General features: G+C 70.0%; 49 protein-coding genes. 25 read left to right on the top strand and 24 right to left on the bottom strand.

Annotated features, from left to right (window positions below):
* Positions 1–298: 298 nt before the first annotated feature.
* The 9 genes from FM051_RS41710 to FM051_RS41670 all read left to right on the top strand — a co-directional run bounded on the left by FM051_RS41710 (position 299) and on the right by FM051_RS41670 (position 10,082).
* Entirely contained in the window at positions 299–733 is a 435-nt protein-coding gene (locus tag FM051_RS41710; RefSeq protein ID WP_202919303.1) for a nuclear transport factor 2 family protein, read from the top strand.
* A gap of 27 nt (positions 734–760) precedes the next feature.
* Positions 761–1,588, top strand: coding sequence for a type 1 glutamine amidotransferase domain-containing protein (locus FM051_RS41705; protein ID WP_158852627.1), 828 nt, complete (start codon positions 761–763; stop codon positions 1,586–1,588).
* Positions 1,589–1,664: 76 nt separating this feature from the next.
* Positions 1,665–3,278, top strand: a complete 1,614-nt coding sequence (locus FM051_RS41700; protein ID WP_158852626.1) for a thiamine pyrophosphate-binding protein — start codon at positions 1,665–1,667, stop codon at positions 3,276–3,278.
* 28 nt (positions 3,279–3,306) lie between these two features.
* Entirely contained in the window at positions 3,307–3,822 is a 516-nt protein-coding gene (locus tag FM051_RS41695) for a hypothetical protein (protein WP_158852625.1), read from the top strand.
* A gap of 202 nt (positions 3,823–4,024) precedes the next feature.
* Positions 4,025–4,627 (top strand): DJ-1/PfpI family protein, encoded by a 603-nt coding sequence (locus FM051_RS41690; protein WP_238413025.1) that lies wholly within the window; start codon positions 4,025–4,027, stop codon positions 4,625–4,627.
* Entirely contained in the window at positions 4,624–6,453 is a 1,830-nt protein-coding gene (locus FM051_RS41685; RefSeq protein ID WP_158852623.1) for an AGE family epimerase/isomerase, read from the top strand. The genes FM051_RS41690 and FM051_RS41685 overlap by 4 nt, the downstream gene beginning before the upstream one ends.
* Positions 6,450–8,528 (top strand): glycogen debranching protein, encoded by a 2,079-nt coding sequence (locus FM051_RS41680; protein ID WP_158852622.1) that lies wholly within the window; start codon positions 6,450–6,452, stop codon positions 8,526–8,528. The genes FM051_RS41685 and FM051_RS41680 overlap by 4 nt, the downstream gene beginning before the upstream one ends.
* Entirely contained in the window at positions 8,525–8,833 is a 309-nt protein-coding gene (locus tag FM051_RS41675; protein ID WP_158852621.1) for an STAS domain-containing protein, read from the top strand. The genes FM051_RS41680 and FM051_RS41675 overlap by 4 nt, the downstream gene beginning before the upstream one ends.
* Before the next feature lie 58 nt (positions 8,834–8,891).
* Positions 8,892–10,082, top strand: a complete 1,191-nt coding sequence (locus FM051_RS41670) for an IS701 family transposase (protein WP_158852620.1) — start codon at positions 8,892–8,894, stop codon at positions 10,080–10,082.
* A 64-nt stretch (positions 10,083–10,146) separates the two neighbouring features.
* Here FM051_RS41670 and FM051_RS41665 read toward each other — a convergent pair whose 3' ends face one another.
* The 9 genes from FM051_RS41665 to FM051_RS41625 all read right to left on the bottom strand — a co-directional run bounded on the left by FM051_RS41665 (position 10,147) and on the right by FM051_RS41625 (position 19,117).
* The gene (locus FM051_RS41665) at positions 10,147–11,739 is read right to left on the bottom strand and encodes an acyl-CoA carboxylase subunit beta (protein WP_158852619.1); all 1,593 of its coding nucleotides are present in this window, start codon (positions 11,737–11,739) and stop codon (positions 10,147–10,149) included.
* Positions 11,740–11,956: 217 nt separating this feature from the next.
* The gene (locus FM051_RS41660; protein WP_158852618.1) at positions 11,957–13,372 is read right to left on the bottom strand and encodes an NAD(P)/FAD-dependent oxidoreductase; all 1,416 of its coding nucleotides are present in this window, start codon (positions 13,370–13,372) and stop codon (positions 11,957–11,959) included.
* 144 nt (positions 13,373–13,516) lie between these two features.
* Positions 13,517–14,170 (bottom strand): hypothetical protein, encoded by a 654-nt coding sequence (locus FM051_RS41655; RefSeq protein ID WP_202919302.1) that lies wholly within the window; start codon positions 14,168–14,170, stop codon positions 13,517–13,519.
* Positions 14,171–14,271: 101 nt separating this feature from the next.
* Positions 14,272–14,529: an acyl carrier protein gene (locus tag FM051_RS41650; RefSeq protein WP_158852617.1), complete on the bottom strand. Its 258-nt coding sequence runs from the start codon at positions 14,527–14,529 to the stop codon at positions 14,272–14,274.
* Positions 14,526–15,755 carry a beta-ketoacyl synthase N-terminal-like domain-containing protein gene (locus FM051_RS41645; protein WP_202919301.1) on the bottom strand — a complete coding sequence of 410 codons (1,230 nt, stop codon included), beginning with the start codon at positions 15,753–15,755 and terminating at the stop codon, positions 14,526–14,528. Before FM051_RS41645 ends, FM051_RS41650 begins: the two co-directional genes overlap by 4 nt.
* Positions 15,752–17,008, bottom strand: a complete 1,257-nt coding sequence (locus FM051_RS41640; protein WP_158852616.1) for a beta-ketoacyl-[acyl-carrier-protein] synthase family protein — start codon at positions 17,006–17,008, stop codon at positions 15,752–15,754. The genes FM051_RS41645 and FM051_RS41640 overlap by 4 nt, the downstream gene beginning before the upstream one ends.
* Positions 17,009–17,171: 163 nt before the next feature.
* Positions 17,172–17,564 (bottom strand): lipocalin-like domain-containing protein, encoded by a 393-nt coding sequence (locus tag FM051_RS41635; RefSeq protein ID WP_158852615.1) that lies wholly within the window; start codon positions 17,562–17,564, stop codon positions 17,172–17,174.
* A gap of 15 nt (positions 17,565–17,579) precedes the next feature.
* The gene (locus FM051_RS41630; RefSeq protein ID WP_158852614.1) at positions 17,580–18,329 is read right to left on the bottom strand and encodes a cyclase family protein; all 750 of its coding nucleotides are present in this window, start codon (positions 18,327–18,329) and stop codon (positions 17,580–17,582) included.
* Positions 18,326–19,117 (bottom strand): aromatase/cyclase, encoded by a 792-nt coding sequence (locus FM051_RS41625; RefSeq protein ID WP_158852613.1) that lies wholly within the window; start codon positions 19,115–19,117, stop codon positions 18,326–18,328. Before FM051_RS41625 ends, FM051_RS41630 begins: the two co-directional genes overlap by 4 nt.
* A 425-nt stretch (positions 19,118–19,542) precedes the next feature.
* Here FM051_RS41625 and FM051_RS41620 point away from each other — a divergent pair, with 425 nt between their 5' ends.
* Entirely contained in the window at positions 19,543–20,283 is a 741-nt protein-coding gene (locus FM051_RS41620) for an AfsR/SARP family transcriptional regulator (protein ID WP_158852612.1), read from the top strand.
* A gap of 46 nt (positions 20,284–20,329) precedes the next feature.
* Here FM051_RS41620 and FM051_RS41615 read toward each other — a convergent pair whose 3' ends face one another.
* The 7 genes from FM051_RS41615 to FM051_RS41585 all read right to left on the bottom strand — a co-directional run bounded on the left by FM051_RS41615 (position 20,330) and on the right by FM051_RS41585 (position 27,226).
* On the bottom strand, positions 20,330–21,205 hold the full coding sequence (locus FM051_RS41615; RefSeq protein WP_238413024.1) for an AfsR/SARP family transcriptional regulator: 876 nt from the start codon (positions 21,203–21,205) through the stop codon (positions 20,330–20,332).
* Between the two features lie 64 nt (positions 21,206–21,269).
* A complete protein-coding gene (locus tag FM051_RS41610; protein WP_158852610.1) occupies positions 21,270–22,193 on the bottom strand; it encodes an NmrA/HSCARG family protein in 924 nt (307 codons plus the stop codon).
* Between the two features lie 171 nt (positions 22,194–22,364).
* A complete protein-coding gene (locus FM051_RS41605) occupies positions 22,365–23,144 on the bottom strand; it encodes an SDR family oxidoreductase (protein WP_158852609.1) in 780 nt (259 codons plus the stop codon).
* A complete protein-coding gene (locus tag FM051_RS41600; protein ID WP_238413023.1) occupies positions 23,141–24,370 on the bottom strand; it encodes a cytochrome P450 family protein in 1,230 nt (409 codons plus the stop codon). Before FM051_RS41600 ends, FM051_RS41605 begins: the two co-directional genes overlap by 4 nt.
* Entirely contained in the window at positions 24,371–25,432 is a 1,062-nt protein-coding gene (locus FM051_RS41595) for a methyltransferase (RefSeq protein ID WP_202919300.1), read from the bottom strand.
* A gap of 70 nt (positions 25,433–25,502) precedes the next feature.
* Positions 25,503–26,606, bottom strand: a complete 1,104-nt coding sequence (locus FM051_RS41590; protein WP_158852608.1) for an acyl-CoA dehydrogenase family protein — start codon at positions 26,604–26,606, stop codon at positions 25,503–25,505.
* Between the two features lie 155 nt (positions 26,607–26,761).
* Entirely contained in the window at positions 26,762–27,226 is a 465-nt protein-coding gene (locus FM051_RS41585) for a MarR family winged helix-turn-helix transcriptional regulator (RefSeq protein WP_158852607.1), read from the bottom strand.
* A 184-nt stretch (positions 27,227–27,410) separates the two neighbouring features.
* Here FM051_RS41585 and FM051_RS41580 point away from each other — a divergent pair, with 184 nt between their 5' ends.
* Positions 27,411–28,826, top strand: coding sequence for an FAD-binding oxidoreductase (locus FM051_RS41580; protein WP_158852606.1), 1,416 nt, complete (start codon positions 27,411–27,413; stop codon positions 28,824–28,826).
* A gap of 155 nt (positions 28,827–28,981) precedes the next feature.
* Here the strand turns inward: FM051_RS41580 and FM051_RS41575 are convergent, their stop codons facing one another.
* Complete coding sequence (locus FM051_RS41575) at positions 28,982–30,241, bottom strand: cytochrome P450 family protein (RefSeq protein WP_158852605.1); 1,260 nt, start codon at positions 30,239–30,241, stop codon at positions 28,982–28,984.
* Between the two features lie 415 nt (positions 30,242–30,656).
* Here FM051_RS41575 and FM051_RS41570 point away from each other — a divergent pair, with 415 nt between their 5' ends.
* Complete coding sequence (locus FM051_RS41570; protein ID WP_202919299.1) at positions 30,657–31,961, top strand: condensation domain-containing protein; 1,305 nt, start codon at positions 30,657–30,659, stop codon at positions 31,959–31,961.
* A gap of 134 nt (positions 31,962–32,095) precedes the next feature.
* Here FM051_RS41570 and FM051_RS41565 read toward each other — a convergent pair whose 3' ends face one another.
* From FM051_RS41565 to FM051_RS41555, 3 genes are all read right to left on the bottom strand, one after another.
* A complete protein-coding gene (locus FM051_RS41565; protein ID WP_158852603.1) occupies positions 32,096–32,947 on the bottom strand; it encodes an AfsR/SARP family transcriptional regulator in 852 nt (283 codons plus the stop codon).
* Between the two features lie 128 nt (positions 32,948–33,075).
* The gene (locus FM051_RS41560; RefSeq protein ID WP_158852602.1) at positions 33,076–33,756 is read right to left on the bottom strand and encodes an O-methyltransferase; all 681 of its coding nucleotides are present in this window, start codon (positions 33,754–33,756) and stop codon (positions 33,076–33,078) included.
* A 438-nt stretch (positions 33,757–34,194) separates the two neighbouring features.
* Positions 34,195–35,139, bottom strand: a complete 945-nt coding sequence (locus FM051_RS41555) for an NADP-dependent oxidoreductase (RefSeq protein WP_158852601.1) — start codon at positions 35,137–35,139, stop codon at positions 34,195–34,197.
* Positions 35,140–35,272: 133 nt separating this feature from the next.
* Here FM051_RS41555 and FM051_RS41550 point away from each other — a divergent pair, with 133 nt between their 5' ends.
* The 3 genes from FM051_RS41550 (at position 35,273) to FM051_RS41540 (ending at position 36,966) form a co-directional block, all read left to right on the top strand.
* Positions 35,273–35,812, top strand: coding sequence for a MarR family winged helix-turn-helix transcriptional regulator (locus FM051_RS41550; RefSeq protein ID WP_158852600.1), 540 nt, complete (start codon positions 35,273–35,275; stop codon positions 35,810–35,812).
* Between the two features lie 243 nt (positions 35,813–36,055).
* Positions 36,056–36,700, top strand: a complete 645-nt coding sequence (locus FM051_RS41545) for a TNT domain-containing protein (protein WP_202919298.1) — start codon at positions 36,056–36,058, stop codon at positions 36,698–36,700.
* A gap of 20 nt (positions 36,701–36,720) precedes the next feature.
* Positions 36,721–36,966 (top strand): hypothetical protein, encoded by a 246-nt coding sequence (locus tag FM051_RS41540; RefSeq protein ID WP_158852599.1) that lies wholly within the window; start codon positions 36,721–36,723, stop codon positions 36,964–36,966.
* 38 nt (positions 36,967–37,004) lie between these two features.
* Here the strand turns inward: FM051_RS41540 and FM051_RS41535 are convergent, their stop codons facing one another.
* The 4 genes from FM051_RS41535 to FM051_RS41520 all read right to left on the bottom strand — a co-directional run bounded on the left by FM051_RS41535 (position 37,005) and on the right by FM051_RS41520 (position 43,181).
* A complete protein-coding gene (locus tag FM051_RS41535; RefSeq protein WP_158852598.1) occupies positions 37,005–38,306 on the bottom strand; it encodes an FG-GAP repeat domain-containing protein in 1,302 nt (433 codons plus the stop codon).
* Positions 38,303–39,205: a myo-inosose-2 dehydratase gene (iolE, locus tag FM051_RS41530; protein ID WP_158852597.1), complete on the bottom strand. Its 903-nt coding sequence runs from the start codon at positions 39,203–39,205 to the stop codon at positions 38,303–38,305. The genes FM051_RS41535 and iolE overlap by 4 nt, the downstream gene beginning before the upstream one ends.
* A gap of 15 nt (positions 39,206–39,220) precedes the next feature.
* On the bottom strand, positions 39,221–40,861 hold the full coding sequence (locus FM051_RS41525) for a pyranose oxidase (RefSeq protein ID WP_158852596.1): 1,641 nt from the start codon (positions 40,859–40,861) through the stop codon (positions 39,221–39,223).
* A 523-nt stretch (positions 40,862–41,384) separates the two neighbouring features.
* The gene (locus FM051_RS41520; protein WP_158852595.1) at positions 41,385–43,181 is read right to left on the bottom strand and encodes a M48 family metallopeptidase; all 1,797 of its coding nucleotides are present in this window, start codon (positions 43,179–43,181) and stop codon (positions 41,385–41,387) included.
* Between the two features lie 118 nt (positions 43,182–43,299).
* Between FM051_RS41520 and FM051_RS41515 the strand changes: the two genes are divergently transcribed.
* From FM051_RS41515 to FM051_RS41470, 10 genes are all read left to right on the top strand, one after another.
* Positions 43,300–43,881, top strand: a complete 582-nt coding sequence (locus FM051_RS41515; protein WP_238413022.1) for a YbaB/EbfC family nucleoid-associated protein — start codon at positions 43,300–43,302, stop codon at positions 43,879–43,881.
* The gene (locus tag FM051_RS41510) at positions 43,881–44,198 is read left to right on the top strand and encodes a WXG100 family type VII secretion target (protein WP_158852594.1); all 318 of its coding nucleotides are present in this window, start codon (positions 43,881–43,883) and stop codon (positions 44,196–44,198) included. Before FM051_RS41515 ends, FM051_RS41510 begins: the two co-directional genes overlap by 1 nt.
* 60 nt (positions 44,199–44,258) lie before the next feature.
* Positions 44,259–45,119 carry a WXG100 family type VII secretion target gene (locus FM051_RS41505; RefSeq protein ID WP_158852593.1) on the top strand — a complete coding sequence of 287 codons (861 nt, stop codon included), beginning with the start codon at positions 44,259–44,261 and terminating at the stop codon, positions 45,117–45,119.
* Entirely contained in the window at positions 45,089–49,306 is a 4,218-nt protein-coding gene (locus FM051_RS41500; protein ID WP_158852592.1) for a toxin glutamine deamidase domain-containing protein, read from the top strand. The genes FM051_RS41505 and FM051_RS41500 overlap by 31 nt, the downstream gene beginning before the upstream one ends.
* Positions 49,306–49,734 (top strand): hypothetical protein, encoded by a 429-nt coding sequence (locus FM051_RS41495; RefSeq protein ID WP_158852591.1) that lies wholly within the window; start codon positions 49,306–49,308, stop codon positions 49,732–49,734. The genes FM051_RS41500 and FM051_RS41495 overlap by 1 nt, the downstream gene beginning before the upstream one ends.
* 25 nt (positions 49,735–49,759) lie before the next feature.
* The gene (locus tag FM051_RS41490; protein WP_158852590.1) at positions 49,760–51,901 is read left to right on the top strand and encodes an ADP-ribosylglycohydrolase family protein; all 2,142 of its coding nucleotides are present in this window, start codon (positions 49,760–49,762) and stop codon (positions 51,899–51,901) included.
* Between the two features lie 2 nt (positions 51,902–51,903).
* Positions 51,904–53,187: an ADP-ribosylglycohydrolase family protein gene (locus tag FM051_RS41485; protein WP_158852589.1), complete on the top strand. Its 1,284-nt coding sequence runs from the start codon at positions 51,904–51,906 to the stop codon at positions 53,185–53,187.
* A 258-nt stretch (positions 53,188–53,445) separates the two neighbouring features.
* Positions 53,446–53,631 (top strand): hypothetical protein, encoded by a 186-nt coding sequence (locus FM051_RS41480; RefSeq protein WP_420803658.1) that lies wholly within the window; start codon positions 53,446–53,448, stop codon positions 53,629–53,631.
* Between the two features lie 347 nt (positions 53,632–53,978).
* Positions 53,979–56,138, top strand: a complete 2,160-nt coding sequence (gene helR / locus FM051_RS41475; RefSeq protein ID WP_202919297.1) for an RNA polymerase recycling motor ATPase HelR — start codon at positions 53,979–53,981, stop codon at positions 56,136–56,138.
* A gap of 98 nt (positions 56,139–56,236) precedes the next feature.
* Positions 56,237–57,463, top strand: a complete 1,227-nt coding sequence (locus FM051_RS41470; RefSeq protein WP_158852588.1) for a cytochrome P450 — start codon at positions 56,237–56,239, stop codon at positions 57,461–57,463.
* Positions 57,464–57,671 lie beyond the last annotated feature (208 nt).

Raw genomic sequence — 57,671 nt, 5'->3', positions numbered from 1 at the left:
TAGCCAGAGCAGAGTCGTTACTAGTAGCTGCACTACCAGGAATTCGGTGCCCGCCGCCGGCCCGCCGGCCACGTGCCCCTTCACCAGCGTCTTACCCCTGTATGAAACATGCCGGTTAACCGGCACGCCTTCGGAGCGTTTCCCGCAATTTCGTCAAGTCGACCCAGTTGCACCGGCTGCCTTGCCTGGACCCACTGACACGGATTGACTCATGTCGTCAATAACGAAACCAAAGATGTCACAGCGGGTGACGGCCATCACGGACTGCTCACAACCGCGGCGACACAGGGGAGAAACAGTGGCAGGCACCCTCGACAATGATCTGATCAGCCAATTCGTCGGCGATTGGTACCGCGCACTGGACGAGCACGCCACCGAGGAAGAGGTTCTCGGATATCTCGTCGACACCAATCCCGAGATGACCTTCCCGGAAGGCAAGCTCACTTCCGTCGAAGAATTCCTGGGGTGGTACCGGACGGTCGTCAACCGCTTTTTCGACGAGGTGCACGAAGTCACCGAGGTGAAGTCGTCCATTCGCGGCGACGTGGCCGACGTGAAGGTGCGCGTGAATTGGCAGGCACGCATCTGGAACCCGCCGGCGCCGACCAGCCAGTGGCTGGGCTTCGACGCCGACCAGACGTGGCAGGTCGTGCGGGACGACGCGGGGCGCCTGCGCATCCGCTCCTACGTCGTCGACGCCCTGCACCCGATGCCCGGCTCCGCCGAGCTCTGAAAACCCTCACAACCAGGGAGTAGAGAAGTGACCCGACGAGTTCTCGTGGTGCTGTCCGAGTACGGCTACTGGGGGGAGGAGCTGGTCGGTCCGCTGGAGGCGTTCGACGCCCGCGGCTACCAGGTCACCTTCGTCACCCCCACCGGCAAGCGCGCCCACGCGCTGCCGCCGAGCATGGACGCCGACTACATCGACCCGCCGCTGGGCCGCGCGGTGACCACGCCGGAGATGGCCCGCGCCGTCCGCGCCCTCGACGAGTCCGACCGGCTGGACAACCCGCTCAGCCTGGCCGACCTCATCCCCGAGCGGCCGTACTACAGCTCGATCAACTTCCTGCGCGAGCTGGAGGCCTACCACCGCAACCTGCAGCCCGCGGTGGACGACCTCGTCGCGGCCTACGACGCGCTCGTGCTCGTCGGCGGCTCCGGCCCGCTGGTCGACATGGCCAACAACGAACGCCTGCACGAGGTCACCCTCGGCTTCCACGCCGCGGACAAGCCGATCCTCGCGGAGTGCTACGGCGTCACGGTGCTGGCCTTCGCCCGCGACTGGGAGTCCCGCCAGAGCATCATCTACGGCAAGCACGTCACGGGTCACCCGAAGGAGTACGACTACAAGGACGGCACCGGCTTCCTCGGCGTCGACTTCAACATGGGCCCGCCCCCGTTCCCGCTGGAGTACATCCTCCGCGACGCGACCGGCGCCTTCGGCGGCTTCCACGGCAACGTCGGCAAGGAGCTGTCGGTGATCGTGGACTACCCGTTCGTCACCGCGCGGTCCACTCCGGACTCCGCGCTGTCCGGCGAGCTGCTGGTGCAGACGCTGGAGAACGGCCTGCGCCGCTACGGCTGGTAGGGCAGGCACCACGGGCGGACGCGGCGCCGGTCCGCGCCGCGTCCGCCACCACACTGGGGAAGGTGGAACGAAGCAGATGAGCAAACGACCGGGACGGGTCGCGATCTTCGAGCAGTTCGCGGCCGACGGTATCAAGTACATGTTCGGCAACCCGGGCACCGTCGAGCAGGGCTTGCTCGACGCGATGGGGCAGACCGAAATGGCCTACGTGCTGGCACTGCACGAGAGCGTGGCCGTGGCGATGGCCGACGGGTACGCCCGCGCCTCGCAGCAGCCGGGCCTGGTGCAGCTGCACACGGGTGTGGGCCTCGGCAACGCCGTCGGCATGCTGTACCAGGCGAAGCGGGGCGGTTCGCCGCTGGTCGTGATCGCCGGCGACGCCGGTGTGCGCTACGACGCGATGGACGCGCAGATGGCCGTGGACCTGGTGGCCATGGCCGAACCGGTGACGAAGTACGCCACGCGGGTCACCGACCCGGACTCGGTGCTGCGGGTGCTGCGCCGGGCGGTGAAGATCGCCATGACGGCGCCGCGAGGGCCGGTGTTCGTGGCGCTGCCCGCCGACGTGCTCGACGCGGTCACCGAGGAGCCGGCGCTGCCGACCGTGGTGCCGTCCACGCGGGTGCTGCCGGAGCCCGCCCTGGTGGCGCAGATGGCGTCGGTGCTGTCCGGCGGCCGGCGCCCGCTGGTGCTGATGGGTGACGGCGTCGCGATCAGCGGAGCCCAGCGCGAGCTGGCCACCGTGGCGCAGCTGCTGGGCGCGCGGGTGTACGGGGTGAACTCCTCGGAGGTCAACCTCGACGCGGCCGACCCGTCGTACGCGGGGAACCTGGGCCACATGTTCGGCACGGACAGCGCCCGCATCGTCGGGGACGCGGACCGCGTGCTGATCGTGGGCACGTACGTGTTCCCCGAGGTGTTCCCGGCGTTGAACAACCCGTTCTCCGAGGACGCCAAGATCGTCCACATCGACCTCGACAGCTACGAGATCGCCAAGAACCACCCCGTGGACATCGGTGTCGTCGCCGACCCGAAGCTCACCCTCGCGGCCCTGGCCGTGGAGCTGGGCCACCAGGGCGGTGCGGTCGCCGAGCCCGCGCGCCCGGCCGCGCGGACGAGCCGCGTCGCCCCCTCGGGTCCGCCGAGCGTGCTGGAGCTGTTCACCGAACGGCTCGCGCAGCACGTGCCCAACGACCTCATCCTGTTCGACGAGGCGCTCACCGCGGGTGAGCCCCTGGGCCGGCACCTGCCGGCGCGGGAGCCGGGCCGGTTCTTCCAGACCCGCGGCGGGTCGCTGGGCATCGGCATCCCCGGCGCGCTCGGCGCGAAGCTGGCGCGGCCGGACCAGCCGGTCGTCGCGTTCACCGGCGACGGCGGCAGCATGTACACCATCCAGGCGCTGTGGACCGCCGCGCGGTACGGCATCGACGCCAAGTTCGTCATCTGCAACAACGGCCGCTACCGGTTGCTGGACAACAACATCGACCAGTACTGGCGGGAGCAGGGCATCGAGCCGCACGAGCGGCCCGACGCGTTCGACCTGACCAACCCCGCCATCGGCTTCACCCAGCTCGCCGCGTCGCTGGGCGTGCCCGGCCGCCGGGTGAGCCGGCTGCGCGAGGTGGACGGCGCGGTGGCCGAGATGCTCAGCCACAACGGGCCGTTCCTGATCGACCTGGTGATCGAGTGAGCGGGCGCGGGACCGAAGGGGGAAGGTCATGACATCCACGCAGGCGCCGACCGACCTCACCGGTCGCGGCCGGCTGGACCGGGCCGAGGTCGTGGCGCTGGTGCGGGACTGGCACGGTGCGCTGGAACGGCACGCCGACGTGGCGCACCTGCGCACGAAACTGGTGCGCTCGGGCCTGCTGCTCCGGCTGCCCGGCGCGACGGTGCGCGACGCCGAGCAGTTCGCCCGGTGGTACCGGGAGCTGAACGACTCGCGCTTCGACCAGCGGCGGGACCTGATCTCGGTGGACGTGGACCTGGTGTCCCCGTTGCACGCCGAGGTGACCGTGACGCTGATGTGGGAGTCCCGGCGCTGGCAGCGGCCGGCCCCGCGCAGCCGCTGGACCGGCTGCCTGCTCACCGAGCAGTGGCTGGTCGTGCGCCAGGACGGCGCCCCGCGCATCCGCACGCTCGTGACGCGGACCGCGCAGCCACTCCCGGGCTCGGACCCGGTCGCCGACGCGGACGTCGCGGAGCGCGTCCGCGCCGAGCTCGTCGCGAGCTGATCGCGAACTGATCCACCTCCCCACCACCGGCGGCGCCGCGGCACTTCCGCGTTGCGCCCGGTGGGCCACGCGGTGGCGGGCGGGCCCCCCCCCCCCCCCCCCCCCCCCCCCCGCCGGCCGGGCCCCCCCCCCCCCCCCCACCCCCGTGCCGCGACGAGGCGGCAGTCCACTTCGGACCACCCAGATGGAGACGACAATGGACATGAACTCTCCCGTCCTTCCCGGGCCGCTCGCCGGGCTGCGCATCGGCATCCTCATGGAGAGCGACTTCGTGGAGGCGGAGATCGCCTACTACCGCCTGCGGTTCGCCGAGGCGGGCGCCGAGGTGAAGCTCTACACGCGGCTGTGGGGCAACGAGTCGCTGACGTTCACCGGCCGCGAGCTCGGCGGCGAGATCAAGGTGGACGGCGACCTGGAGGCGTTGGACTACCACGAGCTGAACAGCCTGCACGCGCTGATCGTGCCGTCGGGCATGGTGTCCGACCGGCTGCGCTACAGCGAACGGCCCGGCGGCGTGGCGCCCGCGGTGCAGGTGATGCGCCGGGCGTTCCGCATCCCCCGGCTGCTGAAGGCGTTCTCCTGCCACGGCCTGTGGCTGATGTCGGCCGCGCCGGAGGTCATGGCCGGGCGCACCGTCACCTGCCACAACAACCTGGTCAGCGACGTGCGCAACATGGGCGCGGTGTACTCCGACACCGACGTGGCGGTGGACCGCGACCTGATCAGCACGCGCACGGTGGAGCACTGCCACCTGCTGGCCCGGACCGTCATCGAGCAGTTGTCCGCCAGGCTGGTGGCGGCGTGACGACGGCACCCGAACGCACCTACTCCGACCTGTACGGCGGGTACGTCGTCGAGTCCTCGGGCGACCGGTTGGTGCTGGCCACGTTCGGCGGCGACCGCGAGGTCGTGCACCGGACGTCGGAGACCTCGGCCCAGCTGGTGCGCAACCTCGGCGAGCCCTACCAGGACGTCAACGGCAGGCTGGACGAGCTGCTGACGCCGGGCGCGATGGTGTTCAGCTTCGGCCCGGTGTACCCCGGCCCGCGCCGCCAGCAGGCGGAACGGATGTGGCTGGTCGCCGACGGCGCGGGCGGCCCGGTGTTCGACCGCCCCGACTGGTGGGTCGACCAGATCCGGTCGCTGGCGAAGTTCTACCGCCGGGCGCAGTTCGGCTCGGGCCCGGTGGACTTCGCCGACTACCGCACGGTGCTGCGGCTGGGCGGCGACAAGACCGACTCGCACGTGCAGGAGACCGACACGATCTCCCGCCTGGTCTACGGCATGGCGACCTCGTACATGCTGACCGGCGACGAGGCGCACCTGGAGGTCGCCGAGCGCGGCTCGGAGTACCTGCGGGACAACCTGCGCTTCGTCGACGAGACCGATGTCGGCCGGATCGTGTACTGGTACCACGGCCTGGAGGTCGACGGCGGGCGGCTGCGCAAGCTGTTCGCCTCGGAGTTCAGCGACGACGAGCTGACCATCCCGGCCTACGAGCAGATCTACGCGCTCAGCGGCCTGGTGCAGACCTACCGGCTCACCGGCACGCCGTGGCTGCGCGACGACATCGAGGCGACGATCCGGCTGTTCGAGCGGCACTACGCCGACCCGCGCACCGGCGGCTACTTCTCGCACGTGGACCCGCTGACGCTGAGCCCGCACGCGGAGTCGTTGGGGCGCAACAGGTCCCGGAAGAACTGGAACTCCGTCGGCGACCACGCCCCGGCGTACCTGTTCAACCTGTACCTGGCCACCGGCGAGCAGCGCTACCTGCGGATGCTGGAGCACACGTTCGACATGATCGTGACCCACTTCCCCGACCGGGGGCCGGACGCGAGCCCGTTCGTGCGCGAGCGGTTCCACGCGGACTGGACGCCGGACAAGACGTGGGGCTGGCAGCAGGACCGCGCGGTGGTGGGGCACAACCTGAAGATCGCGTGGAACCTCACGCGGATGAACGCGTTGCGCCCCAAGAACGAGTACACGCGCACGGCCGCGCGGCTGGCCGCCACCATGCCCGGTGTGGGTCGCGACCCGCGCCGCGGCGGCTGGTACGACGTGCTGGAGCGGCAGGCCCGCGACGGGCGGCACGCGTTCGTGTGGCACGACCGCAAGGCGTGGTGGCAGCAGGAGCAGGCGATCCTGGCGTACCTGGTCCTGGCCGGCTCCACCGGCGACGCGGAGTACCTCAAGCACGCGGCCGAGGCGGAGGCGTTCTACAACGCGTTCTTCCTCGACCACGACGACGGCGGGGTGTACTTCTCCGTGCAGGCCGCCGGTGCGCCGTACCTGGCGGGTCTGGAACGCCTCAAGGGCAACCACTCGATGAGCATGTACCACTCCGCGGAGCTGTGCTACCTCGCGACCGTCTACAACAGACTGCTGTGGCACGGCGAACCACTGGACCTGTGGTTCTCGCCGGACCCGGACGCGGCGTTCCCCGGTGGTCTGCTGCGGGTGGCGCCGGACGCGCTGCCGCGCGGGCGCGTGGTCCTGGACCAGGTGCTCGTGGACGGCAGCCCGTACCGGGACTTCGACGCGGAGAAGATGACCGTGAAGCTGCCCGAGGGCACGACGCGGCGGACCGTCCAAGTGCGCCTGCGGCCGGTCGCGGAGGACGAACGGTGACCGTGACGACGAGCGCGGCGACGGGCCGCCTGGGCGGGCTCCGGCTCGACCCCGGCAGCCCCACCCCGTTCGGGGCGACCCCGACGCGGGACGGCGTGAACTTCGCGGTCGCCGCGGCGCGGGCGGACCGCATGTGGCTGGTGCTGATGGACCGCGGGGACGGCGCCGTCCTCACGGAGCTGGAGTTCCCGTCGGAGTACCGGGTCGGCGAGGTGTTCGCGGTGCACGTCACCGGCTTGGACGCGGCCGACGCGGACTACGGGTTCCGGGTCGAGCGCGACGGGGAACGCGGGCCCGTCCTGCTCGACCCGGACGCCCGGCTGCTGGCCGGCGCGGGCGAGTGGGGGCAGCGGCCGTCCTACCGGTCGCGGATCGCCACCCCGGGCTTCGACTGGGGCGACGACCGACCGCCGCGGCTGGCCGCGGAAGACCTGGTGGTGTACGAGCTGCACGTGCGGGGTTTCACTCGGTCGGACACGTCCGGGGTGGTCTCACCCGGGACGTTCGCGGGGTTGGCCGAGAAGATCCCGTACCTGCGGTGGCTCGGCGTGAACTGCGTGGAGCTGATGCCGGTCTTCGAGTTCGACGAGACCGACAACGTGCACGTGCACCCGGAGACGGGGGTGCCGCTGCTCAACACGTGGGGGTACAGCCCGGTCGGCGTGTTCGCGCCCAAGGCGGGCTACGCGCACGGCGACCGACCCGACCTGGAGCTGAAGGAGCTGGTCAAGCAGCTGCACGCGGCGGGCATCGAGGTGATCCTGGACGTGGTGTTCAACCACACGTCCGAAGGGGACCACCGCGGACCGACGCTGTCGCTGCGGGGCCTGGACGAGTCGTCCTATTACCTCCTCGACGAGTCCGGGCGCCACCGGAATTTCAGCGGCGCCGGCAACACCCTCAACGCCAACCACCCGCTCGTGCGGGACTGGGTCGTGCGGAGCCTGCGGCACTGGGTGCACGAGTACCACGTGGACGGATTCCGCTTCGACCTCGCCTCGGTGCTCACCCGCGGGCGGGACGGTGCGCCCCTGGCGGACCCGCCGCTCGTGGCGGCGCTGGCCGCGGACCCCGTGCTGGCGGGGACCAGGCTGATCGCCGAGGCGTGGGACGCGGGTGGCCTTTACCAGGTGGGAGCGTTCCCGCACTACGGCCGGTGGATGGAGTGGAACGGGCGCTACCGCGACGCGCTGCGGGCGTTCCTCGTGGGTCGGGAGAGCACCACCGGTGACGTGGCCACCCGGCTCGTCGGATCGCCCGACCTCTACAGCGGGCGCGGCGCCACGGCGTCGGTCAACTTCGTGACCTGCCACGACGGGTTCACGCTCGCCGACTGGGCGTCCTACGACCACAAGCACAACCACCTCAACGGCGAGGACGGCCGCGACGGCGAGAACCACAACACCAGCTGGAACGGCGGCGCCGAGGGGCCGACCGACGACCCGGACGTGCTGGCGGTGCGGGCCCGCCAGGTGCGCAACGCGCTGTTGCTGCTGCTCACCAGCCGGGGCGTGCCGATGCTGCTGGCCGGTGACGAGTTCGGACGGTCGCAGGACGGCAACAACAACGCCTACCCGCACGACGGCCCGATGACCTGGTTGGACTGGTCGCTCGTGGACCGCAACCGGGACCTGGTCGAGTTCACCCGGGCCTGCATCCGGTTCCGGCGGGAGCACCCGGTGCTGCGGCGTGCCGACCACCCGCACGGCGAATCCACAGGGGACGGAGGTTACCCGCCGGTCAGTTGGCATGGTGAGCGTCCTTGGCAACCCGACTGGTCGGTGGATTCGCACCTGGTGATCGCCATGATGCACGATCCGAATCCGAAGGGGGATCGATTGTCGGATCGTTTGGATACTGTGGTCGTGGCCGCGAACACCGGTGCCGAGGACACAGAAGTGGCGCTCCCCCAGCCGCCCGCCGACAGCACGTGGCGTGTCTTCGCCAACACCGGATCCGCCCAGCCGCTCGACGCCGCAACGACGCTGCGCGACGGCCACGTCCTGCGCCTACCCGCGCGGTCCGTGGCCGTGCTCTGGGCGCACACACCGTTCCATGAGGAGGGGTCGAGATGAGCACGTCGGTCTACTCGGGGTCCAACGGACGATCCACCACCATCCACCTGGCAGGCGAAGTGGACGACGCGGCGCTGCCCCGTCTGCGGGACCTGCTCGACGAACTCGGCGGCCGGCAGGTGCGCCGCCTGGTGATCGAGATGCGCGAGGTCACCGACATGACGCCGGGCGCCGTCCGCGCCCTTGTCTACGCCCAGCAGCGGCTGCCGGCGGGCGCCGAGGTCGTCGTCGTCGGCGCCCGGCCGTCGGTGATGGCGGCGCTGACCCTGGGCGGGTTGGGCGGTACCGCGACGCTGGCTGGTTAGGCAACGCCCGAGCGCTATTGCGCACGGGGCCAAGACACGACACTTGGGGGAGATCCTGGTGGAGTTGCTGACACACATAAGTGGCGGTGCGCGAGCATTCGCGCACCGGATGTTCCAGTCCATGCCGCGCGCGGACCAGCGGCGTTGGGCCGAGATCTACCTCTCCGGCCTGGTCAACGCGACCGGGCGCAAGTCCATCAGCAAGATCGCCGAGCTGGCGGGCGGCGGTTCGGCCGTCCAGTCACTGCAGCAGTTCGTCAACCAGAGCCCGTGGGACTGGCAGCCGGTGCGCGACGCGCTGGCGCTGTACCTCGCGGAGCGGTTGCCGGTGCGGGCTTGGTTGATCGGGTACGCGGTCATCCACAAGCGCGGCGACCACTCGGTGGGGGTCGAGCGCCGGTTCGTGCGTGACGCGGGACGTCTGGTCAACTGTCAACTGGGGTTGAGCCTGCAACTGGACGTCGAGGAGACCGCGGTCCCGGTCAACTGGCGGATCCTGCTGTCGAGGCGGTGGACCGACGACGTGGAGCGTCGTCGCCGCACGCGGATCCCGGAGAACGAGGGCCTGATCTGCGAGCGCGAGCACATGCTGGGGATGCTCGACGAGTTGACCGCGTTGCGGGTGCCGGCCGCGCCGGTGGTGTTCGACGCCACCGACCTGCCGGACACGCTGGGTCTGCTCGACGACTTGACCGATCGCGGACTGGGGTACGTGATCGGCGTCAAAGGGGACGAACGCATCTTGGCCGAGCCGCACCTGCGTGCGGTGATGGCAACCAGGCAGGCTGACCAGGGGATCAAGCGCCGGGCGCTGAGCCCGTCGGAGATCCTGCGGGGATGGCGGGACCACCCGTCGTCCCACCGCGTCTGGCCGCAGCTGACCGGACACGGCGCGGGCCGCGTCCAGGTCCGCGCGGCGTCGGCGCGGCTGGTCGACACGGACAGGCGCAAGGGCTCACCGGTGAGGCTGGTGGCCGAGCGCCCGCTGAGCAGCACGGCACCAACGAGATACTGGATCACCAACATGGTGGACCGGCCGGTCCCGGACCTGTTCGACCTGATCACCCGGAAGGACCGGGCGGACGCGAACGCGGCCCAGGACCCCTACGGCCTGCACGACTTCGAGGGCCGCAGCTACCAGGGCTGGCACCACCACATGACGATGGTGTCGGTGGCCCACGCGTACGCCCTGCTGACCGGGGCCGGCACGGCGACCGACTACCTGCCGTCGGAGAACGCCACTTCGTAACACCGACACCGACACCGATCCGGGCAGCCCGCCGCAGCCGGCGGCGGGCTGCCCTCGTCCTCGTTCAGAGCGGCGCGTTGCCGTGCTTGCGCCGCGGGGGGTCCTTGCGCTTGGTGCGCAGCATGTCCAGGCCCTTGGCCACCGCGATCCGGGTGTCCGCCGGGTCGATCACGTCGTCCACCAGGCCGCGCTCGGCCGCGTAGTGGGGGTGCATCAGCTCCTCGGTGTACTGCTTGATCAACTCGGTCCGCAGGTCCCCCGGGCTCGTCGACGCCGCGAGTTCCTTGCGGAACAACACGTTCACCGCCCCCTCGGCGCCCATCACCGCGATCTCGTTCGCCGGCCAGGCGAGGGACAGGTCGGTGCCGACCGACCGGGAGTCCATCACGATGTACGCCCCGCCGTACGCCTTGCGCACGATCACCTGGATCCGCGGCACGGTCGCCTCGCAGTAGGCGTACAGCAACTTCGCGCCGTGCCGGATGACACCCGCGTACTCCTGGCCGGTGCCGGGCAGGAAGCCGGGCACGTCGACGAGCGTCACCAGCGGGATGTTGAAGGCGTCGCAGAACCGGACGAACCTGGCCGCCTTCTGCGACGCCTCGATGTCCAGCACACCGGCGAGCACCATCGGCTGGTTGCCGACGACGCCGACCACCTCACCGTCGATCCGACCGAGCACGCACACCACGTTCTGCGCCCACAGCTCGTGCACTTCGAGGAAGTCACCGTCGTCCAGCAGCTCCGCGATCACCGAACGCATGTCGTACGGCTGGTTCGGCTCGGTCGGGACGATCTCGGTCAGGGCAGGCCGCCGGTCGAACGCGGCGCCGCGGGCCGGGAGCGCCGGGGCCGGTTCCAGGTTGTTGGCGGGCAGCAGGGAGACCAGGTAGCGGATGTCGGCCAGGCAGCTCTCCTCGTCGTCGTACACGAAGGTGGCCACCCCCGACCGGCCCCCGTGCACGTCGGCGCCGCCGAGTTCGGCGTGGCTGACGTGCTCGCCGGTCACCGCCGCGACCACGTCCGGGCCGGTCAGGTACATCTGCGCGATGTCGCGCACCATGAACGTGAAGTCGGCGAGGGCGGGTGAGTAGGCGGCGCCGCCGGCGCACGGCCCGAGGACCACGCTGATCTGCGGGATCACCCCGGACGCCTCGACCTGCCTGCGGAAGATGCCGCCGTAGCCGTCGAGCGCCATCACGCCCTCCTGGATGCGCGCTCCCCCGCTGTCGTTGAGCGCGATGACGGGCGCGCCGGCGGCGATCGCGAGGTCGAGCACCTTGTGGATCTTCGCGGCGTGCGCGGCGCCGAGCGAGCCGCCGAAGATGGTGAAGTCCTGCGCGTAGACGAACACCCGGCGGCCCTCGATGGTGCCCGACCCGGTCACCACGCCATCGGTGTGCGGCGCGTTCTCGGCCATCTTCATGCCCCGCACCTGGTGCTTGCGGTACATGTCGATCTCGGTGAACGAGCCGGCGTCCAGCAGCAGGTCGAGCCGCTCGCGCGCGGTGAGCTTGCCGAGCGCGTGCTGCCGGGCGACCGCGTCGGAGTGCCCTTCGGCAATCCGCAGGCGCAGGCGGCCGGCCCGCTCCCGCGCCAGCTGGACCGGGCGGCGCAGTGGTTGCCCCGCGTCGAGCGGGGTGTCGGCGATGCTCATGGTGCGGCCGCCGTCACGCACCGGGATCCGACCGCGTGCCGGATCTCGCAGTAGCCTGCCATCTCAGCCTTCCTCCCTGCCAGAACGCTGTGCCACCTGGTGTCGGAGATCCTCTTGCGTCAGCGTCATGTGAACACCTCCGTGAGCAGTTCGGGTCCCGGACCGCGCCCGTGCCGGGCGAGCGGTCCGGGAGCGAGCCGGTAGGAGTCGACACGGGTCACGACGCCTGCCTCGTCTCGCGGGCCACCGCCGCGAGCAGGTCGGTGCGGCTGGGCGCCCGCCCTCGTGGCACGTGGTCGGCGAGCAGCCCGCGCACCCGGTCCGCGAGCGCCGCGTCGCCCAGCACCGTGTCCGGCTGCGACAGTCCCATGAGGACTCGCAGCAGGCCGCGCCAGACGACCGCGTCACGGTCGGCGACGCGGGCGATCGTGCGCATGGTGAGTTCCCGCGGGCGCGGCGGCGGCGCCCAGCCGTGCACGGCGGCACGCCAGTGCGCGACCCGCTCCGCGTCATCCGCGCGGGCCAGCCGGAACCACGGCAGCACCAGCTCGGCCGCGAGCCTGCTCGTCGCGTCGCGCTGCACCGGGCTGCCCACGCCCTCGACCGTGAGCAGGTCACCGAGCCGGAACGCGTGCGCGAAGGCCAGCGAGACGCCTCGACCGTAGAGCGGGTTGGTGATCGCGGCAGCGTCGCCGACCGGGACCAGCCCGGCCACCGGCGGTGCGACGGCGAGTGTGCGCACGGCGTTGGGCGCGCAGTTGATCGCCCGCACACCGGTGATCGGTGTGGACATCCCCGGCGCGAGCCACTCGGCGACACCGGGCGTGGCCAGCGCGACGGCCGTGAACGCGGCGGGATCACGCAGCACGCGCATGGTCCGGTCCTCGGGCAGGATCCCGAGCGAGATCGAGAAGGTGTCGCTGTCGCCGGGGTGCAGCACGCCGGCGTAGTGGTCGCCGAGCACGCCGGCGGCGTGGCCCCGGTTCAGCGTCGAGGGCTGCCCGAGCCGGCGGTAGAAGCGGGAGAAGATCCGCATGTTGGACGGGCTGGTCAGGTCGGGTCGCACCGTGATCCCGTGCTTGGCGAGCCAGGACCGGCCGAGGGCCCGCCTCCCGGTGGCGTCCAGCACGAGGCCGGCGGCGATCCGCTCGCCCCCGTCGGTGACGACGCCGGTGACCCGGTCGCGACCGGTGTCGAGCACCAGCCCGTCGACCCGCACGCCGTGTCGGATCTCGACGTCCGGCAAGTCGCGCACGATGCGGTACAGCACCGTCTCCAGAGTCGGGCGGCGGCACGCGAGGGCGAGCAGCTCGGCGTCGCCCGGCTCGACACCGGACGGCTCCGGCGGCTTCGCGCGCGTCAGGTCGACCACGACCGCTCCGGCGTCCAGCGCCGCGGCGAGCACCTCCGGCGCACGGTCGAGCAGGACGGAGACGCCGAGGGAGGTCAAGGTGTGCGCGTGCGGCCAACTCGGCACGGTCGGTCGCGGCCAGGACTGCCCGGCCGACCCGGGCGGACCGTCCGGCGGCGCCGCGCCGCGCTCCAGCACCACCACCCGGCGGCCGTGGCCGGCGAGGGCGAGCGCGGCGGCGAGCCCGGCGATGCCGCCACCGGCGACGACGACGTTCGACATCACGGCTCCTCAGTCGCCGGTGCGCCGGCCGTGGACGAAGAACGCCTTGAGCGCGTCAAGCGTGGTCATGCCCGTCCTCCCGTGCTCTCCTCGTCCCGCCGGAACAGCCGGTCGGCCGCCTGCGCGCGGCAGGCCGACAGGCGGTCAGCGGAGCTCATCGGCCAGCGCCTCCCTGACCAGGGCGGCGGTCCGCGCGACGCTGTCCTGCTCGGCGACGAACGTCACCGGGAGGTGGGCGGTCTCGTCGAGCATCACCTTGCGCAGATCGGTCTGGTACGCCTCGAACCGCGGCCAGTCGGGCCGGTCGCCGTAGAACTCGAGCGGGTTGACCTCGGCGCCGGCTCCGCACCGCCGCCAGCCGGTCTCCGGCGCGATGTCCAGGTAGATCACCCGTGTCGGCTGCGGGAAGGAACGCCACCAGGCGAACATGGGGTTCCCGTGCACACCGGCGAGGCGGCACTTGGCGAGGATCTTGTAGTAGTACGAGTCGACGAGCACCGGCGTGTCACCGGCGGCGAGCACCCGGTCGCGCAGGTGCAGCACGGCCAGCTGCAACAGGCCGGCGACGAATTCGTCGGAGTAGGCGTTACCGACCCGCGGCAGCACCTCGTGGACGAGGTGCCGCCGCAGGTCGGCGAGCAGGCGATGCTCGGGGGCCAGCCACGCGGCGTCGACCGACACGAAGTGCCACGGCGACACCTCGCCGGCGAGCTCGGCGAGCACCGACGACTTGCCGGCGTAGTCCGGCCCGAGCAGCACGCAGAACCGCGGACCGCCGGCGGTCGACGACATGGTCACGGCACGCACCTCCGTCACTCGATGGGGCGTAGCAGTCGGCACGTTCGCCGAAACACGGCGCGGATGGCGTCACCGACCCGTTGGGAGCGCGGATCGCGTCGTCACGCCTGTCCCGCCATGGCCCGGTTGAGCAGGTCCAGCAACTGCCGTGGCGTCTCGGCGTCGACGAGCTGCTCGTCGTCGATTTTGACGCCGGTGCGCTGGGCGATCTTCGCGGCCGTCTCCATCAGGGCCAACGAGTCGTAGCCGATGTCCGCGAACGGGACGTCCAGGCTGTCCGCGGGCGTGATGTCGGTCTCGCTGTCACCCGCCGACTCGATCAGCGCCTGGAAGAGTTCCTCGATGGTCAGCTTGCTCATCCGTCCTGTCCTTCCTCGGCGTTCTTTCGTACGACGAGCGCGGAGTTGAAGCCGCCGTAACCGCGGGCGAGCACCAGTGCGGTGTCCACCCGGCGTTCCCGGGGTGCGTCGAGGACCAGGTCCAGCCCGTAGTCCTCCGGCACGTCCGTGGTGTGCGGGGTCGGCGGGATCACCGAGTCGCGCATGGACAGCAGCGCGGTCAGCACGTCCACCGGACCGCCACCCGCGCCGAGCCGGCCGAAGCCCGCCTTCGGCGCGGTCACCGGAACACCCCGATGGCCGAACACGTCCCCGATCGCCGCCGCCTCGATCCGGTCCAGCTCGGGCACACCGGCCGAGTCGGCGAACACGACGTCCACTGTGGACACCCCCGCGTCGGCCATGGCGAGCTCGATGGCCCGGCGCAGCGTCGGTGGGCGGCCGGAGTCCGGTCGGGGGTCGAAGGTGGCCGCGTAGCCGGCGATCTCGCCGTAGCTCGGCGCGTTGCGGCGCCGGGCCGAGGACCCGGCCTCCAGCACGAGGACCGCGCCGCCCTCGCCGGCCACGTAACCGTCGACCGCGCGGTCGAACGGGCGGTAGGCGTGTCGGGGGTCGGTGGCCTGGCTGAGTCGTCCGTGGGAGTTCTGGGAGAGGAACCCCCACGGGTCGAATGCCGAGTCGAACCCGCCCGTCACCATCAGCCGGGTGCCCTCGATGATCCGGCGTCGGGCGAGGCTGATCGCGTCCAGCCCGCCTGCCTGCTCGCCGACCAGCGCACCGCAGGGCCCGCGCATCCCGTGCCTGATGGAGATCTGGCCGGTGTTCACCGCGTAGAACCAGGCGAACGACTCGTACACGCTGACCTCTGCCGGGCCCTTGGTCCACAGCTTGCGGAACTCGCGGTGGGTGAACTCCGAGCCGCCTTGGGCGTTGGCGAGCACCACGCCCTGGTCGAAGCTGTCCATCTCGGCACCCTCGATGTCCGCGCCCGCCAGCGCGGACGCCGCGGTCGCCAGCGCCAGCCTGGTCACCCGGTCGGTCTGCGGCAGCAACCGCTTCGGCAGGTGCGCCGCGGCGTCGAAGTCACCGATCTGCCCGGCCAGCCGCACCGCGTAACCCGAGGCGTCGAAGCCGGTGACGGGGCCGATGCTGGTCCGGCCGGCGAGCACCGCCGCCCAGTAGTCCTCGACGGAAAGCCCGCTCGGCGCCGCCACGCCCATGCCCACGACCTGAGCCGACTCGTTCACGACACCGCCCGCAGGACCATCGCGCTCTGGAAGCCGCCGAACCCGCTGCCGACGGTGAGCACGTTGTCCAGCCGTGCTTCGCGGGCTTCGAGCGGCACGTAGTCCAGATCGCACTCGGGGTCCGGCTCGTGCAGGTTCGCGGTGGGCGGCACCACGCCGTGGGTGATCGCGAGGGCGCTCGCGGCGATCTCGATCGAGCCGATCGCGCCGAGTGAGTGGCCGACCATCGACTTGATCGAGCTCACCGGGACCCGGTAGGCGTGCTCGCCGAGGCTGCGTTTGAACGCGGCCGTCTCGTGCCGGTCGTTCTGCTTGGTGCCGGAGCCGTGCGCGTTGACGTAGTCGATCTGGTCCGGTCGCACCTCCGCCTGGGCGAGCGCGACGTCGATCGCCTCCGCCATCTCCACGCCGTCCGGGCGCAGCCCGGTCATGTGGTAGGCGTTGCACCTGGTCGCGTACCCGGAGACCTCCGCGTAGATCTCGGCGCCGCGCCGGCGGGCGTGCTCGTAGTCCTCGACGACGAACATCGCGGCGCCCTCGGCGAGCACGAACCCGTTGCGGCTGGCGTCGAACGGCCGGGAGGCGCGTTCCGGCTCGTCCAGCCGCGGGGTGGTCGCCTTGATCGCGTCGAAGCAGGCGGCCACGATGGGCGAGATCGGGGTGTCCGACGCGCCGGCGATCATCGCGGACACGGTCCCGGAGCGAACCAGGTCGACCGCGTAGCCGACGGCGTCGATCCCGGACGTGCACCCGGTGGAGACCATGGTGACCGGGCCCTCGGCGCCGACCTCCCAGGCGACCTCCCTGGGCATGGCGCTGGGCACCAGGTAGTCGAACATGTGCGGGGACAGGTGGTCCTCGCTCATCACCCAGTGCCGCCCGCTGTCGGAGAGCACCAGGTACTCGCGCTCCAGGCTGGTCGCCGCGCCGACCGCGCTGCCCACGGTGACACCGACGCGTGCGGGGTCGAGTTGGCTCAGGTCGAGCCCGCTGTCCTCGACCGCGTCCCTGGCGCACACCACGCTGAACTGCGTGGCCCGGTCCATCCGGCGCTGCTGGCGCGGGGAGAGCCCCTCGAAGTCCGGGTCGAAGTCGCATTCCCCGGCGACCTGCGACCGGAACCCGGACGGGTCGAACAAGGAGATGCGCCGAGTGGCCGTCGAGCCGGCCGCGATCAGTTCCCAAAAGGCCTTCGTGCCGAGTCCGCTCGGGGCCCGGACACCAATTCCGGTAATCACGACTCTGCGGGTCATACAACGACCTTAAATAGGGGATGTCAATGTCCGCTAAAGCACCGGTAGAGCAATCGAAGCATTCACCCCCGACAACTCGTCGACGCCGTGTGCGGGCACGACGACGTGAGCGGCGGACACGCCGGGCCGGCGTGTCCGCGCCCCACATCGCCGGGCTCGCGCGTCACGTCGCCGAGTTCGCCTGCGCCCGGCGCCAGACGAGGACGCGTCGTTGGCGGCGGCCGTGCACCGCGGTCTCGGCGTGCAGGGTCAGCCGGTCGCCGGCGAACTCGGCGGCACGGACCTGTTCCGTGCCGACCCAGTCCGGTCTCGGCGTGACCTCGATCCGGTGTACGACCTGGTCACCTTCCCTGCGCCAGCGCCCGGCGTAGCCCATGAAGCCGGGCGTCGGGCCGGGTTCGGCGCGCATCATGCTCACCGAGACGTGGCCGTCCTCGGTGTAGATCAACAGGCCGGACGGGTCCTCGCCCAACGGGCCGGTACTCGTCCGGCCCGTGTCGTCGACGTCGTGGAACGACACCAGCCGCCACACCCCGACGAGGTCAGTCCCGGACATGTCGAACCCGCGCGCTCATTCGTCGAGAATTGCCACGACGCGGGTCCAACCGGCGCCCGCGCCGCCGACCGGCACCGGGAAACAGGACACGGTGAAACCGGTCGGCGCCGGCAGCGTGCCGAGGTTGGCCAGTTTTTCCAGCTGGAGGTATTCGCGGGTGCGCCCGTAGATGTGGGCGGGCCACAACACGGATTTGTCGCCGGTCCGCTTGTATTCTTCGATCATCGTCCGCATCGGCCGGTCGAGGCCCCACGCGTCGATTCCGATGACCCGGACGCCGTGCTCCACCAGGAACTGGGTGCCCTCGCCGGTGAGGCCGGGGAAGTCGGTGAGGTAGTCGGCACCGCCCCACCGCGCGTCCGCGCCGGTCCACAGCATGACGATGTCCCCGGCGGCGAGCTCGTGGCCGATCGCGGCGAGGGCGTCGGTCAGGTGGGCCACCGTGATGCCGTCACCCGCCGGCACGTGCCGGACGTCCAGCCGGACGCCGGGGCCGTAGCACCACTCGATCGGCACCTGGTCGATGCTCTTCGCCGGTACCCCACCGCTGAGGGGCCCGTAGTGCAGCGGCGCGTCCATGTGCGTGCCGGTGTGCGTGGTCAGCGTGATCGTCTCGTTGGAGATGGCCATCCCGCCCGGGAAGTCCTCCGGCGACAGGCCGAGCACGGTGGCGCCCTCCCGGTGACCGAGCACGTCGATCTTCACCGGGGTCGCCTCGCTCGGCGTGTCACGCAGGACGACGCTCAGGTCGATGAGGCGCCTCACGCCGCCTGTCCCTCGGCCGCGAGGCGCTCCGCCTCGATCTTCACCGCACCGAGGTCCGCCACGCTGTTGCGCTCCACCGCGGCCTTGATCATCTCGTCGGCCTCTTCGTAGGTGTACTTGCCGGCGACCTTCCCGTCGACCGGCTCGCGCGGCTTGAAGTCGTGCGTGAGCACCAGCTGCGTCTTGTCGTCGCCGAGCGGCAGGGCGCGCCACTCGCCGCCCATGTAGCCCATCATCGGCGCGTTCTCCAGCTGCCGGTAGGCGATGACCCGGCGGTTGACGTCGATGTCGCGGCGGGACACCCAGGACTGGATCACACCGTTGACGTCGACGACGAGCCGGGCGATCTGGTGCTCCGGCGACTCCTCCAGGATCGTCACCTTCTCGGTGGGCGGGAAGATGCGCGCGTAGCCCTCGACGTCGACGAGCACCGGCCAGACCACCTCGACCGGCGCGTCCACGGTGACGGTGTGCTCGGTGTGGTGCATCGGGTTCCCTCCGGTGGTGCTGGTCAGCAGCACGTCGTGGTTGGCGTACGCGGCCTCGTAGTCGATCTTCGACCGCCAACGGGCGAGGAGGTCGTGCACGAGGGGCAGCTCGGAGAACTTCCGCAGGGTCGGCAGGTCCTCACAGGCGAACTGGGCGATCGCGTTCCCGGTCATGCCCTTCGAGTGCTCGTCCACGGGCAGCAGATAATGCGCGCCGTAACCGAAATCCTTGATCAACCCCGACTTCAGCGCCGCGTCGCGCAGTTCCGTGAAGAACTGCTCGCGATCCTGCTCGGCCACCGAGTCCGCAAAGCGATAAATCAGGGTGTGGACTATCAAGGCGATTCCCTCTCCATCCGACCGGCAACCGATGTCCGGGTCCACGCTAAGAACGTCTGCTCAAAACCTCCTTAAGGGCTCCTAACGAAACGATGGAGCCGACCCGCGCCACGGTTCCTGTGACATGCAGTCCTCACGGTCGCCCAAGCGCCTGCGAACAGGACGATCCGCGGAACCGGCCGAACCTTCCCACACCAAGATCAACAGTGTCGCCACCACCACTATTCCAAGATCACGGTGTTAGGAGTTCTTGAGCCCGAACCCACCGATCTGGTTGCCCTGGCGCGACCGCCAGTAGGGTTGGTACTGTCCGATCCAATGCCTCGGGGGGGGAAATGGATTTTCGCGTACTAGGCTCTCTGTCGATCCAGGAAAACGGCGAAGAGTTGATCCACACCGCCGGGAAGCCGCGACAACTGCTGGCTTTGTTGCTGCTCAATGAGCCGCACCGGGTGTCGACGGGCTCGCTGATCACCGAGTTATGGGACGACACGCCCCCGCAACGCGCCATGACCACGCTGCAAACCCACGTTTTCTACCTGCGCAAGGAGTTCGCCAGACAACTGGGTGTCACGGCCAGCGTGATCGCGCGGGACCTGCTGCAGACCCGTGACGGCGGCTACCGGATCAACCTCGGCAAGGCCTCCTTCGACCTGCCCGAGTTCCACCGCCTGCGCACCAAGGCACAGACGCTGCTGCACACCGGTGACGACCTCGGCGCGAGCCGGGTGCTCAGCGAGGCGCTCGGCCTGTGGCGCGGGCCCGCGTTGCTGAACGTCGAGCACGGCAGGCTCCTTCGCGCCGCGGTGGCCGAGCTGGACGAGTCCAGGTTGGACACGCTGACCCACTTCTTCGGCACGCAGCTGGACATGGGCCGACATCGCGAGATCTTGAGCGAACTGGCCAGGCTCGTCGTCCGGCATCCCCACCACGAGCGGCTGCACGCCCAATTCATGATCGCCCTGTACCGTTCGGGGTACCGGACGCGAGCCCTCAAGGTGTTCGACGAGCTGCGGCAGAACATGCTCGACGAGCTCGGCAAGGCGCCGTCCGCCCGGATCGCCGGGCTCCGGCACGCCATCCACGTCGCCGACACGGCGCCGTGGATGGCCGGCACAGGCGGCTAGGCGGTGCCCCGCGAGGTCCCGCGTCCCGCGAGTCGTGCCTAGAAGCCTAGAAGCATCCCGCCGCGGCGGGCAGCACCGGCAGCTCCGCCGCCCTGGGCAGCGGCAGCACCGGCATCTCGTCCAGCGCCGGGTCCGAGGTGAGCACCGCCTGGTAGTACTGGTGCAGCTTGGGAGACGGCTCCAGGCCGAACTCGCTCACCATGTCCTTGCGCAGCCGGTGGAACGCCTCCAGCGCACGGGCGCGGTAGCCGGAGCGGTACAGCGCGATGATGAACTGCGCGTGCAGGTCCTCGTGGAACCTGTTGTGCGACACCAGGACCGAGAGCTCACCGAGGATCTCGCGGTGCAATCCCAGCCGCAGCTCCAGCTCGATGCGGTGGTCCAGCATCGTCGCCCTCGACTGCTCGATCCCGGCCACCTCGGCACGGATGCCCGGCCCCGGTTCGACGTCGGCCAGCGCCGGACCGCGCCACAACGACAGCGCCTCGCGGAAATCCTGAACAGCCGTGACCAGGTCGCCGCGGGCCATTGCCGCTACGCCCGCACGTTCCAGCCGGTGAAAGGTCCGCAGGTCGAACCGGGTCGGTTCGGCGACGAACTCATAGCCGTTCTGCCCCGTGCGCAACATCTCGCTGCCGACCGTGTCCATGCTCCGACCGGTGACCTCGGCGAGCTTCTTGCGCAGTTGGAATACATAGCTCTGCACGGCCGCCGGCGCCGTTTTCGGCGCGTGCCCGTCCCACAGTTCGTCTATCAACGTGGCCACGGGCACGACCCGTGAGTAGTTGAGCACGAGCAGAGCGAGAATCTGTCGTGGTTTCCGTGCGGTGGGCACCACCCCCGTGCCTGCGCAGGAAATCCACAGCGGCCCAAGAACCTGAATATCCAATTCACCCCTCCGTACATGCACATTCCGAGCCATGGACACGTGCATTCCGGATGACGAATTCGCCATTGAAGAGCGCCCCCAGAGCTACCCTTGACAACTAACCGTGCGAGTGCGACGTCCCCGCGCCCGCCTCCTCCTTCTCCCCCCAGCCGTCGAAACGCAGGAAGCTTTCCAGGTCGAGCAACCGCGGATGTGCCGCGCGCAACGCGGGGATATCGGCCTCGTAGCCGACGTCGTTGAACCAGCGGAACAGGCGGACGAAGTTCTCGTCGATGTCCAGGCCGGTCGCGCCGGCCATCACCTTGAAGAAGTCCTCCCAGGAAACCTGGACGTAGCGCACCGGACGGCCGGTGACCCGACCGAGCGTGTCCGCCACCTGCGGCAGGGTCAGCTCGTCACCCGCGAGGTCGACGGCCTGGCCGAGCCAGCGGTCCGGGTCCTGGAACGCCAGCACGGTGAACGCGGCGATGTCCTCGATCGCGACCTGCTGCAGGGGCTTCTCCGGATCGAGCGGCCAGGGCAGGACGCCGGAGAGAACGGGGCCGGTCAGCTCGTGCCAGTTCTTCATCAAGAACACCGGGCGGAGCACGGTCCAGGGCAACCCGAGTGCCTGGATGTGCTTTTCGATCTCGTACTTGCTGTCGTGGAAGGCGATTCCTGTTTCCAGGTTCGCCGAGGCGGCGGAGCTGTAGACGAAATGAGCGACATCCACTTCCTTCGCCGCCTCGGCGAGCGCCTTGCCATGCCGGATCTCGACGTCGACGCCGGACATGAAGTTGTGCACGGAGAAGACCCCGTACACGCCGTCCGCGGCTTTGCGCAGTGACGTGGGGTCGTCGTAGTCACCGACCACGACCTCCGCGCCGAGCGCGGCGAGTTCGCGCGCGGCCTGCTTGCCCGGGTCCCTGGTGAGCGCGCGCACGCCGAACCCGTTCGCTAACAGTTCACGCGCGACGACCGAGCCCTGGTTGCCGGTCGCCCCACCGACCAGCACGAGACGATTCTCATCCGGGAGTGGCATGAACCCTGCTCCTCATCACGTGTGTCGCAGTAGTCGTTGGCGATCGCCGACTCGTCGTCGAGGGGCAGCCGGTCTCGGAATCACAAAGTCGTCAACCGACTTGACACTACTAGCCCTCGATCAGTTGTCAAGCCGCTTGATGAATTATCGGATAATGAATGTCGAACAGACTTAACCGAAGGTGCGCGGCCGAAGGGAAAGGCCACCGGTGACGTCGATGACCTGTCCGGTGATCCACCGTGCGTCCTCGGAGGCGAGGAACGCGACCGCGTCCGCGATGTCGTCCGGTCGGCCCAGCCGGCCGAGCGCGGCCGCACCGGCCACCGCGGCCTGGGCGTCCGGGTTGTCGCGCAACGCGGCGAACACGTCGGTGAGGATCACGCCGGGCGCCACCGCGTTCACCGTGATACCCCGGCCGCCCAGTTCTACCGCCAGGGTCCGGCTCATCACGTCGATGGCGCCCTTGCTCATCACGTAGCCGACCGCGGGCGGGGCCGTCCTGGTGGCCAGCGTCGAGATGTTGATGATCCGCCCGCCGTCCCGCAGCAACGGCAACGCCCGCTTGATCAGGAACAGCGGCGCCTTGGTGTTGATCGCGAAGGTCCGGTCGAACTCGTCCTCGGTCAGCGCGTCGAGCGGGCTGAAGCCGACGATCGCGGCGTTGTTGACCAGGATGTCGAACTCCGCCGTGCCGGTGTGCCCGGTCAGGCCCTCGGTCAACCCGGTGATCAGCGTGTCCACGTCGCCGTCGACACCGAGCTCGGCGCGCACGGTGAACGCCTTGCCGCCGGCGCCCTCGATCGCCGTGACCGTCTCCTTCGCCGCCTGCTCGTTGCTGCCGTAGTGCACCGCGACCAGCGCGCCGTCCGCGGCCAGCCGGGTGGCGATGGCCTGACCGATGCCCCGCGAGGCACCGGTCACCAACGCCACCTTGCCGGCCAACGACGTCACGAGGAGACCCCGTTCAGGTGGACGGGCAGGGCCGCGTAGGCGTTCATGATGAACGACCCGCGTGGCTCCAACTCGGCCACGTCGACGGCCAGCCGCATGTCCGGGAACCGCTCGAACAGCGCCGGCAACGCGATGCTCGCCTCCAGCTGCGCCAACGGCGCGCCGACGCAGAAGTGCGCGCCGTGCCCGAACGACAGGTGCTCCTTGTTCGCCCTGGTGAGGTCGAACCGCCCGGCGTCCGCGCCGTGCAGGTCCGGGTCCCGCCCGGCGGCCGCGTAGCCGATCAGGATGGGCTCGCCGCGGGGGATGACCACGCCGCCCAGCTCGATGTCCTCGATCGCGAACCGGAACGGCAGCTGCGCGATGGGCGACTCCACCCGCAGCACCTCGTCGACCACGTCCCGCCAGGTCCGCTGTCCGGTGCGCACCAGCTCGTACTGCTCGGGATGGGTGAGCAGGGCGACCATGACGCCGCAGAGCAGGTTGGTCACGGTCCCGGAGCCGGCGCTGAGGATCAGGTTGAGGGTGCCGAGCAGCTCCGAGTCGGTCAGCGAGGAGCCGTCCTCCTGCGCCCCGACCAGCGCGCTGGTCAGGTCGTCGCCCGGCGTCCGGCGCTTGGTCTCGACCAACGCGCCGATCGCCCGCTGCCACTGCTCGATGTTCCGCCTGGCCTGCTCCGCGGTGAGCCGCGTGTCGGTGTTCGCCTCACCGCCGCGCAGCACCGCGTCCTGGTCCTCTTCCGGCACACCGAACAGCTCGCAGATCACCCGTGCCGGCAACGGCGTGCCGTACCCGGCCTTCAGGTCCACCACCGCGCCGCGCGGTGTCGCCGCCAGGTCGTCCAGCAGCGCGTTGGTGATCCGCTCGACCCTCGGGCGCATCTCCGCCACCCGGCGCGCCGTGAACGCCTTGGCGACCAGCTTGCGCAGCCGGGCGTGGTCGGCGCCGTGCGCGGTGGTCATGTTGTCGCCCAGCCAGTCGATCAACGGCCAGTCCCGGCTGAGCTCGCCGTTGGCGAAGGCGGGCCAGTGCTTGCGCGGGTCCTTGGACACCCGGGGATCGGTCAGCGCCTTCTTGATCTCGGCGTAGCCGGTGATCGACCAGGCCCGCACGTCCCCCGGCAACAGCACCGGCGTCACCGGGCCGTGCGCCCGGAGCCGGGCCGCCTCGGCGTGGATGTCCGCGCCGGTCATGTCGAGCGGGATGGGCGCGGTATCGGTCTCCACTCACGCACCGCCCTTGACACCGGAAATCGCGATGTGGTTGATCAGCTCACCGACAGGGGTGCGGCCGGTCGGCGTGAAACCCGCCTCGGACATCCACTCCTCGTACTCCCGCGGCGTGTAGACCATGCCCTCACCGGAGGCGACGGCGTGGAAGTAGGCGGAGAGCTCGGCCGCGTGCGCCGGTCCGGTCTCGTCATCGTCCTGGAACGGCGTGACGATGAAGATCCCGGCGCCGTCACCGACCGCCCTGGACGCCTTCTGCAGCAGCTTGCGGATCCCCTCCGCCGACCAGATCTCCAGGAAGTGCGAGAACAGCACGCAGTCGGCGCCGGTGGGGAACTCGTCGCTGAACGCGTCGAGGCCGACGGCCCGCACCCGGTCGTCGAGCCCGGCCGCGGCGAGGCGCTCGTTCGCGGTCTTCGCCACCGAGGGCAGGTCGATGATGGTGATCTGCAGGTGCGGCCAGCGGCGCGCGATGTTCGTGGCGTTGATCGCCCGGCCGCCGCCGATGTCGAGCATGTGCGTGTAGGACGAGAGGTCCAGGGTCTTGACCAGCTCGGTGGACGACGTCGCGCTGAACGCGCCCATCGCGTTGTGGAACGCGGACTCCAACACCGGGTCGACGGCGATCCGCTCGTAGAGGGTGGTCGACTCCTCGCCGAACACCTTCTTGAGGCCGACGTTGGTGTCGGCCTTCAACGACTCCCAGAACCAGCCCATGGTCTTGTAGGTGATGTGCTGGTGGTAAGGCACCAACGCGGCGGCGACCGGGTCCTTGCCCCCGGTGAGCGGTTCCACCACCGCGGTGTTCTCATACCCGTCGCCGTCCTTGCGCACCAGACCGAACGCGGTGACGCAGAGCATCAGAATACGGGTCGGCTGTTCCGCCAACCCCAGCTTCTGCCCGATCTCCGCCTTCGTCATTCCCGGCTTCTCGGCCAACGCCTCGAACAGCCCGGACTCGAACCCCGCGCTCAGGGACTGAAAGCGGTAGTGCGCCAGCAGAATCGAGTGGAGCTCCTCGGCCGGGCTCGCCTGCGTGCTCGCCTGTTCCCCAGTCACGTCTTTCTCCTCCTAGATAACGGAAACTTCTCGATGAGATTTGTCGGCCCGGATCCGGATGGAAGTCCGGCTAACCGGCCGGCCAGGCAAGCTTGGCGAAATGCGCGCTGTTCACGTCGATCTTCAGCAGGGTGTGCGCCACGGCGCAGTGCACATCCCGCCAGGCCCGCTCCACCGGGTGACCCTCGACCTGCATCGACGTGCCGCCGGTGGAGAACAGCCGCTCGATGGCGACCCGGGTCAGCTCCGCGGCCATCGACGCGTCCCGCGCGGTGCGGGCGATGTCGGCCTCGCCGGGCAGGTCGCCCGCCGTCTCACTGGCCCGCTCGACCAGCAACCGGGCGGAGTCCAGCTCGGCGGCGGTCTGCGCGAGCACCTCCTGGTAGCGCGGCGCCGGTCGGCCGTCCTTGCTCTTGCGCCCGATCGCGTCCGCCCAGACCGGGAGCGCGCCGAGGGCCGCGCCGAGGGCCGGTGCCGCGAACAGCGGCGGCATCGAGCCGAGCACTGACACCTGGTAGGCCGGGTCGGTCACGTGGTCGTTGCGCCCCGCCACGACGGCGGGCTGCGCGCAGGTCAGGTGATCCGGCACGAAGGCCCCGTCCAGCACGACGGTGCGGCTGCCGGTGCCGCGCATGCCCACGGTGAACCAGGTGTCCTCGACGGTGAAGTCGCGCTTCGGCACGGCGCAGAAGGTCGGCCGACCGTCCGTCAGCACGCAGACCAGCACCCACTCGGCGAAGTCGATCGCGCTGACGAACGCCCACCGACCGGTCAGCTGCCAGCCGCCGTCCACCCGCGTGGCGGCACCCGCCGGCGGCAGGGCGGCGGCGATCGGCACGTCCGGGCCGTCCCGCCAGATCTCTTCCTGCCCCCGCGGCGGCAGGAACGCCGCGATCCGCCCGGACGAGGCGAGCGAAAGCCCACACCACGACGCCGAGGCGCAGCCGCCGCCGACTGTGATCAACGCGCGCAGCAGCTCCGGGAACGACGAGCCGGCGCCACCGAGCGCCTCCGGCACACCGTGGCGGGCGAACCCGGCGGACACCAGTGCCGACGCGACCTCCGGTGCCAGTCGTCGCCGCTTGTCCGCCTCGGCCGCGTGCTCGGCCGCCAGGTCCGCGACCTTCTTCGCGGCGACGGCCAACGTGGTCCCGGGTGGCATCTGGTCGTGCATGTCCGCACTCCCCTCAACGGCGATGTGCGAACACTCACAACCCGACCTCAAACAGTGATGAAATGTGACTATGCCGCGCACTTCGGCCGCGGCGTTGCGGCCCCGCGCATCCGGTCAGCGCACGGCCCGGCGACCCCGAACGTTCACGCGAACGTTCACTGTCCGCTTTCGAGCCCGATGACGTCTTCCAGCGTTCGGCGCAGCGTGGCGATCCGGTCCGGACCGACGTGCCGCGCCCACCGCCGCTCGATGTCCATGAGGATCCGGGCGGCGGCGACCTGGCCCTTCCTGCCCCGTTCGGTCAGCCGGATGATCTTCGCCCGGCGGTCGTCCGGATCGGCCGTCCGCTCGACGTAGCCGTATCGCTCGAGTTCACCGACCACCTCGCCGATCGCCTGCTTGGTGAGCCCGGAGCGTTCGGCGAGCGCGGTCAGCCGCGAGCCGTCCTCGTCGATGAACCGGAAGACGGAACCGTGCCAGAACCGGATCCCCTCGAACCCCTCCTCGCTGAGCCGCTGGTGGAGTTGTTCGACGGTGATGTCCTTGACCTGTGCGAGCAGAGCGGGAAGCGGCGGCTTGCTCTCGTCGTCCTCGGCCCGCTTCCCGGATCGCGTCGTCATCCCGGGCACCTCCCTGGCACAGCCATTTCGTCAAGGTACTTGACAGTATGGTGCCGCCTGATAGTACGGTTACCTTACTAGCCCGCGAGCACCCCGGTATCCGCCCTGGTGACGAGGCTTGACGGCCCACACCGGCCCGATCCGGGCGGCGAACCACGAACACCGACAACCATGGGGAAAGATCATGAACAGTTCCGACCCGCAACGCGACGAGGTCGCCGGCGTCGAGGCCTCCGAGATCGACGCTCTGGCCGCGCGGGTGATGGGTCCGGTGGTCACCTCCGGAGACGAGCGGTACGACGCGGAACGCGCCGGGTACCAGACCACTCGTTCGCATCGGCCCGACATCGTGGTGGGCGCGACCGGACCCGCTGATGTGCGGGCGGCGGTGGCGTTCGCGAGCGACCACGGGCTTCCGGTCGCGGTGCAGGGCACCGGGCACCAGTTGTCCGCCGTCGCCTCCGAGGGCGGAGTGCTGATCAACACCTCGCGGATGACCGGTGTCCGGGTGAACGCCGAGGCGGGCACCGCGTGGCTGGCGGCGGGTACGCGGTGGGACCAGGTGATCCACGAGGCGGCGCCCGCCGGGCTGGCGCCGCTGTCGGGCTCCCTCCCGACCCTCGGCGCGGTCTCCTACACCCTCGGCGGCGGGCTGGGTCTGCTGTCCCGGCGTTACGGCTACGCCGCCGACCACGTGCGCAGCCTCGACGTCGTCACGGCGGACGGCCAGCTGCGGCACGTCACCGAGGACTCCGACCCGGACCTGTTCTGGGCACTGCGCGGCGGCCGGGACAACTTCGGCGTGGTGACCGGCATGGAGATCGACCTCATGCCGATCACCACGCTCTACGGCGGAGGACTGTTCTTCCCCGGCGAATCAGCCGCCGAGGTCTTCGAGACCTACCTGCAGTGGACCGCCACCGTGCCCGACGAGATGAGCTCCTCGGTCGCGCTGATCTCCTTCCCCAACGTTCCGGCGCTCCCGGAGCCGTTGCGCGGCCGTCACGTCGTCCACCTCCGAATCGCCTACGCCGCGGACACCCTCGGGGCCAGCGAGCGCTTGGTGGCGCCGTTGCGGGCACTCCACCCCATGATCGACACCCTTCGCGAGATGTCCTACCCCGAGTCCGTGACCATCTACAACGACCCCGTCGCGCCGGGAACCTTCGAGGCCGGCACCGCCATGATGGGCGAACTCGACGCCATCGCGGTGCGCGCCATCCTCGACCTGGCCGGGCCCCACGTGCCGGTGCCGCACATCGTCGAACTGCGCCACCTCGGCGGGAGGCTCGCCCACCCGCCCGCCGTCGGCAACGCCGTCGGCAACCGCGACGCGCGATTCCTGTTCAACGTCGCTTCCCGGTTGGAACGCGCCGACATCACCGACGTGCGGCCCGCGCACAAGAAGATGTTCGAGGCGATCGCGCCGTGGAGCACCGGGGGCCGATTCCTGAACTTCATGAACGGCGAGAGCGACTCCGAGCAGGTGCGCTCCGCGTACGACCCCAAGGACTACCAACGGCTGACCGAGCTCAAGGCCGTCTACGACCCGGCGAACACCTTCCGGTCCAACCACAACATCCCGCCGGCCGTCTCCTGAAACCGCGGGAACGCGTAGCCGCCCGGTCGTAGGCGGGTGCCGGGCTCCGGCCCGGACATGATCTTGCTGGAACCCGGTCGACCGCGCCCGACCGGGCTCCAGCATCCCGTCCTGAAAACCCGTTGTGATCACAACTACGTGATCACAACGGGTTTTCAGCCTGCCGCTGGGCCGAGGTGCACCGGCAGGCTGATCGCGGAGTTGAACATGAACGACGGAACCGGGGTCAGCTCGCCGGGTTCGACGGCGAGCCGGAGGTCGGGGTAGCGGGCGAACAGCGCGGGCAGGGCCACCGCCAGCTCGATCCGGGCCAGGTGGGCGCCGAGGCAGACGTGCGGTCCACCGCCGAACGCGATGTGCTTGGTCGGCGGCCGGGTGATGTCGAACCGGTCGGCGCCCGGACCGAACCGCGCCGGGTCGCGGTTGACCCCGCTGAAGGGCGCGAGGATGGCCTCCCCCTTGGGGATGGTCACGCCACCGACGGTGATGTCCTCGAGTGGGTACCTGGCCGGGAAGTTCCCGATCGGGGCGTCCCAGCGCAGCGTCTCCTCGACGACCTTGGCCCACGTTTCGGCGTCGCCGTCACGGGCGATGGCCAACTGGTCCGGGTGGGTGAGCAGGGCCCGCGTCGCGTTGATGATCAGGGCGAGCGTGGTCTCGTGGCCGGCGCCGATGAGCATCCACAGGGTGTCTTCGAGCTCTTCGTCGGTGAGCGCCTCGTTGTCCTCGTTGTTGATGGCGATCAGCGCGCTGGTCAGGTCGTCGACCGGTTCGGCTCGCCGCATGGCGATGAGCCGGCTCCACAGGTCGTGCCGCTCCTCCTGGATCGCCAGGGTCTCCTCGGCCGTCGTGTCGGCACGCACGACGCTGTCGATCAGCTCGCGGAACCGGGGCCGCCACGATTCGGGTACGCCGATGAGCTCGCAGATCACCTGCATGGGGAACGGGTAGGCGTAGTGCTGCCGCAGGTCGACGGCGCCGTCCGGGCCGGCCTGGTTGGGCAGGTCGTCCAACAGCGTGGTCACGATGTGCTCGATGCGCGGCCGCAGACCCTCGACCCGGCTGCGGGTGAACGTGCGGATCAGCGGGCGACGCAGCCGTTGGTGCTCCGCGCCGTCGTGGGACATCACGCTGTTGAGCCGGATCACGTTGAGCAACGGCCAGTCCTCGGGAACCTCGCCGCGTTGCAGGGCGTGCCAGTTGTGCCAGTCCCGGCTCACCCTCGGGTCGGTGACGAGGTCGGCGAGCAACGCGTACTCGGTGACCACCCACATCCGGACGTCACCGGGGAGCACGGCGCGGACGACCGGGCCGAGTTCGCGCATCCGTGCCGCTTCGCCGTGGTGATCGGCGCCCGAGGGGTCGAGGTGGACGAGGGGAGCCCGGGTGGCCTGGGTGGCCATCGCGTCGGCCATGGTGACATGCCTCCTGGCTACTGGATGTCAAAGCGGTGGGGGTCCGGTCGAGCGTCTCCGCACCCTTGTGCGCGAGCTGGTACGACCGGTGGAACGCCCCGGCAGATGAACACGGCTCGACCACGACAGCCGTCCGGTTGGCGCGATGCTGGCCCGCCGACCTCAAAAATCGCTTAAATGCGACTAACCTCCGACTAAATCGGATACGTGATCCACGTCACCCCTAATTCGGTGGACACCTTTTTGGCAGCGGGCTAGGGTCACGACCCTCATTAATTCTTGAGCTTCCCTGGGTGTCCACCGCTGATGCACAGCACAGCGCGTAGTGATGGGGCCATTCCGCATGGATACTTCTGTTTCCTCGTCCGTCCCGATACCGAGCGCCACCGACACGCCGGCCGAGGTGACGCGACCGTTGAGCCCGACGGAACGCTGGTACTGGATCGCCGACCAGCTGTCCACGCTCAACGTCAGCGCCCGCGTCCGCATCGAGGGCGAACTGTCCACTGTGGCGCTGCGGAGGGCACTGGCCGCGCTGCAGGCCCGGCATCCGCTGCTCCGCCTGGCCATCACGGCGAGCGCATCCGGCACCGACCCGCGATTCCTGCCGACGGACAACCCGATTCCACTGCGTGAGGTGATCCTCACCCAGTCCGAGGACACGCGGTGGGTGCGCGAGGTGGACGAGCAGGAGCTCGCCGTCTCGATCGACTGGGGGTCGGGTCCGCTGGCCCGCGCCGTCCTCATCACGCAGCCGGGGCACATCCACGATCTGGTCATCACCGTCGCGCACTGCATCTCGGACGGGACGACCCTGCTCTCGCTGCTGCGGCAGTGGGTGCGGCTCGCCGCCGAGCCGCCGGCGGCCGACCAGACCGTCGCGAGTGGACCCGTCCGGCCCGCCGTGGAAGACCTCTTCCCGGCGCGCTACCGCGGGGGGCCGGGTGGGCTGTCCGACAAGAACGCGGCGGACGAGGAGGACCCCGGCGCGGTCCAGGGCGAAGTGGGGCGGCTGACGGCCGATCGCTTCGTGCCGTTCCACCAGCGCCGAACCCGGTTGTTACACCGGTTCCTCGCGAGTGACGCGCTGGAGAACCTCACGCTGGCGTGCAAGCGGGAAGGCGCCACGGTGCACGGCGTGCTGGCCGCGGCGATGGTCTCCGCCGTGGCACGTGATGCCGGGACCCCGTCGCCCACGCACTTCACCATCGGCTCTCCGGTCAGCTTCCGGGACGAGCTCGATCCGCCGCCGTCCCAGGACGAGGTCGGCCCCTACGTGTCGGCGGTGCACTCCGTGGTCCAGCACCGGCCCGACGACCTGTGGTCGATGGCCCGGTCCATCACCGGCGACATCGCGGAGCGCAGGCAACGCGGCGAGCACTTCGCGGGGGCCAGCCTCCTCACGGACCACGGGCCGGCCGGCGTCGCGGACAGTGAACCGTTCGTCCGGTTCATCGAGGAGCACGGCCCGTTCAACTTCTTCATCTCCAACATCGGGCGGTTCGACTTCCCCGACACGCTGGGCCCGTGGCAGTTGTCAGGGGCACAATTCGTCGGCGGCATCTCGGTCGTCGGCTACTTCGCCGCGTCGGTCAGCACCAGCCACGGCCAGTTGTCCTGGAACTTCACCTACATCGACGAGGCGATATCGCCGGAACGCGCCGAGCGCCTCGCCGACGACAGCGTCCGGATCGCGCTCGAGGCAGCGAGGTTGGACTGACAGCGCAACGGCCCCGCTCCCGGTCGGACGTATTCCGCGGCAGGAAGACGATCTCGACCAGGCGGGGCCGTCGCGCTGCCCAACCCGTGATCAAGCAGCTCTGAATGACGCTCCCGAGCTCGAGAACGAGAGCTCTAGAACGAGCTCGCCACCGACGGTATCTCCGGCAGGTTCTCCGCCGACCGCTGCGGCAGCGGCACCACCACCGCCTCGTCCAGGGCGGGGTCCAAGGTCAGCACCGCCTGGTGGTACTTCTTGAGCTTGAGCGAAGGCTCGAGCCCGAACTCGTTGATCATGTTGTGCCGCAGTTTGTGGAACGCTTCCAACGCCCGGACGCGGTATCCCGACCGGTACAGCGCGATCATGTACTGGGCGTGCAGGTTCTCGTGGAAGCGGTTGCGCGAGGTCAGGACCGCGAGCTCACTGAGGATCTCGCGGTGCAGGCCCAATCGCAGGTCCAGTTCGATGCGGTAGTCCAGCATCGTCATCCGGGACTGTTCCAGTGCGGCGACCTCGGCTCGGATCCTGGTGCCCGGCTCGACATCGGCCACCGCGGGTCCGCGCCGCCAGAGGTGCAGGGCCTGGCGGAAGTACTGGGCGGCCGAACGCAGGTCGTCCGCGTCCATGGCCTTGGCCCCGGCCCGTTCGAGCCGGTGGTAGGTCTGCAGGTCGAACTCCCCGGGTTCGGCGGCGAACCGGTACCCGTTCTGCACCGTCTGCAGCATGGTCTCGGCCACCTCCGCCATGGTGAGGCCGGTAGTCCGGGTCAACTGCTTCCGGAGGTGGAACACATAGGCCTGTAACGCCGTGCGCGCGGTTTTGGGCGGGACTTCCTGCCATAACTCGTCTATCAGAGCCGAGACGGGTACCACCCGTAAGTGGTTGAGCAGCAAGAGCGCGAGCACCTTGCGCGGCTTCTGCGCGGTGGGCGCCATCTCGACCGTGCCGTGACGGACCGACAGCGGGCCGAGAACTCTGATATACATCGAACCCTCGTCTTCTCGTCGACTCCACCGCGGATCGCACGACTGTTGCCGCGACCATTGCGGAGACAATCGTCGCGGCAGACGGCGAGCCACAGTGATCAATTCATCACGGTTGTGAATACGGCCGATCAGCCGAGCTTGAGGCACACTTGGACTCCCTGGTGGACCGGGAGCCGCAGGGTGAGGTATCCGTTGGCCGGATCGTTGACGTAGTCGAGGAAATCCTGGTTGATGTTCCGGCCGACGTCGAGGTCGATGTCATCGACGATCACCAGGGCACCGGGCCGCAGCCGGGGCTGCACGAGGCCCAGGATCGGCAGCCGGAGGGTGGGCCACCCGTCCAGGAGCAGCAGGTCGACCGGCCCGGGCAGTTCCCGCAGCGTCTCCTGCGCGTCACCGAGTCGCAGGTCGACGAGGTCGTCGAGACCGGCGGCGGCGAAGTTCTCGCGTGCGCGCTGCGCCTTTTCCGGTTGCAACTCGGTCGTGATCACCTGCCCGCCGCCGTTGTCGCGCACCGCGGATGCCAGGTGGAGCGTCGAGATCCCGAACGAGCAACCGAACTCCACCACGGTTCGCGCCTTGACGGCCCGGGTGAGCAGGTAGAGAAGTTTCCCGCCCTCCCTCGACACCGACATGATGATGTCTTTCGCGCGGTCCGCCAGCTCGGCGTCACTCATTTCGAGGGGATATTCGGCGGTCACGTCCACGCCGGCCGCCGCGAAGGCCGCCACTAAATCCTGCTGATCCTCGGCGGCGAACAGCCGGTCCAGAGTCGAGACCACCGGTTCCGAGCGCAGCGTCGAAGACATGGTGACACTCCTTGAGTTGTCGAGGGGTTCCCGTTATATGAGGATCCTGGTGCCTGTCCATTCACGGATGATGTATCGGAGCTTGGCGCGATGTCATCCCCCGATTCTTCGCGCGACCAGCAGAGCAGAGTCGGCCAGGCAGCCTGGTCGTCTCCGATGGTAAGCGCGTCGTCACCGGCTGGGAAGCCCCAAGTGCTCCGTTGTCGCAGAGTTTTCGCCGGCTTCACATCGCACAGCGACGACAAATCCGTGACGTATCGGACAAGTCATTGAACCGCAAAACCCGGTGCATCCTCCACAACCGACTACGGGAACCCGCTCGACATCTTCAGGAAAACCATCGCCGCACTGCCCTCGATGTGCGGAATGTGCGTGCGCTCGCGGTGGGTGGTGTTCCCGGGGACGGACCGATGGTTTCCCGACCTGGAATCGCGCAGGTCAGGGGATCAGGACGGTCTTGCCGGACAGCCCTCCGGGGAAGGCCTCGGCGTGCACGGCCGGCAGCTCGACCAGCGGCCGCCGCTCGGCCACCCAGACCTTCAGGTCCCCGGCGTCGACGCGGGTGACCAGATCGGCGAGCTGGGCGGCGTCGCTGCGCGCGAAGACCTGCACCGTCTTCACCCCGCGGCCGGCATCCGCCGGGCCGGGAGTGGTGGTGCTGACGAAGGCTCCGCCGTCGGCGACCAGGTCCAGCAGCGCCGCGGTGTCCTCCGCGGCGGTGGGCGACAGGTTCAGCACCATGTGCAGCACCACGTCGAACCGCTGCCCGGCCAACGCCTCCAGGACGGGGGTGGCGGTGTAGTCGACGATCCGCTCCGCGCCGTAGGAGCGGACGCGGTCCTGGCTGCGCGGACTGGCGGTCGCGGTCACGACGGCACCGGCCTGCGCGGCGAGCTGGACGGCGTACCCGCCCACCGCGCCGCCCGCGCCGTTGATCAGGATGCTCTGCCCGGCCTTCAGGCCGCCGTGCTCGAACAGCGACTGCCAGGCCGTCACCCCGGCCGAGGGCAGGACCGCGGCGTCGGCCAGCTCGACCGTGCTCGGTGCGGCGACCAGCACGTCGGCGGGCGCGGCGACGTACTCGGCGGCTGCGCCGGGCACGTTCATCGGCAGGAACCCGATCACCGCGTCCCCGACGTTCCAGCCGCTCACGCCCTCGCCGACCTCGGCGATGACACCGGCCACGTCGTAGTTCGGGATGTGCGGGAACGTCAGCGGGAACGCCTGCTGCAGCACGCCCGCGCGGATCGGGACGTCGACGGGGTTGAACGCGGTGCCGGCCACCTGCACCACGACCTGTCCCGCACCCGCCACCGGACGGTCCGCCTCCTCGTAGACCATGACGTCACTCTCGCCGTACGAGTGGTAACGGATTGCCTTCATGATCTCTCTCCTTCGCTCGCTTGCTTCGAAGTCGAAGCATAAACGAGCCTAACTGATTTGACTTCGAAGCACACTCCTGCCGCAAGTGATGATCGACACATTGCTACGGGTTCGAAGCATATATGCTGGGAAAATGGCCGACTTCCGCCCCGACGCCGGCGCCGACGGCGTCCAGGCACTAGACCCCGAGCAACTTGGGGTCTACTTCGCGCTCATGGAAGCGGTCAGCCTGCTCCAGCACCACGTCGAACAGCAGCTGCGCACCGAGGGCGACCTGAGCTACGTGCAATTCCAGCTCCTGGCCCGTCTCGCCGCGGTCCACGGCCAACTGACCATGACGCAGCTGGCCGACGGCGTCGTCTACAGCCGCAGCGGCCTGACCTACCAGGCCGGGCTGCTGGAGAAGGCCGGCCTCATCACCCGCGGCCCCAGCCCCGCCGACGAGCGCGCCACCCTGGTCACCATCACCGAGGACGGCCTCGCCCTCGTCGGCCGCGTCCTGCCCGGCCACATCCAGGTCGTCCACCGCCTGCTGTTCGAGCCCCTGTCGGACGAAGACCTGCGCCACCTCGGCGACATCATGTCCCGCGTGCGGGACCACATGCGCGCCCAGCCACCCCGCTCCGCCGCCCCCCGCAAACGCCGCCCGACCCACGTGGCGAAAGACCGGTGACGGCAAGCCGCTCATTCGCGGAAACGTGGACCACGTTGCCACAGGTGGCGGTTGCACCACTTCCTGGTGACATCCGATCGAGTCGATCAATTCATTTTCCGGACATCAGCGGACGCAGTCGAGTGGTTCCCGCACCCTCTTAGGGTGCTCCTCCATTAATGCCACTCTCCCCTCTCGCACGTCTGGTACTCACGAGTTCTGGTGGCTGTTCCCGCCACCGGAACGACCGTGAGGAGAAAGCGCGTGAGCCTGCGCAAATCACTGATCACCTACCTCATCGCGTTGCCCGTCGTGCTCGGACTCGTCGCACCCGCGGCGCACGCCGCACCGGCGTCGGCCCGGGGCGACGAGCTGGCCTGCATCGGGCCGTTCTACCAGGACGACACGCGCCTGGGACCGAAAGACCTGCCGGCACCGCACGATCCGGTCGGGAAGATGCTGGTCGGGTACGAACGATTCGGCAAACTCAACTCCAAGGAATTCCTGGGGAAGTACTGGGAGGACCACGGGGAAAGGATTGGGTGGAAATACCCGCCCAATGACGGTTTCCAGGGCGAACCCAAGCTGGAAGATCTCCGAGTCGGTGCGTACGTCGACCGCTTCGGTGGTGAGTCCGGCCGGTTCCTGGCACCGGTCGACACATCGTTCGCCAAGCGCTCGATCCCGCCGCAGAGCCTCGACTCCTGCTACTACAAGGACGGCTTCCGCAAGAACAGCTATTACAAGTACGTTGTCAAGAAGAAGTTCAAGGTGCTCAGCGGCACCACCGCCGCGGCCTTCGAACAGCCAGGCGGCGGCGTCCAGTACAAGGTGATCGCACCGCCCGGCAGCCAGGAGCGGTGGAACGTCGACTGGCTCCTGAAGCACGACTACCTGACCCGGGTGTAGCAGGATCGATCGGAGCTGTCATGGACCGCCACGCGCTCGCGCAAGCCCTGGACGGGGCCGGCGTCCCCCGGAACGCCTACCTGATCGAGGGTGTCCGGGAGTTCGGCGACGTGCCGCCCCTGGACTTCTACTTCCTGCGCGAGCGCGGCGGTCGGTGGCAGGTCGGTGTGTTCGAACGAGGCGTGTACGACCCGTTCGTCGAGCACGACACCGAGGAGGCGGCGTGCGCCGACCTCTACGACCGGCTGACCTGGAACACCGGGTGATCCCGCCCCGCCGGCACTCCGGCGGGGCGGGGCGCCCGTCAGCCGTTCACCGCTCTGGGCTGCGGCGCGAACAGCGGCTTGCCGAACTCGTTGCGGAACACCATGATCCGCGGGTTCTTGGCTTTGTAGTAGCCCTCCGTGTAGTAGCCGGTGGTGGCGAAGTCGAGCCTGCCGTCACCGCTGAAGTCGCCCACCGCGATCCGGGCCGTCGAGTAGGTGGACACCGTGGCGCTCGTGCACTGCGCGATCACGCCGTCCCGCACGTCGATCTTGTAGTACAGCACGCCCTGCCACGGCGCCGGGCCGCGCAGCGCGACCAGGAATTCGTCGTTGCCGTCCCCGTCGAAGTCGGCGGCCACGACGTGGTGGCCGACGGCGAGACCGGGCTTCTCGGGGTCACCGAAGATCGCGAGGACCGTGCGCTGCCACGCCCCGCCCGGACCCGCGCCGTTCGGTTTGCGGGTGTAGACGGCCAACGTGTTGCCGTGGAACGGTTCGATGGCCGCGATGTAGCCGTACTGGTTGTCGCCCAACCTGCCAACGGCCAGGTTCCCGCTGCCCTTGAAGCGGCGGCTCATGCCCTCGGGCGGGTTCTGCAGCGGTGAGCCGGGGTGCAGTTGGGTGTGCTGCCACGTCCCGTCGCCGCCCTGGCCGAACCACTCGATGCCCTCCTCGCAGGCCAGCAGGAGCGAGTCCCGGTCGGGGTAGGGCGTGCCGGCGAACCTGTCGACCACGACGCCGTGCACGATCCGGAAGTCCGTCGTGTTCAACGCGGTCCGGTTCCACGGCCGGTCGTCGAGGACGTTCGCGGGCGGGTGGAAGAGCGTGACCTCGATCGGTTGGTCCACGCCCTGCGAACCGCCCGCCGGCCCCACGACCGGCAGCGCCAGCAGTTCGGTGCCGCCGGCGGCGGTGAACCGGCCGAGCGCGAGGCGGTGCGTGGCGACGAGGTCGCCGATCTGCCGCTGTTCCCACGGCTGGTCGCCGGTGTGGTCACCGGGGTTGCGCAGCCAGGAGATCTTCCCGTCGGCCGAACCGCAGTCGAACATGCACTTGCCGTAGTCGTGGCAGATGACGATGTCGGCACGGCCGTCGCCCGCGATGTCGCCGCAGTCCAGCGCGACGGGCTTGTCCATCTCGATGACGCGGTGCTTGCGCCAGGGGCCGTTGTCCCGGCCCGGGTTCTGGTACCAGGAGACCTGCCCGGTCGTCAGACCGGACGTGACGAGGTCCAGCCGGCCGTCGCCGTCGATGTCGGCCGCCTGCACCCAGTAGCCGTCCTTCGGGTCGGCGTCGACCAACTGCGGGACGAAACCGATGCCGGGGTCGCCGAGGTTCACAGTCCGGTCACCGCCCTGAGGTACTGGCGGGCCCTGCGCGCGAAGTCCAGCGGCTCGCCCTGGTCGAGGCCCTGTTCGGCCTCGACGACCAGCCAGCCGGTGAAGCCCTCGCGGTCCAGCTCGCGCAGGATCGTCGGGAAGTCCACGATCCCCGTGTCGCCGGGAACGGTGAACACGCCTCCCTTCACGTACTCGTAGAAGCTGCGGTACTTGCCGCTGCTGATCGGCTCCTCGCGGATGTTCTTCAGGTGCACGTGCGGGATGCGGTAGGCGTGGTCGCGGATCAACCGCGCCACCCTGGCCCCCGCCCACGTGAGGTGACCGGTGTCGAGCAGCAGGTGCACGTTGTCGTTCGTGGCCTGCATCAGCCGGTCCACCTCGTCGTGGGTCTGCACGCCCGTGCCCATGTGCGGGTGGTAGCACAGCCGCATCCCCTCGCTCGTGGCGAGGTTGCCGAGGGTGTTGAGCCCGGCGGCCAGGTCGTCCCACTGGGAGTCGGTGAACCTCGGCTTGCGCTCCACGAGGTCCGCGTCGGGGTCGAGGTGGATGGAGTTGCCGAACTCCGCCACGCCGATGTCCTGGCCGCCGACCTTCTTCACGAACTTCATGCGCTGGCGGAACTCGGCCAGCGTCTGCTCGTACTTGTCCGGCTCGGTGAAGAACGTGCTCACCCAAGGCTCGGAGACGCGCAACTGGCGGCGCGACAGCTCGTGGACGAGCTTGTCCGCGTTCTTCGGGAACTTGTGGCCGATGCTGCACCCTTGGAAGCCCGCTTTGGCGATCTCGTCCACGCACTGCTCGAAGGGGATCTCGCTGCCCAGTTCTTCTTCGCCCTGGAAGTCGTCGTTGCTCCAACACGTCGGCGTGATACCGAGGAACACCCGTTGTCGGTCGAACATGGGAACCTCCGGGTGTCAGGCTTCGGGAGTGAGGATGGACTGCGCCGACAGCAACGCCATCGCCATGCTGGTGAGCGTCGGGTTGCCCGCGTTGCCCGAGGGGTGCAGGCCGTTGCCGCCGAGGTAGAGGTTGGTCATCCCGTGCACCTTGGAGGTCCGGTCGACCACGCTGGTCTCCGCGTTGTCACCCATCCGCGTGGTGCCCGCGATGTGCAGCGGCAGGCCGGGCTTGACGAACTGCGGCTCGGAGCCGGGCAGGTAGCCGCCGAGGAACGACGCCACCTCCGTCATGTTGCCCATCATCTCGCCCGCGCGCTCGCGTTCCTTCTTGGTGAGGTTGAACGTGAACGTGGGTTGTGGCATGCCGAACGTGTCCGTGACGGCGGTGGAGAACGTGACGCGGTTCTCCGGGCGCGGGCGGGTCAGCCCGAACCACCGCAGGTCCACGACCAGCCTGGAGTCGACGTCCGGGGCGAGGTCGCCGTAGCTGAACGCGTCGCGGTGGATCTGGCAGTGCCACGGGTACCGCTGCGTCATCGGGAGCCACAGGTTCGGCTCCGGTTCACCCATCGGGATCGGCACCGGGTCCTGCGGGTGGGACTGGCGGTACTCGTCGATGCGCTTGGCGCCGTCGTAATTCGGATCCAGGTAGTCCTTGATGTTGTCGACCAGGTGCTGGTGCAGCACGACCTGGCAGAACGACATCGGCTGCTCGGTCATGTACCGGCCCAGCGCGGGCAGCCGGTCCTCGCCGAACCCCGAGGCGAACAGCAATTGCGGGGTCAGCACGGCGTTGCAGGCGACGATGTACTGCTCGGCCGTGACGATGATCTCGTCGTCCCAGTTGTTGAGGTTCCAGACCTGCGCGTATTGCACCTCGGTCTGCTCGGGGTTCATGACCAGTTTGGTGCACTGGTGCTCCGGCAGCAGGGTGAAGTTCGCGTTGGGCTTGCGCGGGTCCGCGAGTTCGCCCAACACGGTGTCCGTGCCGCTCCACCGGACGAACTCCTTCTTGTCGGTGCGCCGCTCCACCGCCAGCGGGAGTGCCTGGATGGGGTAGCCGGCCTTGTCCAGCACGGTGCGGACGAGCTGGTGGCGCACCGAGATGTCGAACGCCTCGGTGTTCGTCTTGATCAGCTGCTCGGCCTCTGTGTAGAACTTGTCCATCGTGGCGAGGTCGATCGGGTACTGGTGCACGGTGCCCGAGGGGGACGTCCAGTCCAGCTCCACCGATTCCTTGAACCGCGGGGTGGCGCACGTCCAGTGGGTGGCCATACCGCCCACGGCGTAGGTGGACCCGCACGCGTCGAGGTTGTAGTGCTTGTCCTGTTCGGGGTTCTGGCCGTTCTTGATGAAACCGGGGTACTTCTTCGGGTCGAAGCGGAACGCCGACGGGTCCAGCGTCAACGGCGGGTCGTCGCGGGTGGGCACGGACACCGGGCTGAGGTGGCCCTTGATGACCGAGACGAACAGGTCCATGTTGCGCTGGAACAGGAACGCGTTCTTCTGGTGTTCGCCGTACCGCGCGGACTGCTGCGCCCCCGCGTCGATCATGAGGACCTTCTTGCCCGCCGCGACGAGCTTGTTCGCGAACGTCGCGCCGATCGGTCCCGAGCCGACGATCAAGGCGTCGACTGAGATTTCCTGCCGTGCCATGTGGAACCCCTATTCTTGCGGACTGGCGCACCGCGGGTGCGCCACGACGAAGGCCGAGTCCGAAGTAGACCTCTGTCCGGACTCGGCAATCCGATCGTGGCACCGCGCATGGTGTGGCGGAACGCTCGCGCCGGGATGCGACCGGATAGAGCGCACCTGCACCACGACCAGGTACGACTGCGTTTCGGTGCGCGAACGCCCCGGTAGCTCCGACGTGTCGGGGCTCGCGCGAACGTGCGCGATCGGTCAACCGGCCGCACGACGCGGACCCGGCTCGTCAACCACACCGCGTAGACGGCCTGGGAGCAGCCCCAAGTGCCGCACGCCGTCGGACTCGATCTTTTCGGACGGCCGGAATCGCGGGCGCAGTGGACGGCCGCCCGACTTCACGCGGCGGAGCGGTATCGCCGTATCCCGACCCGGCGGCCGAACACGCTCAGCGCGCGCCACACTCGCCACACTCCACCGTCGAGCGACCTCGTGCCATCGCTGGACCGGATGAACCTGCGGCCTTCAACGGCTTTCAGGCGTGTCCGGCGAGGACGCGCTGGATGAGTTGCTGCGAATCGCCGTGGCTGTAGCCGGTGAAAGTCCCCGCGATCTCGTAGGTCGTCGCATCCGTCAGCCGGATCGACGCCTTGATCGGCACCGCGCGCAGGACCCGGACCGCGGCGAACTCCTCGTACGGCAGCCAAATCGCGCCGTCCCGCACGGCGAGAGCGCCTGGGCGGCCGGACTCCACCAGCTCCCGCAGCACCTGCTTCCCGCCGTCGGGCGTCTTCGACCGGCGTGGCGCGAAAAGCAGACCCAGGTCTGTGATGACGAGGTAGTGCAGCTCACCCCCCAGCCGGACGTCGGCGATCCCGCCGCGGATCCTCGCCGCGGTCGCCGGGATCCTGACCGGGCCGGTGCCCACCGCGTGGACGTCCACGCGCAGCTCATCGAGCGCCGCCCGCGCCTGCTCCGCGGCACCCGAGAAAATGCTCTCGACGATGTCCTCGACGTCCGCCCCGACCGGCACCGGCTGCTCATCCCACCGGTGTTCGAACCGGACCGAACCGGCTTCGAACGCCGCCAGCAGGATCACCGCGTCCAGGCCCTCCGGGGCGAGGTTCGCCGCGGTCAGTTCGTCGAACAACTCCTCACCGTCACCGGCTTCGGCGCGACTGAGCACGTCGTGGAGGGTCGGCACACCCGCCCGCGCCATGGCCCGGTACGCCGCGTCGTGCTCCCGGCGCAGCCACAGCAGCCACACTTCGCGGAGGTAGTCGTCCCAGGGCAGGCCGCGCAGGCCCCCGAAGTCGAACGCCACGGCTTCGACGCGCTTCGCGAAATCCGCCACGAGATCCACGTCGAAAACCGGGGGCGCGTCGCCGTCCGGCGCCGAATCCAAGGCCCACAAGCGATCCGCGATCGGCGGATGGGTGTCCCACCACGACCGCGCCTCGGCCCGGACCGGTGCGGCGAGGAGTTCTTCGCGCCGGGCGTCGAGCATGCGGCCGAACCCGCCGAAGACGTCCTGCGGGGCCAGGCCGACGTCGAAGCCGCCACTGACGTATTCACTCCAGTAGACGTCCCACGCGTCCTTCACGATCGGCAGCCGCCGCAACGTCGCCTGCGCCGCCTCCCGCCCGGCGACGCGGGCCATGACGGCGTCCGCCTCCAGTTCCTGGCGACGGCTCACCGCGTGCTGAACCGCGACGTACAGCATCCCGTAGCCGCGGAACAGCCAGCCGAGCGGATTGGCCCGGTGGCGGGCGAACCGGCGCAGCACCCCGCCGATCGCGACGTGTCCCCGGTAGCTCAGCGCGGCCAGCCTGCTGTGCCGATGGAGGTAGTGGCCGAACTCGTGCGCCAACACGGCCATCAACTCCGCCCGCGACAACCCGCACACCAGCGGCAGCCCGAGGTACAGGTCACGACGTCCGGGCAGCAGCCCGAACAGCTTCGTCCGCTCGGACACCGAAGCGGCCACTTCCGCGTTGAGCCAGACCTGGTCCGGCGGCCGGGTCCCGGTCTTCGCGGCGAGCTCGTCCAACGCGTGCCACAGCTCTGGGCAGTCGTCGCGGTACAGCGGAAGACTCCGCGTCGACGAAGGCTTCTCGCGCAGCGGGGCGAGAGACCTGACCAGCAACCCCACCACCAGCCCGACCCCGAGCCCGGCGGCCACGAGCACCAGCACGTTCCCGCCGCTGACGACGTACGCCGACCAGCTCACCGCGAACGGCAGACCGATCACGTAAGCGACGACGACGAGGACGAACCCCAGCAGCAGGACCACGGAAACGGCCGCCCTGAGCACGATGATCCACCGGTGCACGGGCAGGAGGGTACGGCTCCCGCACCCGGTGGTGGGAATACACCGGAACGCCCACGGCCCTGCCGGACGAGGCGATATGGTCCCGATTCACACCACGTGCGATCAGGGGGACCTGGCGATGTCTGGCGACGGTCGAGCGCGCCTCGAAACGCGCAACGCCGCCATGAAGGAGCAGGTCAACGGCCTGTTGGACACCTTCAACCGGCAGGCCGAGATGCTGCGCGACGCGCAGACGGCGGCCGCTCAGGCCACTGCCTCGCTGACGTCCAAGGACGGGTTGGTCCGGGCTGCGGTCGACTCCGGCGGGGTGCTCACCCACCTGGAGTTCGCGCCGTCCGCGTTCGAGCGGTCCACGCCGGAGGCGCTGGCCAGGTCCGTGCTGCAACTCGCACGCGAAGGCGCGAGCCGGGTGAAACAGCAGGTGAACGACCTGATGTCGCCGCTCACCGAGGGACTGCCCGACCTGTCCGACCTGGTCGAGGGCGCGCCGTCGCTGTCGGCGCTGCTCCCCCGGTTCGACGTGCCCGCGCCGCCGCCGGTCACGCCGGACGAGGACTCCTTCGAGGACCGGAGCGCGCTCGCCGACCGCGCCGAGCAGGCACGGACAACACCGCCGTCCCCGCCTCCGCCCGCCGCACGCAGGCGCACGACGTCCGATGAGGACGAACTGCCCGAAAGCTGGCTCAAGGGGAGCTACTGATGAACGCGGGTGGCTTCGGCATCGACCCGGAGGCCGCGGCCGGCGCCGCGGCCGAACTCGCTTCGGCGGCGGACCAGCTGGAGGCCGCACGCACGGCGCTCGCCGACGCCCTCTCCGCCTCCGGCGCGTGCTGGGGCGGCGACGAGTCCGGCCAGGAGTTCGCCAAGGACTACGTGCCCGGCTCCGAGGGCGCGGTGCGGGCGTTCACGTCCCTGGTCGAAGGGCTGCGCGGGATGCGCGGGAGCGTGGTGGACGCGATGGCGACCTACCGGGCCGTCGAGGACACCAACGCCGACACCTTCACGCGCGGGATCTGAGCCGGGATGCACACCGGTTCCGGGCCGCAGACGGCATGGCGGGGGTAACGCTCGGTGGGCATGGAGATACCCGACGAAGTCAAGTGGCTGCTGCCCATCGTCGTCGGGGAGAGCTGGCCGGAAGGCGACGAGGACGAGCTCCGCGAGCTGCGTGACGCCTGGCACCGCGCCGCGGAGGCGATCCCGCAGGTCAGCTCCACCGCCGACCGCGGTGCGACGGGGGTCCTCGACGGGTGGACCGGGGACAGCGCCGAGGCGTTCGAGGAGGTGTGGAAGAAGTACGTCGAGGGCGATGAGGCGTACTTCAAGTCGCTCACCGAGGCGTGCCAGGCCCTGGGCGACTCGTGCGACGCGACCGCGCTCGACGTCGAGTACACCAAGTACATGATCATCGCGTCGCTGATCATGCTCGCCATCTCGATCGCGGCCATGATCGCTTCGGCGGCGGTGACGTTCGGCGCGTCGACGGCAGGCATCGTGCCCGCGCAGATCGCGACGCGCATGACCGTGCAGATGATCTTCCGACAGCTGCTGCAGAAACTCGTGCAGCAGGGGTTCAAGAAGGTCGCGCAGCAGGTGCTGCAACGGGTGCTGCGGGAGGTCGCGACGAACGTGGCCACCGGCGTGGCGCTCGACGCCGGCATCCAGGGCGTCCAGATGGCCACCGGGGACCGCAAGTCGTGGGACGGGGGCAAGACCGGGGACGCCGCCGTCGGTGGTGCGGTGGAGGGCGTGGTCGGCGCGGCGTCGAACGCCGTGCCGAAGGGCGCCACCAGGGGCCTGTCGACAGCGTGGGCGGCCAGGTCCTCGACGGCGCGGTGCGCGGCGCGACCCGCGGCGCGGTGTAGGGCGCGGTCACCACCGTCGGCGAGGCGGCGGTCACCGGGGACTTGGACAAGCTGTCGGCGAAGGACGTGCTGATGGGCGCGTCCGGCGGTGCGGTCGACCGGGGTGTGGGCGGGGCGACGGACTCCCTCGGCGCGATCCGGGACATGGACGTCGACACGCCGGACGTCGACACGCCGGACGCCAACGCTGTCGCCAACGCCTCTCAAGCCGGACCGGACACGTCCCGGGACCGGCCCGTCACGACGCGGTTCGGCTCGGGTGAGGGCGGATCGCCCACATCGGACCCGGGCGGCACGTCCGACCGGGGTGTTCCCCGGGCTGGTGGCGGTTCGGACGACCTGCCGAGCCGGGAGGCGGCCACGCGGACCTCGGGGTTGTCACCGAGCGTCGCGGCCGACCGGACGGACGGCGCCGCACCCGGCAGCCAGGCCAGCGCAGGCTCAACCGGCGGCAGCCAGGCCGGCGGTGTTCAAGCGGCCGGCCAGGCTCCCGCGTCCGCGCCGGCCTCGCAGGCCTGGGCACCTCCGGGCGGCACGGGCCAGTCCACGCCCTCCTCCGCTCCCGCTCCCGCTCCCGCTCCCGGCCAGGGATCGTCCTCCGGCGGGTATGGGAGGGCACCCGCACCGGGCGGCGGGTACGGCATGGCTCCCCCTCCACCTGGTGGCTTCGGCCCGCAACCCGGTGGCTACCCCGCCGACCCCGGACGCCAGCAGGGTCCGCCGCCGCCCGGCAACGTCTTCGCCGCCGGAACGGCAGGCGCGCAGTTCACGCCCCGGTTCGACACCCCACCGCCACGCCACGACGGCCCACCCGTGCCCCAACAACAGGGCGGCACCCCACCGCCGATGGGCGGACCCCACCCCGGCGGCATGCCCCCGCGCTCCTTCAACCAGGGGCCGCCACAACGCGGTCCTCAAGGCTCACCGCCACAGCGCGGTCCGACCCCACCACCGCAGCGCAGCCCCCAGGGCTCGCCACCACCTCGCGCCGACATGCCGCCGGGTGGCCGTCCCACACCCCCGCCCTACACGCCCGCACCGGGCGGTCCTCCGCCACGGGGCCCGATGCCGCCTCCCGCACGCCCGATGGGTCCGCCGCCGGCGCACCGCCCACCCGCCGGTCGTGCGCCGATGCCCCCGCAGGGCTACGCGCCGAACGGCCCGCACCCGCAGGGCCCTCCACCCGCACGGCGGCCCACGCCGCCACCGGGCTTCCCGCCGCCGAACGCACCCCGCCGGCAGGGTCCACCCGCAGTGGGCACCCACGGACCGGTCAAGCCTGCCGACTCGCGCCCGGCCAGGCAGCCGGACATGCCCCGCGCTCCCGAGCCGGTCACCCCACCCGAGGCTCCCCGCACCCCCGAGCCCACTCCCGCCGCAGCACGCCAGGAGCCAACGCCGGCACCGCCCGCACAACCGGAACCGTCGCGCCGCCCCGAACCAACGCCCGACCAAACGCCGGCACCACCCACACGGCCCGAAGCACCGCACGACCCCCAACCAACGCCCGACCAAGCGCACCCGGAGCCACCGGCCGACCAGGCGGTCGACACCGAGCCGGACCGCGCCGGGGACGACCTCGGCGAGAACTACCTCTTCGACGCGGACCACCGCGCCACCCCAGCCGACAACGCCGCACTCGTCGCCGCGATCACCGGCGACGCCCGCCGCACCGAGATCAGGGACAACGCGCTCGCCCGCCGGGACGCCGCCGAGTCGTTGTCGGGTCTGTCCGACGAGGGCGCGGTCGCCCTGCACGCCTACACCGGCCACGACCTGTTCGACTCGGCCAACACCGCGCAGCGCCTGGGCCCCGACGGCGGCCTCGCGGACTTCCAGGACGCCCGGCTCCAGATGCGGGCGATCGTCTCGGCGATCAACGAGCTGAACCCGCTGGAAGCCGAGCTGGTGCGCGGCATCGACGTCAAGGGCAACCCGGTCCTGGCCAAGCTCATCGCGGACCAGTACGTGCCGGGCCGCACGACCGTCGAGCCGACCGTCGTCAGCGCCTCGATCAAGGAGTCGCCGGACTTCGTGTCCAAGTTCGGCGAGGACGTCGAGATCCACATCCACGCCAAGACGGCCCGCGACATCCACGAGCTGTCGCAGAACCACACCGAGCGCGAAGCAGTCTCCAAGCCGAGCACCCAGTGGTACACCCACGCCAAGGAGACCGTCGAGGTCGAGCGCAACGGCGTCGTCAAGCAGAAGACGGTCATCCGGGTCGAGGAGGTCCTGCCCGGTGACCCCCGCTACCTCGACCAGGCCGCGGCGGAGCAGGAGATCGCCGACCGTCGTGCCGCCAACAACGCCAACAAGCAGGTCTTCGAGGACCTGCTCAAGCAGTCGACCGCGGAACGGCTGGGCGGTGGCCCGTCCGACGCGCCCGAACCGCCGAAGCCCGACACCCCCGCGCCGGAACGCAGCCTCATCACCGACCGGCTCGGCGGCTACGCGGGCGCGGACCCGATGCCCGACAGCGGCACGATCGACAGCGGCCCGATCGACAGCGGCACCGCTGGTGACCACGACTGGTCACCGCTGTCCCGGGCCACCAACCCGCCCTCCGAACCCGCGATCCACGCCGACACCGCCAACGCCAACCAGTCGGCCAGGTACGTCGCCGAACGACACCCGCACCTGGCCGGGGTCAACCCGCGCTTCCACGACGTGAACGCCTACGAGCAGGGGTACCAGACCAACTGCACGCGCGGTGTCGTGGCGAGCGCGCTGCGACAGGCGGGCATCGACACCGAAGCCGGACCGCTGCGGCCGGAGCACATGGAGTCCATGGGCACCCTGGACCACGTCCGGGACCAGTTGGGCGGCGACTGGCAGTCGCACGGCGACTACGACGACGTCATCCGCGCGATGCGCGACCGGCCGTTGGACTCGCGCGCGGTGAAGTACCTCGGGCCGGACGGGGTCGAGTACGGGCACGTGGCGGAAGTCGTGAACACCCGCGAGGGCGTCGCGTTCGTCGACCCGCAGACGAACTCCCTGATGAGCCTGCCGCACCCACCGGTGAAGCTGGACCTGCTCCCCTACGACCTCGCCGAGGTCGCCGAACGCCACGCGGCGCGGACGGACACCGAAACGTCCACTCAGGACACGACGACCACGAGCGACTCCGGCTACGGCGCGGCGGATCCGCCGTCACGCGGAGACGAGCGCCCACCGACCCGTGAGGAGATCGGCCGCTACCTCCAGGAGCCACGCGTCCAGGACGCCATGCGCGTGGCCGACGCCATCAGCCTCCGCGACCCTGACTCCCGGATCACCGTGGACGGGCAGAAGCTGCACATCGGCGAGGCCATCGCCACCCTGCTGCCGCGCCATCCCGAGATGGCCGCCCTCCTGCGCGACGTGCCGTTCCTGGAGAACTCACTGCTGGCCCGTCCCCAGACCCTGGCCAACCTGCTGAGGCACCCGCAGGCGATCGAGGTGCTGGAGGACTGCGTCCAGGAGGTCCGCGACCACGAGCACGGCCCGGAGGCCCTGGCGGACCAGTACGACGCCGAACCGGCCCCGGGCCCCGCCCTCCTCACGCCCGAACAGGCGGAGTTGTCCGGTCATGCGAAGGACATCGCGGAGGACAGTCCCGCCTCGCACCGCGTGCAGCCCGACTTCATCGGAGCGAACAAGGACGACACCGGTTACCGGCAGCAGTACCTCGAAGGCCTGTACCGGGACTGGGCGGCCAAGCAGGGACAGTTGCACGCCCTGGCCGACGAGGTCGCCAAGGCGACGGGCGGCGAAGCGTTCTCCCGTAAAACCGAGAAGAGCAGGGTCCGGGCGATGGACAAGATCACCGGGTACAAGGGCGACGCGGCCAGGCTGGTCGACCTGGTCGGGTCCAAGATCCAGTACCGCACGGTGGCCGATGCCTACAGGGGCCTGGAGGTCTTGCTGGACAAGGTGCAACAGGACGGCTCGAAGATCAGCATCGACGACCGGTTCCTGAGCCCACAGAAAAGCGGCTACCGCGATCTCCAGTTCAGCGTGCGCCTCGAACTGGAAGACGGCACGTTCCACGTGGCGGAACTCCGATTGCACTTGAAGGCGATAGACGACGTCGCGGATTTCGAGCACGCTTTGTTCGAAGTCCGCCGGGACTTCAAAGCCGTCGCCAAGGAGCAGGGCCGTACCATGACCGCGGAGGAACGTGCGCTGACCGGGGCGATCCTGGCCAAGGAACAGGAACTGTTCGGCGAAGCGTTCAGGCAGGGGCGGGGAACCGTCCAGGATGGTGATCGGTGATGGTGCAGACCCCGGCTTACTTCAAGTACTACGGATCGACCTTCGTACTCGACACGGATTCCGAAGGCAATTGGGTCGGCCACCGGCTCAACACCGACACCGGTGAGTTCGAACCGGACAACAGCCCGATCGTCGAAGTGCTGCTGGCCACCTCGACCAGCGATGTCGCCGTGCTCGACCGGGACAGGTTCATCTGGCGGACCGAGGAGGAACGCGGTCGACTCCGCGGTGACGGCCCGGTCTTCGCGCTCTACGAGACGATCGACGCCATGTACGAGCAGAAAGAGCGCGAAGGCCGCAAATCGTTCACCCCTGAGGAACGCGCGTTGATCCGGTCCATCCGCCGGCGCACGTTCAAGATGTGGGAAGAGGAAGCCGCCCGCCGGGCAGCGGGCGAGCCGCCGACGTTCACCGTCAGGCGGACCTGATGACGACGGGGAAGGGCTGAACCGGGTGGAGACCGCGGAGGCGGTGGCCAGGGTCGAGGAGTGGCTGCGCGCGGTCCACGGACCGCGGGTGTCGGGGCTGCGGGTGGACCACGAGAAGGTCCGCCGCGTTCCCGAGGGCTGGTCCGTGCCCTACAACTCGGTGGCGTACCTCGACGGGGGCGACGCGGGCAAGGAGATCTTCCCGCCGCCCCGGCTGATCGTGCGCGAGCCGGACGGGCAGTTGCGCGAGGCGGGCCCCCGCCCCGGTGACCTGAGCACCCCCGCCCGGACACCGGGCGGGGGTTACTGGGCGGAACTCGTCGACCCCGAGGTCGCCGAGTCCGGCCTGGGCTACCTCGGTGTGCCGGAGATGGCCATCGGCGGCTGGGAGTGGGTCGAACCCGACGGCACGCGGACCGGCAGGGAGCGGATCAACCCGCGCTACCGCACCGGTCCGGTGCGCATGGGCTTCGACCGCCCGGTCAACCAGCTGGAGTGGATGCTGCTGTTCGCCGACGTCGGGTGGCTCGACGACGACCGGCTGCTCGCCGGCCTGACCCAGGCGGACGTCCTCGTCCCCCGCAACGGGCTGGTGGGTAAGCGGACCGCGGAGTGGTACCCGGTGTACACGTCCACGCGGCAGCTACCCGCGGACACCACCGAGTGGCGGCGGGTCGATCTCGCGACCCTCGCGTCCGGTTTCCCGGCTCCGACCCTGTTGTCCTTCTACAGCCCGGCGTCGGTGCGCAAGGTGTCGTCGGCCGACCTGGTGGCCGCGTTGGTGCGGTTCCCGCGGTCGCGTCCCCCCGTCGACGTGGTCGAGTCGAGGTTCGAGGTCGGCGGGGAACCCGCGCGCCTGGTGCGGGAGATGGCGGCGCGGCTGGGTCTCCGCTCCCCCGCGGACACACCTGTGCACGAGGCCCGCTACGCCCGGACGAACGGCTTCGAGCTGACCGACGACGAGATCCGCCGGACCGCGGTCGGGAAGTCCTGGGAGCAGCTCGTCCACGAGACCGGTGACCCGCGGCGGTGGCCCACCGACCTGGCGGGCAACGGCCTCCAGCCGGTCTACGACGACGACGGCCGGATCACGCCGCAGGTCGACGCGTTCGGCAAGTACTGCGCACGTGCCCCGAAGGGCTTCCGGTACGGCTACCGGCGGGTGACGGGGGCGTTCGTCGGTTTCGCGCTGGGCGAGGCGCTGGGCCAGGCGGTGGACGCGCTCGGTCTCGACGAGATCCGCGCCCGCTTCGGTCCGCGCGGAGTCCGCGACCTGGTCTCCGGCGAAATCGGCCCGCTCACCCAGCGGCTGCTGTTCCTCACCGACGGCGTGATCCGCAGCCGCCACCGCGAAGACCCCACCGACCACGCGGTGCTCGCCGACGCCGCCGCGGGTGGCCTGTTGCGCTGGCTGCACACCCAGGGCGACACGGTTGCACGCGAGGTGGACGGGTGGCTGGTGCGGGTCGCGGACCTCTACGCCGACCGGCTGCCCGACGCCGACGAGCTGGCCGCGATCCGTGACCTGGCCCTGGGAAGGTCGGGAACGGGCTCCGGTCCGGCGGCGCTGCTCGCCGCACTGCCGGCCGCCCTCACCGAAGGCGGTCCCGGCACCGGGCTCGCACAGGGCGCGCGGACGGCCGCGCGGCTGATCGCCGGGCTGACCAACCAGTCCGATGAGGACATCGCCGCCGCCGAGTACCTGACGGGCGTCTTCGAACGCCTCCTGGCCGACGGGACCAACCCGACGCCGCTGTGGATCGCGGGCCGCGACGTGCGGGTGCCGGGCGTGGACGTGGAGAGCGCGTTGCCGGACTACGCCAAGTTCGGCCTGCTGGACGCGCACAACCCCGAGGAGATGGGCGCCGGACGCGACACGGCGACCGTGCTGCGACAGGCGTTCTCGGCGGTCGCCGGGTACGAGAACCGACCCGATCTGGCGCTGTTGCGCGCGGTCAACCACTCCGGGCGCAGCGCGTTCACCGGTGCGCTGGCGGGGGCGCTGGTCGGCGCGCGCGTCGGCATCCCCGGCCTGCCGGCTTCGTGGCTGGAGCGGCTGGAGTTGCGCTACCTGGTGGAGATCCTGGCCACGGACGCCTACCGGCACTTCAACCGCTCCTCGCCGCTGGGCCAGGGCGGCTGGACGACGAGATACCCACGGACGTGACCATGTCAGGCGAGTTCCTCTCCGATGCCGACCTCGCGGTGCTGGCGGGCCTGCTGCACCGGCAGCGCGCCGCCGACGCGCAGCCGGCGGGACGGCCACCGCGCGACGTGCTGCGGGTGGAGTTGCACATCGGGATCGACGAGGCCGGCCGGAAGTTCATCACGCGCGCGCCCACACCGGCCGATCCGGGCGCGCTCCGGCCGGTGTCCGGGGTGGACGCGCGGCGCTGGCGGGGCTGTGTGCTGGCCGGCGCGGTCGCGGACGCGCTGGGCGCGCCGGTGGAGTCCAAGCCGATGGACCAGATCCGGGAACTCGCCGGACCCTTGGGCGTGACGGGCATGATCACCGGCTACGACGGCGTCGGGCGGATCACCGACGACACGCAGATGACGCTGTTCACCCTGGAAGCGGTCATCCGCGCCCACGCCCAGCAGCGGCGCTCGGGCAACGGCGACGTCGTGCGCTCACTGCGGATGGCCTACCAGCGCTGGCTGCACACCCAGGGCACGTCGTGGGTGAAGGCCCGCGGCCCGCGCCACACCTCCGAGACGCCCGAAGGGTGGCTGATCGGCGTGCGCGGGCTGTTCAAGCGGCGCGCGCCCGGTGCGACGTGCTTCTTCACCCTCCAGGACTACGGGACCACGGGCCGCGCCGGCACGATCGCGGAGCCGGTCAACGACTCCAAGGGTTGCGGCGGCGTGATGCGGGCGGCCCCGGTCGCGCTGTGGTCGCAGGATCCGGCGGTGGTGTTCGAAGTCGCCGCCGCCTCCGCCGCCATCACCCACGGCCACCCGAGCGGCTACCTCCCGGCCGGTGTGCTGGCCGTGCTGGTGCACCACCTCCTGCGCGGCGTGCCGCTGCGACAGGCCCTCGACGCCGCCCGCACCCACCTCGTCCGCTGGGACGGCCACAACGAGACCTCGGCCGCCCTGGACGCCGCCGTGGCGCTGGACGGCCCGCCGACCCCGGAGAAGATCGCCACCCTCGGCAACGGCGCGGTAGGTGAGTCGGCGCTGGCGATCGCGGTCTACGCGGCGTTGGCGACCGACACGCTGAACGCGGCGCTGCTGGCGTCGGTGAACCACGACGGCGACAGCGACTCGACCGGCGCCGTGTGCGGCAACATCGTCGGTGCCCTTTACGGTGAGGACGCCATCGACCCCACGTGGCTGGCACAGCTCGAACTGCGCGACGTCATCGAACGACTGACCGACGACGCCACCACCGAATTCGGCCCGAACGCCCCGGACAACAACGACTGGCACACCCGCTACCCCGACGACTGAGGTCCTGGCTTTCGAGGAGATCGGTGAGGCGGTACTGGTTACCGCCGCTCTCCGCCTGCCCGGCCCGGATGCCGAGGAGTTCCGGGCCGCCGCTTCGCGAGGAGGTTGTCCGTCCACAGCGGACGATGACGGGAAAAGGAGGATACCCACTCCTTCCCACTCCTAATTTATAGCGCACGGGGGGACTTGCGGCAAGACCCGGGTCGTGCCGCAGAATCACCGGCCGAAGCCAGAACCTGCGGAAGTCGGAGTCGCGAAGTGCGTGTGTTGTTGTCGGGATATGACTCCCGCGGGGGCGTCGAACCGCTGGTGGGGCTCGCGGTGCGGTTGCGGGCACTCGGCGCGGAGGTGCGCGTGTGCGCGCCGCCGGACGAGGAGTTCGCGGAGCGGCCGGCCGGTGTCGGCGTGCCGATGGTGCCGGTCGTGCGCGCGATGATGACCTGAGCGACGCGGCCGGCGCGCGGGCGGTGGCCGCGAAGCTGCTGCTCGACGTGGTAGAAAATTACGGGCCCTCCCCAATCCGATGGAGGGCCCGCCGAACCTGACATCAGTTCAGCCGCTGCGAGGGGCATGTTTGACGTGCTCTCCGACGTGAACGGCGAAGATTCCGAGGGGCCTCGCGGCCCCTGCTTCCTGCTTCACCACCCACCGCCTCCCGGCAGGGAGGTCTTACACGGGCTCCACAGGCGTTTTCTGTCTCCGCCCGCCCGGCGGCGACTCAACAATACTAACAGATCGGCTATCCCCGGCCTGAAGACCGGGGCTCGCGCCGATAGATTCGTGGTCAACTCATGGGGTACGAAGACGAATTGCGGTCCGAGCGGAGCTACGTGGCCGGGCTCTACCAGCGACTCGACGCCGAGCGCGCGCGGGTGAAAGGTGAGTACAACGCGGCGTTGCGGGGGAACGGCGGGACACCCATGGAACGGGATGTCGAGGTGCGCGCGCTGGCCAAAGAGGCGAAGCGGCTCGGCGTGGCGGACAACGGGCTGTGCTTCGGTCGATTGGACTCCCTTTCGGGCGAGCATTCGTACATCGGTCGGATCGGCCTTTTCGACGAGGAGGACGAGTACGAACCGGTGTTGCTCGATTGGCGGGCGCCGGCGTCGCGCGCGTTCTACGTCGCCACCGCCGCGTCCCCGGAGAACATGCGTCGACGCCGCCAGTTCCACACACGCGGGCGTCAAGTGGTCGATTTCACCGACGAGGTGCTCGGCCGCCCCGATGGTCGCGAACGAGGGGACGCGGCCCTGCTCGCGGCGGTCAACGCGCCGCGCGGTGACGGGATGCGCGACATCGTGGCGACGATCCAGGCCGAGCAGGACAAGATCATCCGGCTCGACCACCCGGGGGTGCTGGTGATCGAGGGTGGTCCGGGCACCGGGAAGACCGTGGTGGCGCTGCACCGCGTCGCGTACCTGCTCTACACCCAGCGGGAGCGGATGGAACGCCATGGCGTGCTCGTGGTCGGGCCCAACCCGGCGTTCCTGAACCACATCGGCCGCGTCCTGCCGTCACTGGGCGAGTCGGACGTGGTGTTCATGACCACCGGCGACCTCGTGCCCGGTCTGCGCGTCACGGCCGACGACACCCCGGAAGCCGCGCGGCTCAAGGGCTCGCTGAAGATCCTGGACGTGCTCGCGGCGGCGGTCGCCGACCGTCAACGCCTGCCGGAGCACCCGCTGCCGATCGAACTGGGCGGCGTCACGGTGCGGATCGACGCCGAGACCGCGGAGTGGGCCAGGAACGAGGCGCGCGCGAGCGGGCAGCCGCACAACGAGGCCCGCGCGGTGTTCACCGAGATCGTCACGTACGTGCTCACCGAACGGGCGATAGCCCGGATCGGCCGGGGCTGGCTGACCCGGGAGGACCGCGATGCGTGGGAGCGCGTGCGGGCGGACCTGCTCAAGGAACTCGCGAACGACGACAAGTTCACCGCCGCGCTCGACGAGCTCTGGCCGGTGTTGACGCCGGAAACGCTGTTGGCACCGCTGTACACGTCCCCCGAACGGCTGCGGGCGGCAGGCGCCGACCAGGCGCTGTTGCGCGCCGATGGCGACGCCTGGACGGTGTCGGACGTGCCGCTGCTCGACGAACTGGTCGACCTGCTGGGCCGTGACAAGTCGGCCGACCGGGCCGCCGAGCGGGAGCGAAAGGCCGAGGCCGAGCACGCCGCCCGCGTGCTGGACGGCCTCGTCGGCCGCCAGGACTCGATGGACGACGAGGACCACCTGTTCGCCACGGACCTGCTCTACGCCGAGGACCTGGCGGAACGCTTCGTCGAGCACGACACCCGTGAACTCGTCGAACGCGCCGCCGCGGACCGGGACTGGACCTACCGGCACGTCGTGGTCGACGAGGCCCAAGAACTGTCCGAAATGGACTGGCGGGTGCTGATGCGGCGCTGTCCGGGCCGATCCTTCACGGTGGTCGGCGATCTCGCCCAACGCCGGTCGGCGGCCGGCGCGACATCGTGGGACACGATGCTGGAGCCGTACGTGCCCGGCCGCTGGGTCTACCGGTCGCTGTCGGTGAACTACCGCACCCCGGCGGAGATCATGACCGTCGCCGCCGCGCTGCTCGCCGAGTTCGCACCCGGCGTCCAGCCACCGGAGTCGGTCCGCGCGTGCGGCGTCCAGCCATGGGCCAGGCGGGTCACCGAGGACGAACTGCCCGCTGCCATCGAGGATTTCGTGCGGGACGAAGCCGGTCGCGAAGGCACCAGCGTCGTCATCGGGCCGCCGGGCGTGCCGGGCGCGGTGGTGGCGTCGGAGACGAAGGGCCTGGAGTTCGACGCCGTCCTGGTCGTGGAACCAGAACGGATCCTCGCCGACGGCCCACGCGGCGCGGCCGAGCTCTACGTCGCCCTCACCCGCGCCACCCAACGCCTCGGCGTCCTGCACCAGGGCCCGTTGCCGCGGGCCCTGACCGGACTCCGCCGAACAAGGTGACGCTCAGCCTCCGGCATGGTCGGTGTCAGAGCCGTGTCAGTCGCATGTCAGGTCCGTCGGTGATCGTGGTCGCAACAACCGCCACGAGAGGAAATCCGATGAGTCAAACGGTTCCCATCCCGCACGGCCTCCCCATGGAGCGCGATGCGGGCCCCTTCGACCCGCCCCGTCAAATCACCCGGCTGCGCGAGGCTCGCCCCGTCAGTCCCATGGTCTTCCCCGACGGTCACGAGGGCTGGCTCGTCACCGGCTACGACGCGGTCCGCCAGCTCATGGCCGACACCCGGTTCAGCTCCCGCCAGGACATCGGCATTCTCCACGTGCCGTACGAGACCCCCGGCATGCCCGAGCAGACCGAACCGTCCCCGCAGGTGCCGGGCCTGTTCATCTCCATGGACCCGCCGGACCACACCCGGCTGCGGCGCATGCTCACCGGCGCCTTCACCGTCAAACGCATGAAGCAGCTCGAAGAGCACATCATCGACATCGCCGAGCGGCAACTGGACGAGATGGCGCGCCTGCCCCCGCCGGTCGACCTGGTCAAGGAGTTCGCGCTCCCGGTGCCCTCGCTGGTGATCTGCGAACTGCTCGGCGTCCCCTACGCCGACCGGGACAACTTCCAGGCCAACTCCGCCAAGTTCCTGGTCAAGGACCAGCCGCTCGACGAGAAGATGGCCGCGTACATCGCACTGACCACGTACCTGTCCGAACTGGTCACGCGCAAACGCGCCGCCCCCGGCGAAGACATGCTGTCCGACCTGGCCCGCCATGACGACCTCACCATCGAGGAGCTGACCGGCATCGCCTTCCTGCTGCTGCTCGCGGGCCACGAGACCACCGCCAACATGCTGGCACTGGGCACCTTCGCGCTCTTGGAGCACCCCGAGCAGCTAGCCGAACTGCGCGCCGACCCGGACCTGATGCCCGGCGCCGTCGAGGAACTCCTGCGCTACCTGTCCATTGCCGACATCTTCTACCGCTACGCCACGGAGGACATCGAACTCGGTGGCGAGACCATCAACAAGGGATCGACTGTCGTCGTCTCGTTGCTGGCCGCCAACCGCGACCCGCGCAAGTACGACGACCCCGACGCCCTCGACATCCGTCGCAACGCCCGCGGGCACCTGTCCTTCGGTCATGGGATCCACCAGTGCCTCGGCCAGCAACTGGCCCGCATCGAGATGCGCGCCGGCTTCGAGGGCCTGCTGCGTCGCTTCCCGACCCTCAAGCTCGCCATCCCCGCCGACGAGGTGAAACTCAGGACCGACATGAATATCTACGGCGTCCACGAACTGCCGGTCACCTGGACGGAAACGGCCCGCTAAAACCGTCGGCCGAGCGCGTCACCTGTGCGGGAATCGACCTTGATGACTTCGCCATCGCCCACCGACAGATCAAGTGCGAGACCCGCCTTCCGCAGTTGGTAGTCACACGTGATCGCGAGTTTGCGGTCTGAGCTGGGGAAACGTGCTGATAGGCCGGAGAGGGCGTGTGCCTACGCCCTGTCCGGCGTGTCCGGCAGGGTTCAGCTGG

The organism is Saccharothrix deserti, from assembly GCF_009769385.1.
Classification (GTDB): Bacteria; Actinomycetota; Actinomycetes; order Mycobacteriales; family Pseudonocardiaceae; genus Actinosynnema; species Actinosynnema deserti.
The sequence above is the reverse complement of the archived record's forward strand: the minus strand, read 5'-3'. Positions and strand labels throughout refer to the sequence as shown.

Excerpts from the sequence above, each read along its gene's own strand:
- FM051_RS41700 (WP_158852626.1), top strand. The coding sequence starts at position 1,665 with ATGAGCAAACGACCGGGACGGGTCGCGATCTTCGAGCAGTTCGCGGCC.
- FM051_RS41695 (WP_158852625.1), top strand. The coding sequence starts at position 3,307 with ATGACATCCACGCAGGCGCCGACCGACCTCACCGGTCGCGGCCGGCTG.
- FM051_RS41690 (WP_238413025.1), top strand. The coding sequence starts at position 4,025 with ATGAACTCTCCCGTCCTTCCCGGGCCGCTCGCCGGGCTGCGCATCGGC.
- FM051_RS41675 (WP_158852621.1), top strand. The coding sequence starts at position 8,525 with ATGAGCACGTCGGTCTACTCGGGGTCCAACGGACGATCCACCACCATC.
- FM051_RS41665 (WP_158852619.1), bottom strand. The coding sequence starts at position 11,739 with ATGAGCATCGCCGACACCCCGCTCGACGCGGGGCAACCACTGCGCCGC.
- FM051_RS41660 (WP_158852618.1), bottom strand. The coding sequence starts at position 13,372 with ATGTCGAACGTCGTCGTCGCCGGTGGCGGCATCGCCGGGCTCGCCGCC.
- FM051_RS41650 (WP_158852617.1), bottom strand. The coding sequence starts at position 14,529 with ATGAGCAAGCTGACCATCGAGGAACTCTTCCAGGCGCTGATCGAGTCG.
- FM051_RS41640 (WP_158852616.1), bottom strand. The coding sequence starts at position 17,008 with ATGACCCGCAGAGTCGTGATTACCGGAATTGGTGTCCGGGCCCCGAGC.
- FM051_RS41635 (WP_158852615.1), bottom strand. The coding sequence starts at position 17,564 with ATGTCCGGGACTGACCTCGTCGGGGTGTGGCGGCTGGTGTCGTTCCAC.
- FM051_RS41615 (WP_238413024.1), bottom strand. The coding sequence starts at position 21,205 with ATGGCTCGGAATGTGCATGTACGGAGGGGTGAATTGGATATTCAGGTT.
- FM051_RS41610 (WP_158852610.1), bottom strand. The coding sequence starts at position 22,193 with ATGCCACTCCCGGATGAGAATCGTCTCGTGCTGGTCGGTGGGGCGACC.
- FM051_RS41590 (WP_158852608.1), bottom strand. The coding sequence starts at position 26,606 with ATGCACGACCAGATGCCACCCGGGACCACGTTGGCCGTCGCCGCGAAG.
- FM051_RS41585 (WP_158852607.1), bottom strand. The coding sequence starts at position 27,226 with ATGACGACGCGATCCGGGAAGCGGGCCGAGGACGACGAGAGCAAGCCG.
- FM051_RS41580 (WP_158852606.1), top strand. The coding sequence starts at position 27,411 with ATGAACAGTTCCGACCCGCAACGCGACGAGGTCGCCGGCGTCGAGGCC.
- FM051_RS41575 (WP_158852605.1), bottom strand. The coding sequence starts at position 30,241 with ATGGCCGACGCGATGGCCACCCAGGCCACCCGGGCTCCCCTCGTCCAC.
- FM051_RS41565 (WP_158852603.1), bottom strand. The coding sequence starts at position 32,947 with ATGTATATCAGAGTTCTCGGCCCGCTGTCGGTCCGTCACGGCACGGTC.
- FM051_RS41560 (WP_158852602.1), bottom strand. The coding sequence starts at position 33,756 with ATGTCTTCGACGCTGCGCTCGGAACCGGTGGTCTCGACTCTGGACCGG.
- FM051_RS41555 (WP_158852601.1), bottom strand. The coding sequence starts at position 35,139 with ATGAAGGCAATCCGTTACCACTCGTACGGCGAGAGTGACGTCATGGTC.
- FM051_RS41550 (WP_158852600.1), top strand. The coding sequence starts at position 35,273 with ATGGCCGACTTCCGCCCCGACGCCGGCGCCGACGGCGTCCAGGCACTA.
- FM051_RS41540 (WP_158852599.1), top strand. The coding sequence starts at position 36,721 with ATGGACCGCCACGCGCTCGCGCAAGCCCTGGACGGGGCCGGCGTCCCC.
- iolE (WP_158852597.1), bottom strand. The coding sequence starts at position 39,205 with ATGTTCGACCGACAACGGGTGTTCCTCGGTATCACGCCGACGTGTTGG.
- FM051_RS41525 (WP_158852596.1), bottom strand. The coding sequence starts at position 40,861 with ATGGCACGGCAGGAAATCTCAGTCGACGCCTTGATCGTCGGCTCGGGA.
- FM051_RS41515 (WP_238413022.1), top strand. The coding sequence starts at position 43,300 with ATGTCTGGCGACGGTCGAGCGCGCCTCGAAACGCGCAACGCCGCCATG.
- FM051_RS41510 (WP_158852594.1), top strand. The coding sequence starts at position 43,881 with ATGAACGCGGGTGGCTTCGGCATCGACCCGGAGGCCGCGGCCGGCGCC.
- FM051_RS41505 (WP_158852593.1), top strand. The coding sequence starts at position 44,259 with ATGGAGATACCCGACGAAGTCAAGTGGCTGCTGCCCATCGTCGTCGGG.
- FM051_RS41495 (WP_158852591.1), top strand. The coding sequence starts at position 49,306 with ATGGTGCAGACCCCGGCTTACTTCAAGTACTACGGATCGACCTTCGTA.
- FM051_RS41485 (WP_158852589.1), top strand. The coding sequence starts at position 51,904 with ATGTCAGGCGAGTTCCTCTCCGATGCCGACCTCGCGGTGCTGGCGGGC.
- helR (WP_202919297.1), top strand. The coding sequence starts at position 53,979 with ATGGGGTACGAAGACGAATTGCGGTCCGAGCGGAGCTACGTGGCCGGG.
- FM051_RS41470 (WP_158852588.1), top strand. The coding sequence starts at position 56,237 with ATGAGTCAAACGGTTCCCATCCCGCACGGCCTCCCCATGGAGCGCGAT.